Raw genomic sequence first — 54,781 nt, forward strand, 5'->3', positions numbered from 1 at the left:
CGGCCCTCGAGCAGCATGTTCCGCCCGAGGAGCTCGGCGTCGTGGTGGAAGTACGCGTGCATGATCTTCGGCTCGGCGAACTCGTAGTCGTGCACCAACTGGCACGCGATGGCGAACGGCCCGCCCGGCACGGGCTCGCCGGGCTCCTCGTCACCGAGCAGGTGGCGCACCCGGTCGTGGTGCCAGCCCCGTCCCTCGGTGTCGGCCGGGTCGTAGTTGAGCTCGTAGCCCGCGATGACGCGCAGGGCACCGGCCGGGTCGGGGTGGGCGCCGAGCCTCACGGAGCGCTCCTCACGACGGGTCTCACGCGGGTGTTCCCTCTCGACGGTGGGGCGGGCGGATCGGGGGTGATCGTCGCGGACCGGACGGACCGGCGCATGGTGTCACCGCCGGGCGGCTACCCGTTCCACCATGTCGCTGCGACGCGCGTTCTCCCGGCGCCCCCCGCTCGGGCGCCTCCGGCGCGGCTGGGGTGCCCTGGTCATGACGGCCCGGCACCTGCGGGCGCTGCCGAACACCCGGCGCCAGCGTGTGGCCGGCGACGTGACCGACCTGGCCGCGCCCTGGCCGCTCGCGCTCGTCGACGACCGCACGAAGACGGTGGCCGACGGGTACGGCGCGCTGTTCCACCGGACGTTCACGGTGCGGGTGGTCGACGTCGAGCACGGCGCCGGCGACCTGATCGAGACGCTGTCGCGCGACCTCGACCGCGGCGCACCGCCGCACGTCGTCACGTTCGCCCGGGAGCGCGGCGAGCCCGGACGGATGCTGCTGGGCGACGAGTACCGCGTGTACATGCCGGCGCCGTGGGACGGGCCGGTGCGGGTGGTGGCGCGCACCGCGTACCTGTTCCGCTTCGGCACGCTCGCCGGGCACCTCGAGGCCGGGATGATCGAGTTCCGCGCGTCGGACTCGGGCCCCGGCGTGGTCGACTTCACCATCGAGGTGTGGTCGCGCGCCGGCGACCGGGCGGCCGAGTTCCTCTACGGGCGGCTCGGGGTGGGCCAGGAGGTCCAGGCGGCGCTGTGGGTGCAGTTCTGCCTCGGTGCCGTGCGCCTGACCGGCGGGCGGCGGGACGGGCCGGTGCACGAGGTCACGCGCCGGGTCCCCGCGGACGAGCTCACGGTGTGATTCAGGTGCCTCGTGGGTCCTTCTCAGGGTCTCCACGGGTGATCTCCCCAGCCTGGGGGCGATGAGTGGATCCCGGCAGCTGAGCTGGGACGTCCTGCGCGTCGCCGCCGTGGCGAGCGTGGTCGTCCAGCACGCGACGCACACGGTGACCGACGTGCTGCCCTGGGTGTCGCCGACGCCGTTCACCTGGAGCATCCAGGCCGGCGCGAACACGCTGATGGTGGTCTCGGCGTACTTCGTCTGCGTCACGCTCGCCACCCGCCCGCCCGCACGCTGGTGGGTCGACCGGCTCGCGCGCCTGCTGCCGGCCTACGCCGTCGCGGTGGTCGTGACCTACCTGCTGACCCTGTACGCCGCGCAGTACGGCTACTGGCGCCCCAGCGGCCGCGACCTGGTGGGCAACCTCCTGCTCCTGCAGGGCTGGGACTCGCAGGTCACCTACATCGACCACTCGTACTGGACGCTGCCCGCGCAGCTGACGATGTTCACGCTGGCCGCGGTCGCCGCCGCGTGGCTCGGGCGCGACGTCTGGCGGCGTCGCTGGACGCTGCCGGCCGTGGCGTGGGCCGTCGTGCTCCTCCCGGTCGTGGTCCTGCTGACGACGACGCCGCCGAGCCTCGTGCGCACGGCGTTCGACGGCCTGGTCATGTACCGCTGGCAGGTCTTCGGCATCGGGCTCGCGGTGTGGCTGTGGTCGCGGGGCCGGCTGGGCGCCGTGCACCTCCTGACCCTCGTCGCCGCGGGGCTGGCCGCCGAGTACGTGCACACGCCCGACCTGCCGTCGGTGCTGGTGCTCGCCCTGGCCGTCGCCGGGATCACCACCGCGGCGGCGGGCCGCGACTGGTCGTGGCTGCGGGTCGGGCGCCTCCCGCGCCTGGTGACGTGGCTGGCCGGGCTCTCGTACGGCATCTACCTGGTCAACCAGCAGATCGGCTACTTCGTGGCCTGGGGGCTGGAGGCCCGCTACGGCGTCCAGGGCTGGCCGCGGTTCCTCGTGGTGGTGGGCGTGGCCGTGGTGCTCGGGTGGGCGCTCACGGTCGCGGTCGAGCGCCCCGTGCACCGCTGGCTGGTGCGCAGGCCGGGTCAGCGGGGGAAAGAGCCCGCGGCCGCGAGGAAGAGGTCGACCTCCTCGGGGGAGCCCGCGCTGACCCGCACGCCGTCGCCGGCGAACGCGCGCACGACCACCTTGTTCTCCAGCGCGTGCGCGGCGAACTCGGCCGCCCGCTCGCCCAGCGGGAGCCAGACGAAGTTGGCCTGCGACGGCGGCACCTCGTACCCGAGCGAGCGCAGCTCGCCGGTCATCCGCGCCACCTCGGACACCGCGCCCGCGCAGTCGGCCAGCAGCTCGTCGAGGTGGTCGAGCGCGGCCAGCGCCGCGGCCTGGGCGGGTGCGGACACCGCGAACGGCACCGAGACCCCGCGCAGCGCCGCCGCGAGCTCCGGCGGGGCCACGGCGTAGCCCACGCGCAGGCCGGCGAGACGGTGCGCCTTGGAGAAGGTGCGCAGGACGCAGACGTTGTCGTGCTCGGCGGCCAGGGCCAGCCCGTCCGGGACGTCGGGGTCGCCGACGAACTCGCGGTAGGCCTCGTCGAGCACCACGAGCACGTCGGACGGGACCTCCGCCAGGAACCGGCGCAACGCGGCCTCGCCGACGGCGGTGCCCGTGGGGTTGTTCGGGTTGCAGACGAACACCATCCGCGTGCGCGGGGTGACCGCCGCGGCCATGGCGTCGAGGTCGTGGACGTGGCCGTCGGTCAGCGGCACCCGCACCGCGTGCGCGTGGCCGGTGAGCGCGACGATCGGGTAGGCCTCGAACGACCGCCACGCGAACACGACCTCGTCGCCGGGCGCGCACACCGACTGCACGAGCTGCCCGCACAGGGCCACCGACCCGCAGCCCACGGCGATGCGGGCGGGGTCGAGGCCGTGGTGCTCGGCGAGGCGTGCGGTCAGCGTGGTGACCGCGATGTCGGGGTAGCGGTTGCCGGCCTCCGCCGCCCGCGCGATCGCGGCGAGCACGGCGGGCAGGGGCGGCAGCGGCATCTCGTTGCTCGCCAGCTTCACGGCCCCGGGCACGGTGCGGCCGGCGACGTAGGCGGGCAGGGCGGCGAGGTCGTCACGCAGTCGCACGGGCACGACGACCACGGTAGACGCCGGTCCCCGGGCGCCCGTGGTCGTCGCCGGTGATCGACGAGGTGCGCGGGACGTCGGCCCGCCGACGTGGAAGGCTGATCGCATGGACGGGACCCGCACCGAGACCATCCCGCTGGTCGACGAGACGCAGCTGAGGGTGACCATCGGCGAGCCGGACGGGGCCGTCCGCGGCGGGGTCGTGGTGCTGCACGAGTCCCGCGGCGTGACGTCGCGGACGACGGCGATCGTCGAGGCGCTCGCGGGCGAGGGCTGGCTGGCCGTCGCCCCGCACCTCTACCACCGCGACGACCCGGGCATCGACGAGCGCACCGGCGAGGACGAGGCCGCCGACCGCGCCGCGTCCGCGATCTCGGGCGAGTCGGTCCTCGCCGACTCCGACGCCGCCTTCGGCGTGCTCGCCGACCGCGGCGTGAGCTCCGACCGCATGGCCGTGCTCGGCTTCGACCTCGGCGCCACCGCGGCCCTCGTCGTCGCCGCACAGCGCTCGCTGGGTGCGGTGATCACGGTCGCGGCGGGCGGCGTCTCGTCCCCGCTGGCGGCCGGGCTCCCCGCGCTCGTCGACGTCGTCGGCGAGCTGACCTGCCCGTGGCTGGGGCTCTACGGCGAGAGCGGCGACCCCGTCGACCCCTCGGACGTCGACCGCCTGCGCGAGGCCGCGCACGCGTCGGGCCGCGTCGTCGACGTCGTCGTCTACCCGTCGCGCGAGCACCGCTTCGACAACGACGAGCGCGCGGCGGACCAGCCGGATCCCCTCGACGAGGGGAGCTCCGAGGAGGGCACGAAGATGGAGGCACGCAGCCGGGTGCTGAACTGGCTGGACGCCCATCTGCGCTAGGCGCCGACCGGAGGACACATGACGTCGGGCGTGCCGACGGGGGTGCGGGTGGACCGCCCCGGCGAGGTCGCCGCCGTGGGCCGGGCCCGCTGGCGGGGTCGCCGCGTCGCGCGCGTCCTCACCTGGGCCGCGCGGGTCGCCGGGCTGCTGACGATCCTGTCGCTGGCCCTGCCCGTGCTGCGCCGGCACCTGCAGCCCGCCACCTGGTTCGGCTTCCCCGCGCAGGCCTCGATCGTCGGCACCGTCGTCGTCGCGACGCTGGGCCTCGGGCTGATCATGCTGGCCACGGGCCTGCGCCGCCGCAAACGCCGCGCCTGGCAGCTCGCGGTGCTGGCGTGCGTGCTGCTCGTGGTGTCGCACATCCTCGGCCGGCAGTCGATCGTCCCGGGCCTCGTGGTGGTCGTCCTGCTCGTGGGCCTGCTGCTCACCCGCCGCGAGTTCACCGCCCGGCCGGACCCCGTCGGGCGGCTCGCCGCGGTGCGCGTCGTGGTGCAGATGCTCCTCGGTGGCTTCGTCGTCGTGCTCCTGCTGCTGGTCGTGCGGCCGTCGCTGGTCGAGGGCCGGCCAGGGCTGGGGGAGAAGGCGGCGCAGGCGGCGCTGTCGCTCATCGGGGTGAGCGGCCCGCTGCGGTTCCGGGCCGAGTGGTTCGACGACCTCACCGCCGGCGTCGGGCTCACCTTCGGCATCGCGGCGCTGGTGCTCGGCGGCTACTTCCTGCTGCGCTCCGCCGAGCCCCGCCCGTCGCTGACCACCGAGGACTCCGACCGCATCCGCGACCTGCTCACCCGCCACGGACGGGTCGACTCGCTCGGCTACTTCGCCCTGCGCCGCGACAAGGCCGCCGTGTTCTCGCCGTCGGGCAAGGCGGCGGTGGTGTACCGGGTCGTGGCCGGCGTCGCGCTGGCGTCCGGCGACCCGCTCGGCGACATCGAGGCCTGGCCGGGCGCGATCGAGGAGTTCCTCGGCACCTGCCGGCTCGCGGGCTGGGTGCCGGCGGTGCTCGGGTGCTCGGAGGCCGGCGCGCGGGTGTGGGTGCGCGAGGGCGGGCTGGACGCCATCGAGCTCGGCGACGAGGCGGTGGTCGACGTCGCCACGTTCTCGCTGCAGGGCCGCGCCATGCGCACGGTGCGCCAGGCCGTGTCGCGGGTGCGGCGCGCCGGCTACGACACCACGGTGCGCCGCCTGCGCGACGTGCCCGCCGACGAGCTCGGGACGCTGCGCGAGCTCGTCGCCCGCTGGCGCGGCGGGCCCGCCGAGCGCGGCTTCTCGATGGCGCTCTCCCGCGTCGCCGACGCCGAGGCCGACCCGGACGCCGTGCTCGTCGTCGCCACCAGCGAGGACGAGACGCGCGGTGTCCTGCAGTTCGTCCCGTGGGGCGCCGACGGCCTGTCGCTCGACATCATGATCCGCGACCCCGCCGTCCCCGACAACGGCCTCAACGAGCTCCTCATCGCCGACCTGCTCGGCGCCTGCCGCGGGCTCGGCGTCGACCGGGTGTCGCTGAACTTCGCGGTGTTCCGGTCGGCGCTCGAACGGGGCGAGAAGATCGGCGCGGGCCCGGTGGCGCGGCTGTGGGCGCGGTTGCTGCGCACGGCGTCGCGGTGGTGGCAGATCGAGACGCTCTACCGCTTCAACGCCCGCTTCGGGCCGGTGTGGGTGCCGCGGTTCCTGGTGTTCGACGCCGTGCGCGACCTGCCCCGCATCGCCGTCGCGGCGTTCGAGGCCGAGGGCTACGGCGGGCGCCCGCCGGCCCTGCTCCGTCTGCTCCGCCGCTGACCGAACGAACGGCGCTTTCGTGGCATGCGAAGCAGCGAACTCGCCGTTCGTTCCTTCTACGCGCGCGAACTCCCCGTTCGCACGAGCAGCGGGTCGAGGATCTGGTCCAGCACGGCCTCGAGCGGGCGGGGCGTCCGGTCCGGCCGGTCGACGTCGCCTACGCCGTGCGCTTCGCCGTCTCCGACGAGGCGGCGTTCCTGCACGGCGGGACGATCGACGTGACGGCGGCATCGCGTCCACCCGGGTGGCCTGACGCTCCTGCCCTACGCGAACGAACGGCGAGTTCGCTGCACCGGTAGCAGCGAACTCGCCGTTCGTTCTCGCGCTCTGCGGGCTCAGGGCTTGACGAGCACCTTGATCGCCTCGCGGTCGTCCATCGCGCGGTAGCCGTCCGGGGTCTCGTCGAGGGAGATCGTCCGGTCGAACACCTTGCCCGGCTCGATCTTCCCGTCCATGACGTCGGGCAGCAGCTCGTGCATGTTCGCCTGGGTCGGCGCGATGCCGCCGGCGACCGTCACGTTCTTCATGAACTTCTGCGCCAGGTTGGGCAGCTCACCGTTCTGCGGGACCCCGACGATGCCGACATGGCCGCCCGGCTTCGTCAGGTTGATCGCCGAGGTCAGCGACTGCTCGTAGCCCACGGCCTCGATCGCGGAGTGGACGCCGTCGGTGCCGAGGATGTCGCGCACCTGCTGCTCGCCCTCCTCGCCGCGCTCGGAGACGACGTCGGTGGCGCCGAACTCGCGGCCGAGGTCGGTGCGGTCCTTGTGGCGGCCCATGAGCACGATGCGCTCGGCGCCGAGCCGCTTGGCGGCCAGCACCGCGAGCAGGCCCACGGCGCCGTCGCCGATCACCGCGACGTCCTTGCCCGGGCCGACCTGGGCCGACACCGCGGCGTGGTGCCCGGTACCGAAGACGTCGGAGAGCGTCAGCAGGCTGGGCATCAGCGCCGAGTCCTGCGCGACGTCGAGCTTCATCAGCGACGCGTCGGCGAACGGGACGCGCGCGGCCTCGCCCTGGCCGCCGTCGGTCTCGGCGCCCCAGGCGTTGCCGTTGGGGCACGCGCTGGTCAGGCCGGCCCGGCAGTACTCGCACGTGCCGTCGGCGTAGAAGAACGGGGCGACGACCAGGTCGCCCTTCTGGACACGGCTCACGTCGGCGCCGGTCTCCTCGACCACGCCGATGAACTCGTGGCCGATGCGGTCGCCCTGCTCGGTCTGCTCGCGGCTCTTGTACGGCCACAGGTCGCTGCCGCAGATGCACGCGTGCGTGATGCGCACGATGGCGTCGCTGGCGTTCTGCAGCGCCGGGTCGGGGACCTCCTCCACCCGGATGTCGCCTGCTCCGTAGATCAACGTCGCCTTCACGGCGTTCCCTCCTCGGGGTGGGTTCGGTTGTGGGCTACCCATGCCCCGCGAGGGCCCATGCGAGACCGTGCACACGTCGACCCGGCCGGGGGGTGGCGCCGAAGCCCGTGGCCGGCGTTGTGTACTGTTTCCCGACGGAGGCCCCAGGGGGACCTCGGGAGGCTTCGCCTAGTCTGGTCTATGGCGCCGCACTGCTAATGCGGTTGGGAGTTCGGCTCCCTCCCGGGTTCAAATCCCGGAGCCTCCGCGGCCGCGGACCGGAGGTCCGGGGCTTCACAACCACAGACATGCGCCCGTAGCTCAACGGATAGAGCATCTGACTACGGATCAGAAGGTTAGGGGTTCGAATCCCTTCGGGCGCGCGCCGGTCGAGGCAGCTCAGAGGGGTCGCAGCAGCGCTGCGGCCCCTCTGTTCGTCTGCCGGGACACCCACCCCTGCGACAGGAGCTCGCGCCGGAGGGTCATCCTTGGCCCGGGATCGGTGGGGCGCCGCGGGTGCCGGCGACGAAGCTCATGTGCACGCGGACCAGCCGCCAGGTCCCGGTCGCCCGGCTCAGCACGGCCGTGGCCCGGACGGCCTCCGGCACGGGGTGGCCGCGGTAGGTGCCGTCCGCGGCGAGGCGGGCGGTGACGATGGCCGTGTCGCCCTCCACGCGCACCTGCCGGTCCTCGACGCTCGAGGAGTCGTAGTCGAGGCCGTTCTCGAACCGGTGCAGCCAGTCGTCGCGGCTGAGGGTGAAGCCCAGCGGGCCGATCGCGGTGAAGTCGTCGGCGAGCAGGGGGTCCATCGCGGCGACGTCGCCGCTGACGTCGGCGGCCGCCCAGGCGTCGAGCAGGTCGTGGATCGGGTCGATGTCGGTCGTGGTCATGGCGAACTCGTTCCCGTTGGTCATCCGTTCTATGTTGTAACGATGTACCCGACAGAACGACGTGTCAACGTCAGAGCAGGAGGCTGAGCACGAGGGTGCAGCCCAGGCCGACGACCGAGGCGACCGACACCCCGAACGACACGGTCTTGAGCGCCCCGCGCACCGACTGGCCGAGCAGCGACTGGAGCAGCCAGAACGTGTTGCTGGTGACGTGCACGGCGAACAGGGCGCCGGTGCCCGCGGCGAGGGCGATGAGCACCGGGTCCAGCCCGATCGCCGGCGCGACCGGCGCGAGCACGCCAGCGGCGGTGATCGCCGAGATCGTCACCGAGCCGACGGCGACGTGCAGGACCGCGGCCGTCAACCACACCGTGGCCAGCGGCAGGGCGGCGTTGGCGGAGAACAGCCCGCCGAGCACCTCGCCCACCCCCGAGCGCGAGATCGCCTCGGCGAGCGACCCGCCGACGCCGGTGAGCACGAGGATCAGGCCGCTCTCGCGGAAGCCCTCGGCGAGCGGGCCGTCGATGCCGTCGCGCCCGAGCACCCGGCGGGCGACGAGCATCGTGCCCAGCACGCCGAGCAGCAGGGCGATGGTCGGCGCGCCCAGCAGCGCGAGCGGGGGCACCGACCACCCGGCCGCCTCGACGATCGCGGCGACGGCGATGAGCACCAGCGCACCGAGCAGGGGCGCGAGCAGCAGGAGCAGCGGGACCGGGCGTGCCTCGGCCACATCGACGTCCTCGGAGACCTCCTCGGGCACCTCCTCGCCCTCCGCGTCGAGCACCGCGGACTCGTCCCGCGCCGGGTCCCACCACCGCGCCAGGACGGCGCCGACGATCAGGATCGCGATCACGACAGTCGGCACGAGCACCACCAGGCCGAACACCAGCATCCGCCCGAGCGGCACGCCCAGGACGCTCGCGATCGCCACCGTGCCGATGCCCGGCACCATCATGACGATCCCGCACTCGCAGCCGATCGCGAGCGCGGCGGCCATGCGCGGGGTCCCGCCCGGCCCGATGCGCGCGGCGATGCGCCGGACCAGCGGCGCCGCGATGACGATGAGGACGTCGACGAAGATCGGCTGCAGCACCGTCGCGCAGGCCACCGTCATGGTCACCGGCATGCGCCGCGGCCCGAACCAGCGCAGCAGCGTCGCGACGAGCCGCTCGATCGCGCCGACCGCGCGCAGCAGCGAGCCGATGAGCACGCCGAAGGCGATGAGCAGGCCGGCCTCGGCGAGGATGTCGCCGAAGCCCTCGGTGACGGCCTCGACGGTGCCCTCGACCCCGAGGCCGTTGGCGAGCCCGACGGTGGTCGCCGCGAGGGCCAGCACGACGGCGGGGTGCAGCCGCGCGCGCACGATGAGCAGCACGGCGAGCACGACGATCACCGCGGTGGCCGTCACCAGGTACCAGCCGGGCACGCGCGGCCTCCGCTCGTCGACGATCACGAAACGGCGACATCATCGTGATGCCGACGATCGGCGTCGAGTCACCCCTGCTCGGTCGCTGCCCCCGCGCCCGGGGCCGTGCCACGCTCACCGGGTGGCCGTGGTCCTGTTCGCCGGGGTGTTCGTCCGCGACCACGACGTCGCGCGGTCCTGGTACACCCGACTCCTCGGGGCCGAGCCGAGCTTCCTCGCGTCACCGACCGAGTCGGTGTGGGAGCTCGCCGAGCACTGCTGGCTCTACACCAAGCGGGACCCGGGACGCGCCGGATACGCCGAGCAGACGGTCTTCGTCGACGACCTGGACGCGCGGGTCGCCGCGGCCGAGCAGCGGGGCGTCCACCCCGACCGCCACGAGACCTACCCGGGCGGGGTCCGCAAGGTCGTGTTCCGCGACGTCGACGGCAACGAGATCGGGCTCGGCGGCCAGCCGGACTAGCTCAGCCCGCGCGACGGACCGGTCCCGGCCGGGTGCGGCGCAGGCGGGTGGCGGCGCTCTCGGCGAGCAGGGAGTTGCGGCGGCAGACGATGGCCGTGGCGAGCTCGCGGGCCTTCACGGCGACCCCCTCGGGGTCCTCCTCGGCCAGGGAGCGGGCGGTGCACCGGTCGACGATCTCGCCGATGGCCATGACCGCGCGGGCCATCTCGTCGAGGGTGCTGCTGCTCCAGTCGAAGCGGTCGACGGTGTCCGGCCGGGGCGGGTCGTGCTCGAGCAGCGCGGTGAGCGCGTCGGTGACCTGCCGCGCGAGTCTCGCTGCCGCCTCGTCCTGGTGCACGTCCACTCTCATCATCGGTCGGGAACACGATGAGGATGCCCCTCATGCCGCCGCCCAACCACCGCACGGCGCGTCGCACAGGGTGAGACGGCGCTCGTCCGGAGGTGTAAGGGGACCCGGCCGGCGGGGGGACACCGACCGGGTCCGTCGCCGACCACGGGGGGCATGATCGGCAGCGAGCATCCTTGCATGGGCAAGTTCTCCGGCCGAGGAGGGCCCCGCGCGTCGGGTGGACCCGCCGCGGGCCGCGCAGCGGCGTGTCACGATGCTCCTCGTTCGACGACGGAAGCTGGGGGCACCGTGCGCATCCGACTCTCCGACGGCCCGTGCCGCGGCGATCACGACCTGTCCATCGCCGAGGGCGCGAGCCTGCCCGAGGAGTTCCTCGTGCTGGTGGAGCGAGGGCCCCGGCAGAAGGTCAACGACATCTTCGGCGGCTCGATCCCCGGCGTGAACGTGTTCGCCGTGCACCGCCTCGCCCGGCGCGACGGCGACGGGACGCCCGTCTACGCCTTCGCCGGCCGGCGCGAGTCGCGCGGCTACTAGAGCGGGACGGACCCCCGGACACACCACGGCCCCGGGGACGGTGTCACCGGGGCCGTGTGGTGCGACGTGCGGGCGGCGCTACTTCTTGAAGGCGTCCTTGACCTTCTCGCCGGCCTGCTTGATGTCGCCCTTGCTCTGGTCCTTCTTGCCCTCGGCGCGCAGCTCGTCGTCGTTGTTGACGGTGCCCGCCGTCTCCTTGACCTTGCCCTTGAGCTTGTCGGTCTTGTTGTCGATCTTGTCGTCTGCAGCCATGTCGGCGGGGTACCCGTAGCGTGACCGGGCTCAACCCGGTGTGAGCAACACCCACACCGGCCCGGGCGCGAACGGGACGGGGAGGCCGTCGGGCCCCAGGACGACCGTGGGGTCGGTCGGCGTCGCCCGCGACCACCGCGCCGGGAAGGACCGGCCGTCGCGCAGCACCTCGGCCTCGCCCGCGCCCGTGGTCACCGCGTAGGGCGAGACCGCGCCGGCGGCGTCGCGGATCGCCGACGGGCGGGTCGTCACGTGCTGCACGAGGACGGTGGCCGCGCCGATCGGGTCGCCGCCGGTGGCCGGGACGGCGGGGGCGCCGCCGGGCTCGACGAGGAAGCGGCCCCGCACGGCGTCCCACGTCAGCCCCACGACCGCCGACCCGAAGGCGACCTCGCGGTGGCGCACGACCTCGCCGCCCGCGGGCACGGCCCCGAAGCGCCAGCCGAGGTCGCGGACGGGCGAGGCGTCGCCCGCCGCGCGGAGCAGGGCAGCGGGGTCGGCGTAGAGGTTGACCGGCGCGCGGCGGTCGCCGTCACGGCGGAAGGCGTCGCCGGCCGTCTGCGGGGTCAGCGCCACGAGCGACGCGCCGGCCAGCGTGGCGTCCAGCTCGGGCGCCGAGCCGGAGAAGGCGAGCGCGGGGCGGCCGTAGGCGGCGAGGACGGTGACGTCGGACTCGCGGGCGCTGCGCACCGGCCCCACCGACGCCGGCAGCCGCGACGAGAACACCGCGAGCAGCCGCGTCGTGCCGCCCTCGACGGGCTCGACGTAGACGACGTCCGCGTCCTCGACGCCGGTCCAGGGGCGGCCGGCGGGGGAGTTGTCGATCTTGACCGCGAGCACCGGCGCCCCGGCGGACGCGGGCAGCCCGGTCAGCGGGGAGGTCCGGCCCCCGGCGCCGGCGCACCCCGCGGCCAGCCCCACGGCGGCGAGCAGGCCGAGCACGACGAGCAGGCCCCGCGGCACCCGCCCACCTCCCGTCGCTGCCTCGCGGGCCGGGGAGCGACCGCGCCCGGCGCCCTATCATCGCGGTGTGACGTCCGCGAGCCCGGAGCCGGTGGGTCCCGGCGACCTGCGTGTCTCCGACGTCGAGCGCGAGCAGGTGCAGCAGTTCCTCTCGCGCGCGATGGTGGCCGGTCTGCTCACGCCGGCCGAGTACAGCGACCGGGCCGCGGCCGCGCTCGCCGCGCGGGTGCGCCGCGACCTCGAGGGGCTGCTCGACGACCTGCCGGGGGCGTCGCTACACGCCGAGCGCTCGGTGGACGTGCTCGACCTGCAGGCCGGCGTCGGCGGGTCGATCAGCCGGCAGGGCTATTGGCGGGTGCCGCCGCTGGTGCGCGTGCACAGCCGGGCGGGCCGCGTGATGCTCGACTTCACCGACGCCGAGTGCACCGCACCCGTCGTCGCGATCGAGCTGGCCACGCAGCTCTGCTCGCCGGTGATCGTGCTGCCCGAGCACGCGACCGCCGACGTCGACGACCTGCGCATCGCGGCGGGCAAGGTCCGCGACGAGACGGTGCACCGCCGCGAGCGCGGCACCCCGCACCTCGTGGTCCGCGGGCGCCACAGCCTGGGCGACGTGGTGCTGCGCCACCCCCGCAAGCCGCGCTGGCGACCCGGTCGCCGTCGGTCAGATGTGACGCGTGAGGGTGACGGCACGCCGAGGCGAGGCACCCGGGGCTGATGCGGCACCCCGGTAACCTCGCGGACGACGGCGACGGCGGGCGGAGGGAGGGTCGAGCGTGGCGCTGGCACAGCTGGGCCCGTCCGCGGGCGTCCTCGTCGTGGTCGCCGGGGGCGTGGTCACCGCGCTCGCGATGGCCCCGCTGCACCGCCGGGCCGCGGCGCAGCGGCGCACCGCCATGCTCGTCGACCGCGTCGTCACCGACCGCGTCGCCCGGCTCGCGGGCGCCGAGCGCCGCCGCGCGCGCCGCCACCTGCACCGCGCCGCCGACCTGCCCGTCCCCCGCGCGCTGGGCCTGACCGCGCTCACCGCGCTGATCACGGCCACCGCGGGCGCGCTGGTCGTCACGCTGGTCGCCGACCAGCTCGCCGCCGGCCGCCGCACCGTGCTCCGCGACCTCATCGGCCGCCTCGACGACGCCGGCCTGCCCTCGCCGGCCGCGTCCGGGCCGACGGTCACGATCGGCGGGCTGGTGGTGCTCGCCCTGCTCGGGATGGCCACCGCCGGGCTCTACGTCGGCGGGCTCGACCAGGAGCGCCGCCGCGCGATGCCGGTGACGCGGCCGTGGCCGACGAGTCCGGGCAAGGCGATCTTCGTACTCGGGCTGCTGCTCACGCTGGCCGTGGTCCTGGCCGGCGCCTCGGCCGGCGTGCCCGGAGTCGCCCTCGGGGCCGCGCTGTTCCTGCTGGCCCACCAGGTGGTCGCGCGCATCGGGCGTCCGCGGGCCTGCCGGGAGGCGCCCGTGGTGCCCGAGGCGCTGCGGGCCGCGCGCCTCCCTCCGGTCCGCGAACGCCGCCTGCTGCGCGCGCGACGCCCACGTCCCGAGACCCCCGAGCCCGTGCGCCCGGCACTCCCGCCGGGGCCGCCCGGGCCCGTCCTCGGCCGCTCGGTGCCCCCGCCGGCAGCGTCGCGCCCGCCGACGCGGGCGATGCCGCCCCCGCCGGTCATCGGGCCCTCGACCCGCCTCGTCGACCTGGCCACCCCCGAGCAGCCGCTGCTCCCGCACGACCCGCGCTCGGTGGGCGACTACACGCTCACCGGGCGGCTCGGCTCCGGCGGCATGGGCACCGTCTACCTGGGTCACCGGGCCGGCACCCACGGCGTCGTGGCCATCAAGGTGCTCGCGCCGCACCTGCTCGACGACGTCGACGCCCGCACCCGCTTCCTGCGCGAGGGCCAGACGCTGCAGAAGGTCACCGGCGACTACACGGCGCGGGTGCTCGGGGTCGGCTTCGACGGCTCGATGCCCTTCATCGTCATGGAGCGCCTCGACGGCCCGTCGCTGCACGCGTTCGTGGCCGCGTCGGGGGCGGTGACCGACGGCGAGATGCTCACCCGCACCGCCATCGCGCTGGCCCGCGCGCTCGCCGCCCTGCACGCCGACGGCATCACCCACCGCGACCTCAAGCCCGGCAACGTGCTGCTCACCTCGGCGGGCCCGAAGGTCGTCGACTTCGGCATCGCCCGCGTCGTCGGCCAGACCCACCACACGCCGGCCGGGAACATGGTCGGCACGCCCGGCTACATGGCGCCCGAGCAGGTCACGGGCAACGGCGCGGTGCCCGCCACCGACGTGTGGGCCTGGGCGTGCTGCGTGGTGTTCGCGGCACGCGGCGACCACCTCTTCGACGGAGACAACATCCTCGACATCGCCCGCCGCATCCTCGACGGCCCGGGGCCCGAGGCGTTCGCCTCCGTGCACCGGCTCTCGCCGCGCCTGGTCCCGGTGCTCCGGCGGGCCACGGCGCAGGAGGTCGGCGACCGTCCCCGCGACGGCGCGGCCCTGCTGCGCCTGCTCGACCGCAGCGGCGCGACGGGCGCCGCGGGGGCCGCGGGCTGGGACCGGCTGATCAGCGGCGGTGCCCGGTGACGGCCCCGCGCGGCCGACGATCACCGTCGGTCCGCGCTGCTACGGTGCGCTCGCTCCGGCCTGCGCGCCGGCCGGGCAGGCCCGCCAACGGGACGGACGCGCGTGAGGATGGTGAGTGGTCGGTGGCCTCGTGGGACGACCTGGTGCGGTGGGTCCGCGTGCGCTACGAGGTGATGGCGCAGGACGCGCACAGCCTCACGTTCCGGCTCCCGACAACGGGTGACCGCACGCAGCTCGTGTACGTGCACCACAAGGGCGACGTCGACGGCCACGACTGGTTGCAGATCGAGTCGCCCATCGGCCGCCTCGACGAGATCGACGCGCGCCGCCTGCTCGAGCTCGCGGAGGACGCCGTCGTCGGCGGGGCCGCGGCCGTGGGCGGTGTCGCGGTGTTCCGCCACGCCACCCCGCTCGAGGACCTCTCGTTCGTCGAGTTCGACGCCCCGTTCCGCCTGGTCACGCGCATCGCCGACCAGCTCGAGCACGCCCTCACCGGCGCCGACCGCTACTAGGCCGGGAGGCCGCCGTGGACGTCGTGGAGTTCCGGCCCGAGCCCTCGCAGTACGCCTGGACGTTCGGCGGCGCCGCCCCCGTGCGCGAGGTCGAGCCCGGCACCGTGTTGCGGCTGTGGTGCGACGACGCGTTCGCCGGGCGCATCCGCAGCGTGTCCGACGTCGCCAGCGCGAACCTCGACCCGCGCTTCCTCAACCCGCAGACCGGCCCGTTCGCGGTGCGTGGCGCCGAGCCCGGCGACACGCTCGTGCTGCACCTCGTGGACCTCACGCCGGCCCGCGACTGGGGCGCGTCGACGCTGGTGCCGTTCTTCGGCGGGCTCACCGGCACCGACCGCACCGCGCTGCTCAACCCGCCGCTCGAGGAGCGCACCTGGATCTACGAGGTCGACCGCGCCCGCTCGACGGTCACCTTCGTCGCCGGCCGCAGCGACCTGCAGCTGGACCTGCCGCTGGCGCCCATGCTCGGCACGGTGGGCGTCGCGCCCGCCAACCGGGAGGTGCGCTCGTCGCTCACCCCGGACGCCTTCGGCGGCAACATGGACACGCCTGAGATGCGGGCGGGCACCACCTGCTACCTGCCGGTCAACGAGCCGGGCGCGATCTTCTCGGTCGGCGACGGGCACTACCGCCAGGGCGAGGGCGAGTCGTGCGGCACCGCGGTCGAGGGCGCCATGGACGTCACGCTGATCGTGGACCTGGTCAAGGGGACGTCGCCGCTCTGGCCGCGGCTGGAGAACGACGACGAGATCGCCGTCGTGGGCTCGTCGCGTCCGCTCGAGGACGCGTGGCGCATCAGCCAGGTCGAGATGATCGCGTGGCTCGGCGAGCTGCTCGGGCTCGACCGGCTCGACGCCTACCAGCTGCTCACGCAGGTCTCGCTCGCGCCGCTGGCCAACGTCGTCGACACCAACTACAGCGCGGTGACCAAGGTGGCCAAGGCGCTCGTGCCCGGGCTGCGGCCCCACGACGGGCTGCACGCCGACCTGCGCGCTCGCGCCGTGTCCCTGATCTGACTCCCTGATCTGAGGAGCTCGCGATGGACCTCCAGCTGGCCGGCCGGACCGCCCTCGTCACCGGCGGCAGCCGCGGCATCGGGCGGGCGGTGGTGGAGGCGCTGGCCGCCGAGGGCGCCACCGTCGCGTTCTGCGCGCGCTCGGCCGACGGGGTGCGCAAGGCCGAGCAGGAGATGCGCGACGCGGGGCACGACGTGCACGGCGCGACGGTCGACGTCACCGACGGCGCGGCGCTCGCGAGCTGGGTGCGCGAGAGCGCTACGAGCCACGGCGGCATCGACGCCGTCGTCGCCAACGTCTCGGCGCTCGCGATCCCGTCGACGGAGGAGAACTGGACGGCCGGGTTCACCACCGACCTGCTGGGCACGGTGCGGCTGGTCGAGGCCGCCCTGCCCGCTCTCGAGGCGAGCGATGCCGGCGCGATCGTCGCGGTGTCCAGCGTCTCCGGCCGCGAGATCGACTTCGCGGCGGGCCCCTACGGGACGTTCAAGGGCGCGATCGTGCACTACGTCCAGGGGCTCGCGTACCAGCTCGCGGGACGGGTGCGGGCCAACACCGTCTCGCCGGGCAACGTCTACTTCCCGGGCGGGGTGTGGGAGAACATCGAGTCCGGCAACCCGGAGCTCTTCGCGCAGGCCCTGGGCCTCAACCCGACGGGCCGCATGGCGACGTCCGAGGAGGTCGCGCGGGCCGTGGTGTTCCTCGCCAGCCCGGCGGCCACGTTCATCAGCGGCACGAACCTCGTCGTCGACGGGGCCCTGACGCGGGGGGTGCAGCTCTAGCGGGCCGGCGTCGGCACCAGCGCGTCGAACAGGGTGCGCACGCCGTCGACGGCCGCGTGCACGGCGCGGACGACGGCCCGGCTCCAGGTGCGCAGCAGGTCGGGCACGGCGGGGGCCGTGGGGCGCGGCGGTGCGAGCACCAGGGCACCGGGCCGCTCGGCCGGCGTCACGACGACCGCGGGCAGGCGCTCGATCTCCGGGGCGACCCGCGGGGCCGGCACGAACGGGAACCAGGCGTCGCCGCCGTCGCCGCCCAGGTCGCGACCACCCTCGCGCGGCGCCGGGACCCGCCGGGGCGGGTGCTGGTCGGGGTCCATCCTGGTGTCCTCTCGCCGGGGCAGTGCTGTGGTGCTCATCGGTCAGCGGGGCGGCGCCGTTAGCACCACGTGACCGAGACCGCCACTCAGCGCGAGCGGGCGGGACGGGCGGTGACCGTCCACGACGGAGTGACACCGTTGCGCCACTCACCGCACTTTGCGGCCCGGTCGTGGAAGCACGGACGGACCCCCCGCGACCTCGCCGTCACCGACGCGTTGCCTGCGTGCGGGCCGGTCACGGGAGACAGGTCCGCACGGTCGGACCGACCCGCGCGTCCGACCAGGGACACGGGTCCGACCGACACGGGAGGTGGTGGCTCGAGTGGCGGGCACACACGCTCGCTCGTCGGGTCGGCGCCGGGCCGCCGACAGCGCCGAGGACGACGAGTACGGCCAGGACGCCGAGCAGGTGCCCGGCCGTCGCCGGGCACGCGACGATCGCGACCGGTCCGCGCAGGACAGCGACTACGGCGACGTCGCCGCCCGCATCGCCGCCAGCCCCGCCCCGTCCTCCCCGCCCGTCGGCTTCCCCTCCGCGCTCTCCACCGGCTCGTTCCGCTCGGAGCCGGCACCCGCGGCGTCCCGCGGGGCCACGGCGACCCAGGCGCCGTCGCGGACCGCAGCCCCGGCCGCGTCCGACCGACCGCGCACCCCGCCGTCCCGTCCCTCGGCACCCTCCGGGCCCCCGGTGCCCCCCGCGACGCCGCCGGCCCGTGGCCCGCGCGACGCCGGTCCCCGCTCGCGGGGCACCTCGCCGTCCGCGCCGCCCGCCGCCCGACCCGCCGGCCCGCCGCCGGGTCCGCCCGGGAGCTCGCCTCCCCACCGCGGCCTGGCCACCCCGCCGTCGGTGCCCCCGCCCCCCGCCCGTCCCGCCGGTGGCCCGCCCGCCGGGCGCCCCACCCCGCCCCCCGGTCCACCCGCAGGACGCCCCACGCCGCCCCCCGGCCCGCCCACCGCCGGGCCCGCGCGCCCGCCGTCGGGTCCCGCGCCCGCCGGCCCCCGCGACCGGCAGGCCCCGGCCTCGCGCCCGCCCGGAGCGCCCTCGGGCCGCCCCGGCGCGCCCCCGGCACGCCCGCCCGCCGGCGCCCCGGTCGCCGGGCCGCGCCCGCCCGTCCGCGGCGGTGCGCCCGCAGCGCGTCCGGCCACCCCGCCGGTGGCGCCCGACGCCCCGGCCCCGACCCGGGCCGAGCCGGCGCCCGCCGGCCGTTCGCAGCCGACCGGGACCACGGCCATGCCGGTCCCGGACACCCACGACGAGCCCGAAGACGTCACACCTGACGCCCCCGCCGACGAGGCCGGCACCACCCGCGCCGCGCGGCCCACGCGCACCGCCGCCACGCGCAGCACCGGGGGCACCAGCAGGACCCCCAGCCGCAGCACCAGCCGCGCCGGCACCCGCACCACGCGCAGCTCCCGCACCACCACGTCCCGCGCCACCACGTCCCGCACCACCGCCTCGCGCCGCGCCACCGCGCGGAACGAGTCGCCGGCCGACGACCGCCGTGACTCCCGTGACGACGCCCCCGCCGTCCCCCACGGACGGATCGCGGCGGCGATCGCCGTGGTGCTCTCGGTCGTCGCCGCGCGCGTCGTGCGCCTGCCCGGTGGGCCGGGGCTGGTCGCGTTCGGCCGCCGGGTCCGCGCGCGGGTCGTGCTCTACCTCGACGGCCCGCACCCCGAGGCGCTGACGGCGACCGCGCTGCGCTGGCGCCGGCTGCGCCGCAGTGCCTACGCCGGGCTCGGCGCGATGATCGCGACGCCGGTGCTCGCGATGGTCGTCGGCTGGCTGTTCATCCCCGTGCCCAACGCCGACGACGCGGTGGAGAGCCAGCTCAACACCGTCTCGTTCTCCGACGGCACCGTGCTGGCGCGCATCGCGCCGGGCGAGCAGGGCAACCGGCAGAAGGTCGACCTCGCGCAGGTCCCGCCGCCCGTCCGCTCCGCCGTGCTCTCGGCCGAGGACCGCACCTTCTACTCGAACAGCGGCTTCGACGTCACCGGCTTCGGGCGCGCGGTGTGGAAGAACCTCACTGGCGGCACCGGCGGCGGTTCGACGATCACCCAGCAGTACGTCAAGAACGCCATGGTCGGCGACGACTACTCGCTGGTGCGCAAGTACAAGGAGCTCATCATCTCCTTGAAGATCTCGCAGCAGCGCTCCAAGGACGAGATCCTCGCCGACTACCTCAACAGCATCTACTTCGGGCGCGGCGCCTACGGCATCCAGGCCGCCTCGCAGGCCTACTTCGGGCGTCCGGTCGAGACGCTGTCCCCGTCGGAGGGCGCGCTGCTGGCCGGCGTCATCCAGTCGCCGTCGCGGTGGGACCCGGCCGTGCGGCCCGAGGACGCCCAGCGTCGCTGGAACTACGTCATGGACGGCATGGTCGCCCAGGGCTGGCTGCCCGCCCCGGAGCGCGCGGCGGCGACGTTCCCGGTGACGGTGCCGCCCCGGCGCGTCACCGGCGGGGTCCCCGACGACGACCGCGGCCACATCTACAGCGCCGTGCGCGACGAGCTGCGCGCGTTGGGGATCGACGAGGACGCGCTGCTCACCGAGGGCCTGCAGATCCAGACGACGATCGAGCCGACGGCCCAGCGCGAGGCGGTGGACGCCGTGCGGTCGAAGATGCGGGGCCAGCCGGAGAACCTGCGCACGTCGACGGTGTCGATCGACCCGGAGACCGGCGGCATCCTCGCCTACTACGGCGGCGACAACGGCGCGGGCCTGGACTACGCCCGCGTCGAGAAGCAGGCGGGCTCGACGTTCAAGCCGTTCGTGCTGCTCGCCGCGCTGCAGCACGACCCGCCGATCGGCATCTCGGCCGAGTTCGACGGGCGCGCGATCCCCGGCCGGACCGTCCGCAACGTCGACGGCGCCGACTGCGCCAACTGCAGCCTCAAGCGCGCGATGACGCTGTCGAACAACGTCGTGTTCACCGCGCTGGGCAACCGGGTCGGCCCGCAGGCCGTCGCGGCGGCCGCCCGCCAGGCCGGCATCACGCAGCCGATGGAGAACCCGGACAGCGGGATCGCGCTGGGCAACCAGGAGACCACCGCGGTCGACCTCGCGTCCGCGTACGCGACGTTCTCCAACGAGGGCATGTACTTCCGCCCGCACCTGGTCGGCCGTGTGACCACGGCCAGCGGCGAGGTCCTCTACGACCAGTCGACGCTGCAGGGCGAGCAGCGCATCGACCCGCGCGTGGCCCGCAACGTCACCGAGGCGATGCGCGACGTGCCCGAGTACGACGGGGTGTCGCTCGAGGGCGGCCGGCAGGCAGCGGGCAAGACCGGCACCGTCCAGTCGCACGTCGAGAGCCAGAACAACGACGCGTGGTTCGCGGGCTACACGCCCAACGCCTCCACGGTCGTGTGGGTCGGCACCGACGACAACACCCCGATCCGGACCTCGGACGGGCGCCCGGTCTACGGCCACGGGCTGCCCAGCGAGATCTGGAAGACGTTCATGGACGACGCGCTCGAGGACGCCCCGAAGCAGACGTTCGGCACGTTCACGCCGGTCGCGGGCTCCGACCCGGGTGACACCGCCCGCGACGAGTCGCCGTCGCCCTCGACGTCGGCCTCCGCGGCGTCGTCGTCGGCCCCGACGTCGACCACCACGGCGCCCGCCGTGCCCACCGAACCGGCCGAGGAGGTCCCGGCGGCCGGCGAGGCGGAGGTGCCCGCCGAGGACCCGGGCGCCGCCGGCGAGGGCGGCGCGGCCCCGGCCGAGGGCGATCCCCCGGCGAACTAGGGGGCCAGCGCGAAGTCGGCGTCGTCGAAGCCGGGGCTGACCACGCAGGTCACGAGCACCTCGCCCTCGGTGCCGCGGGGTGTGGCCCGCTGCCAGGTGCCGCCGGGCACCAGGGCCTGGGGCACCTCGCCGTCCTCGACGCGGTCGCCGAGGACGACCGGGTGCTCGTCGCCCGGGGTGTCGCCGTCGCCGCCGAGCACCAGGGTGAGCGCCGGGCCGCGGTGCCAGCACCACAGCTCGTCGGAGCGCACCCGGTGCCAGCGCGACTCCTCGCCCGGCGCGAGCACGTAGACGATGGCGGTGGCGCTCGCCCGCGGCCCGGGATAGCCGGGTGGAGCCAGAGTGTGGTCGCTGGTCCAGGTGCGGCGGAACCAGCCGCCCTCGGGGTGCGGGGCGAGGTCGAGCGCGCGGGCCAGCGGCGGCGGCGCGCTCACCCGATCATGTCGAGGTCGGCGAGCACCTTCGACGGGTGCAGGCGGACGACCAGCGAGCCGGGTCCGCCGTTGCGCGCGCCGTACTCCTCGGCGTGCTCGGCGCCCATGTAGCGCCCGCCGAGCGCCGTGGCGGTGCGCCGCAGCTCGCCGGGGTCCTCCGAGAGCGTCACCGACCCCTGGACCTGCACGAACGCGTACGGCGGCTCCTGGAGGTCGACGCAGAGCACGGCGCGCGGGTCGCGGGCCAGCGCCCGGCCCTTGGCGGTGTCGGCGCCGGTGTTGAACACGATCGTGTCGCCCTCGAGGAGGAACCAGATCGGCGCCACGAGCGGGCGGCCGTCCTTCGCCGTCCACCCGAACTTGCCGGTGCGGGTGCCCCCGGCGAGGAAGGCGCGGATGTCGGGGTCGCTGAGGTCCGCCATGGTCGTCAGCCTAGGAGCCCGGCTCCGGCGGCTCCCGCGTCGCGCGGTCCCACTCCTCGGGGGTGTTCACCCCGCGGGCGGCGCGCAGGTCCGGGTCGGCGGCGGCCAATGCGGGGTCGGCGAGCAGGGCGGCCGCGTCGAGCTCGCGGACCCGGCTCGCGGCGACCAGGGCGCCGAGGCTGCGCTCGCCCCCGGCCAGGAGGTCCGCGGCGCGGGCGCCGAGCGCGGTGTCCCAGGCCGCGAGCAAGGGCTGGCGGTGGCCGTCGAGGACGGGCAGGGCCACCTCGACCGCACCGGTCCGGTGCGCCAGCACCGCGCGGACGAAGGCGGGGTGCAGGTGCGGCAGGTCGACCGCGGCGACGAACGCCGTCGTCGCCCCGTCCGCCGCGGCGGCGCCCAGCCCGGTGGCGATCCCCTGCAGCGGGCCGCGGTCGGCGACCGGGTCGCGCAGCACCCGGCAGCGCGGGCGCCACGGCCCCGGGGGGAGATCCCGCGTCGCGTCGGCGGCGCCGACCACCAGCAGCGGCCCCTCGACGGCCGCGGCCAGGACGTCGAGCACGTGGCCGAGCAGCGTCGTCCCGCGGTGGGGGAGCGAGGCCTTGTCGGTGCCCATCCGTCGCGAGCGGCCGCCCGCGAGGACGATCCCGGCCATTCCCGTCACCGGCCGGTCCGCCCGCGTGATGCATACAACCGGTTGGGCACCACCGGTCCCGGGGATGCCCGTCGCGTCATCACGACGATGTGCGACCGAAGGTGGACGAGATGATCGGCAGTACCGAGAAGCGCCGACACGACGAGCCCGAGGACGCCCACCGGGGCTGGGTGGCACCCACCCCCGCGGACGCCGCCGAGGCGGCCATGGACCGTGCGATGGCCGACGCCGAGCGCGCGGTCGCGGAGGGCACGGCCAGCGACGACCAGCGCACGAGCGTCATGCGCATGGCCGGAGCCCGGACCCACGAGCAGCGGCGCGAGGCCTACCGCAGCGACAACTGAGCCCGTCACGGCAGCACCAGCACGACGACCGGCAGCGTGACCAGCGAGAGCACCGTGGTGAGCACGACCACCGCGGTGCTCTCGCGGTACCAGGTCCGGTACTGCGCGGTGAGCACGAACACCGTCGCGGCGTCCGGAAGCGCGCACATCAGGACGAGCACCGCCGCCCACGGCGCCGGGACCCCGAGCCACGCCACCGCGCCCAGCGCGAGCAGCGGCATGATCACGAGCTTGACCAGCACCGCGGCCCCGATCGGCACCCACTGCGCCCGCGACTCCCGCAGCGCACCCACCGCGCCGCGCAGCAGGATCCCCAGCGCGAGCAGACCACCCGGCGCCGCGAGGTCGCCGAGCAGCGCGATCGTCGTGGCCAATGGACGCGGCAGCGCCACCCCGAGCAGCGCCACGGCCGCGCCGGCGGCGATGCCGATGACCACGGGGTTGCCCAGCACCCGCCGCGCCAGCAGCACGGGCAGCGCGACCGCGCTCTCCTCACCGCCGCCCCGCCCGCCGAGGGTGGCGGCGACGAGGAACACGCTGATCGCGAGCGCGGTGTGCAGCGTCGAGGTCAGCGACGCCGCGAACGCCGTCGCCGGGCCCAGCACGGCCACGGTCAGCGGGATGCCGAGGTAGCCGACGTTGCCCCAGCCGGCGACGAGCCCGACGGCGTTGGCCTCGCGGGCCGGGCGCCGCGCGAGGCGGGCGGCGAGCCAGCCCAGCGCGTAGGCGACGAGGAGCACGGCGACCGAGGCGATCAGCGCGGACGCGGGGATGCCGGCGGAGAGGTCGGCCTCGGCCACCGACGTGAAGATCAGGGCGGGCAGCGCGATCCAGTAGACGAGGTCGTTGAGCACGGTGGCCGTGCGCTCGCCGAAGCGCTCGAAGCGGCCCGCCACGGCACCGACCGCGATCACCGCGAACACGGGCAGGATGCGGCCCAGCAGGTCAGCCACGCCGCCCCGCCCGCCCGGTCACCGGGCGAGCCTACGGCCCGGCGCGGGGCCCCACGGCCGCGAACGCCGTCACCGTGCCGCGCGCCACCAGGGTGTCCACGCCCCGCTCGAGCACGGTGAACAGGGGCAGGCCGCCGGGCGCGATCGGCAGGTCCGGGTAGGCCCGGTGCGCGCCGGAGGACCAGCCGTCGCGGAAGACGCGCCAGTCGAGGGTCTCGGTGGCGCAGATCGGGTCGCCGGGCGCGCACACCTCGTAGACCCGCCCGTCGTAGACCTCGAGCTCGCGGGCCGGGCGCGGGCCGAGGATGCCGCGGCCCGGGGTGTCGACGAGGTTCGCCGCCTCGGGGTCGCGGCGCGGGCTGCCCAGCATCACGGCGCCGGCGATGCGCTCGGGGGCCAGCGGGATCGTCCCGCGGGCGGCGCGGTGCACGACGTCGCTCACCACGTCGGCACCCTGGCTGTAGCCGACGAGGGTGATCGTCGTCTCGGGGCACCGGGCGGCGACGTCGGCGGCGTCGCGGGCGAGCCGGTCGGCGCCGCGCAGCTCGGACAGCGGGTAGAGCACCGGGCGGTCGAGCGAGGCCGGGTAGGGGACGTAGCGCACCGAGATCTGGTCGCCCCACCGCTGGGCGAGGGGGTTCGTCAGGCCCGCGAGCAGCCCGACGGCGACCGCGGGGTCGGCGGCGTCGGAGGTCTCGCCGGTGCCGGGCACCGCGAACAGGGCCACGGTGGGGCAGGCCGGGGGTGCGGGGGCGGCGGAGGCGGTCGGCGCGGCGAGGAGGCCGGCGCCGAGCAGCAGCGCGAGCACGAGCAGCACGCGTCGCTTCCCCCCGCCCGGCACACCGGACATCCTCGCCGACGGGAGGGCCCGCGCGCAGCGCTCCGGCGAGGGTGAGCGGGGTGATTTCCTGGCGTTCAACGCCAGCGTGGCCGCCACGCTGGCACGGGGCAGGGGTGACCTGTCGGGCTGACAGATCGGCGCCGGTCTGCCAGCGTGCCGCCAGAGAGTCCCCCGGCAGTCCCCGGCGCCGGTGCCGGAGCCGGGGTGACGCGGACGAGCGGAGGACGCGCGTGAGCATGCCGTCGGACCTCGACATCGCCCAGGCGGCGACGCTGAAGCCCCTGGACGACGTCGCCCACCAGATGGACCTGCCGCTCGAGCTGCTCGAGCGCCACGGCCACGACGTCGCCAAGATCGAGCTGGACGCGATCGAGGCGATGGCCGACCGCCCGCGGGCCAAGTACGTCGTCGTGACCGCGATCACGCCGACGCCGCTGGGCGAGGGCAAGACCACCACCACGGTCGGGCTCGGGCAGGCGTTCTCGCACATCGGCAAGCGCGGGGTCGTCGCGATCCGCCAGCCGTCGATGGGCCCGACGTTCGGCATCAAGGGCGGCGCGGCGGGCGGCGGCTACTCGCAGGTCGTGCCGATGGAGAAGTTCAACCTCCACCTCACCGGCGACTTCCACGCCGTGACGAGCGCGCACAACATGCTCTCCGCGGTGCTCGACAACCACCTCTACCAGGGCAACGCCGCGGGCCTCGACCCGTACCGCGTCACCTGGCGCCGCGTGCTCGACGTCAACGAGCGGGCCCTGCGCAACATCGTCACCGGCCTCGGCGGGCGGATGGACGGCGTGCCGCGCGAGTCCGGCTTCGACATCACCTCGGCCTCCGAGGTGATGGCCGTGCTCGCCCTGTCCAACGACCTCGCCGACATGCGCGCCCGGCTGGGCCGCATCGTCGTCGGCTACACCGGCGACGGCGACGCCGTGACCGCCGAGGACATCCACGGCGCCGGGGCGATGGCGGCGCTCATGCGCGACGCGCTCAAGCCCAACCTCATGCAGACGCTGGAGAACACGCCGGTCCTCGTGCACGCCGGCCCGTTCGGCAACATCGCGACCGGCAACTCGTCGATCGTCGCCGACCGCATCGGCATCCACTGCGGCGACTACCTGGTCACCGAGGCCGGCTTCGGCGCCGACATGGGCGCCGAGCGCTTCTTCAACATCAAGTGCCGCACCTCGGGCATGACCCCGGACGCGGCGGTCGTCGTGGCCACGGTGCGCGCGCTCAAGGTCCACTCCGGCAACCACAAGGTCGTCGCCGGCAAGGACCTGCCGCCCGCGCTGCTCGAGGAGAACCCCGAGGAGGTGCACGCGGGCGCGGCCAACCTGCGCAAGCAGATCGAGAACATGCGGCTGCACGGCGTCTCGCCCGTGGTCTGCATCAACGCCTTCCCCACCGACCACGACTCCGAGCACGCCGCGATCCGCGAGATCGCCGAGTCGATGGGCGCGCGAGCTGCGGTGTCCACGCACTTCAGCGACGGCGGGCGTGGTGCCGCCGAGCTCGCGGAGGCCGTCGCGGAGGCGGCGCAGGAGGAGAGCCACTTCCAGCTGCTCTACCCCGACGACGCCTCGCTGCGCGAGAAGATCGAGACCATCGCGACCAAGGTCTACGGCGCCGACGGCGTCGACTACGCCCCGGCCGCGAACACGTCGATCGACCTCTACGAGCGCAACGGCTTCGGCGGGCTGCCGATCTGCGTCGCCAAGACCCACCTGTCGATCTCGTCGGACCCCACCCTGCGCGGGGCGCCGACGGGCTGGCGGATGCCGGTGCGCGAGGTCCGCGCCTCGGTCGGGGCCGGGTTCATCTACCCGATCTGCGGCGACATGCGGACGATGCCGGGGCTGGGCAAGAACCCGGCCGCGCACCACATCGACGTCAAGCCGGACGGCACGATCGTGGGGCTGTTCTAGGTGGGCTCCGCCCAGGTGAGCAGAAATCGGTGCGGCAGCACCGAGTGCTGCTCACGTGCGTCGGAGGCGCACCCGTGAGCAGGCCCATCGGCGAGCTCGGGCTCGCGCGCTTCGCCGAGGTGCTCGCCGCCGCGGGCCCCGGCCCGGCGGCGGGCTCCACGGCCGCGGTGAGCGCCGCGCTGGCCGCGGGGCTGGCCACCAAGGTGGCCAAGGGCGCCGCCGACCGCGAGACCGTGGACGAGCTCGACGCCCTGCGCGTCAAGGCCCTGCAGCTCGCCGACGACGACGTCGAGGCCTACGCCGGCTTCCTCGAGGCCCGCCGCAAGCCGGGTGGCGGGCCGGCCGCCGCCGAGGCGATCGTGCAGGTGCCCGCCGACGTCGTGGCGCTGGCGGTGCGCGTGGCCGAGTTGGCCGCGCTGCTCGCCGAGCACGGGCCCGACCACCTCACCGGCGACGCGGTGACCGCCGCCTTCCTCGCCGCCGCGGCCGCCGAGTCCGCCGCGGCGCTGGTCGGCGCGAACATCGCGGACTCCGGCGAGCTCGCCGACCCCCGCGTCGACCACGTCGAGGAGCGCGCCGGGCACGCGCGCACGCTGGCCGAGCGCCTGGTGTGAGCCAGCCCTGGGTCGTCGAGGTGACCCGCGGCCCCTTCGTCGAGTCCGAGCACCGGGTGGCGCTGGTGGTGCTCGAGCCCGACGGGACCACGGCGCTGCGGGCCGGAGCCGTGGACGCCCCGGTGCTGGCGCGCTCGGCGCTCAAGCCGGTGCAGGCGATGGCCACGATCGAGCTGGGCGCCGACCTCGAGGACCGCGAGCTCGCCCTCGCCGCCGGGTCGCACTCCGGCGAGCCCGGGCACCTCGCGGTCGTGGGCGGCCTGCTCGCCCGGCACGGTCTCGACCCCGCGGCGCTGGCGTGCCCGCCGGCCCGGCCCCTGGGCCTCGCCGCCGACCACGCGTGGGGCGAGCGCCCGCCCGACCGGCTTGCGATGAACTGCTCGGGCAAGCACGCCGCGATGCTCGTCGCCGCCGCGGCGCAGGGCTGGCCACTGAGCGGCTACACCGACCCGGAGCACCCGCTGCAGCGCCACGTCCGGGGGACCCTCGAGCGGGTCGGGGGGCCGGTGCACGGCGTGACCGTCGACGGCTGCGGCGCGCCCGCCTTCGCGACCGGCCTCGACGCGGTGGCCCGGCTCGGTCGCCGCCTCGCCGACGCCGCGCCCGGCAGCCCCGAGCACCGCGTGGCCGCGGCGATGCGCGCCCACCCGTGGCTCGTGGCGGGCAGCGACCGCCTGGACACCGTGCTCATGTCGTCGCTGGTCGGGAGCCTGTCGAAGGTCGGCGCCGAGGGCGTGGTGCTCGCGGTGCTGCCCGACGGGGCCTCGCTCGCCCTCAAGGTCGTCGACGGTGCCGCCCGCGCCGTCGGACCCGTGCTGCTCGCGGTGCTGGACGAGCGCGGGGTGGCGGTCCCGGAGGCCATCCGCGCGATCGCCGACCCGCCCGTGCGGGGAGGGGGTCACCCGATCGGCGCTCACCGTGTGCGAGCCTGAGCGCACTCATCGGGGTGAGGAGCGTGTATGGGTTCGTGCCTGGTGTTCGCCGCGCCGACGCCCGCCCGGGACCGTCTGGTCGCCCACCTCTCCTCGGTCTTCGACGCCCTGCCGTGCGTCGACACGGTCCCCGACCTGGTCCTCGGGCTGGTCGGCAGTGCTGACGGCGACTCCGGCGCGGAGCACCACGCTCCCGACGTCGTCCTCGTCGGCGCGGACGACGGCAGCGCGTGGATGGAGGCCGTCCGGCAGGTCCGTCGCCGCGCGCCCGAGACGGCGGTGCTCGTCGTCGGCGAGACGCCCGACCCGCTCGACGCCCTCGCCGACCGCCCGCTGCCCGAGCGCCCCGCTTCGGTGGCGGAGGACGAGCGCGCCGCCCGGGCGATGCGCCTCGGCGCCCGGGGCTTCCTGCGCGCCGGCGACCTCGCCGACCCCAGCGCCCTACCCGGCGCCCGCCCCGCCACCACCGAGCTCTCTGAGCGCGAGATGGACGTGCTGCTCGGGATGACCGAGGGCCTGTCCAACGCCGAGATCGCCGCCGAGCTCGTGGTCGCCGAGGACACGGTGAAGACCCACGCCCGGCGGCTGTTCCGCAAGCTCGGCGCCGGTGACCGCGCCGACGCCGTGGCCCGGGGCTTCCGCCAGGGCCTGCTGCGCTGAGCTGACGATCCGGACCGCGCCGAGGGCCAGCACGACCACCGCCATCGCGGGCCCGGCCGGGTGGGCCGCGTGCGCGCCGCGCAGGTCGAGGCGGGCCGTGCGCCCGAGGGAGCGGGTCAGCCCGCAGGCGGGGCACCGCCGCCCGGTGAGCAGCCGGTAGGGGCACACGGTGGGACCGCGCCGGCCGCCCGCGAGCGCCGCGCCGGCGACGTAGGCCGCGAGCGCCGCGAGGACGCGGTCGCCGCTGGTCACTGGCCCCAGCGCGCCGCGGAGACCGAGCGGGCGTAGTTGACCATGTCCTGGTAGCGGTTCAGGTCGTACGGGGAGGTCACCGGCAGCTGCACGGCGTGGAAGAGGCCCGGCCCCTGGACGGCGATCTGGGCGTAGCCGACGGTGCGTTCCTCCTTGATGAGCAGGAACAGCAGGCCCAGGAGGCAGAAGATCGCGAAGACGACGGCCAGCACGATCGCGTAGGGCGGGATGGTCGACGAGGAGTACGACTGGTTGCTCAGCGACCAGTGCACCTGCCCGACCGGGAACCGCCCCTGCGGCGTGATGACGTGGTCCGGGGTGACCACGATGTCGCCGATCGTGATCAGGGCGGGCTGGGAGCCGTACGGATCCAGGGACACGCGGTCTCGCTTCCTCGGGGTCAGCGGCGACATCGTCGCGCGGCGCGGCGGGGTTACGTGTCCGCAGCGCCACTCCGTCACCTCATCGCGGAACGTTGACGTGCCGGGCGCCGCGTGGTCGGCTTGCTCGTCGACGGACGCGGAGGAAGCCGGTGTGAATCCGGCGCGGTCCCGCCACTGTCACCGGGGAGCGGACCCCACGCACGCCACTGCCGGTACGCCGGTGGGAAGGCCGGGGCGAGCACCGATCCGGGAGCCAGGACACTCCGGCCGTCGTCGTGGCACGACCGAGGCAGACATCGGGCGAGGACCCCGAGGAAGGCCGGCGATGATGCACGCACCCGTGACCCCGCACGCCCGCACCCACCCGACGGTGACGCGTCACCGGCGCCGGGCCGACCCGGTGGACGACCGGGTGCTCGCCCAGCTCCGCCGGGTGCTCGCCGAGGCGGGCCAGCTCCCGCTCGACCTGCTCGGCGACGGCCCCGTCCGCGACCGCGGGGAGGCCGCCGCCCGCGTCGACGCGCTGGCCCGCGCGCTCGTCGACCGCATGCGCGGCGCCGGCTGGGACGAGGGGGCGGCTCCGTCGGCCGTGACGTCGGTGCTCGCCGCGTCGGTGCCCGAGGCGGAGACCGTGCTCCTGCGGGCGGCGCGCGCCCGACGGTGACGCCGCTGCTGGGCGGTCCCGTCGACCGCCACGACCTCCACCACCACGGCGACGCCGAGGTGGGGCCGGGGCTGGTCGACCTCGCGGTCAACGTCCGCGCCGACACCCCGCCGCCCTGGCTGCGCGAGCGGCTCACCGCGAGCCTCGACGACCTCGCCGCGTACCCCGACCCCGCCCGGGCGGTCGCGGCGCTGGCCGCCCGGCACGGCCGCGACCCCGACGAGGTCGTGCCCACCGCGGGTGGCGCCGAGGCGTTCGTGCTGCTCGCGCGGGCCCTGCGCCCCCGCCACGCCGTGGTCGTGCACCCGCAGTTCACCGAGCCCGAGGCCGCCCTGCGCGCCGCGGGCCACGCGGTGCACAGGGTGCTCCTCGGCCACGGGGATCCACACGGCGACCTGACGCTCGACCCGGCGGCGGTCCCCGCCGACGCCGACCTCGTGGTGGTCGGCAACCCCACCAACCCGACCTCGGTGCGCCACCCCGCGGACGTCGTCGCCGCCCTCGCCCGCCCCGGCCGCACGCTGGTCGTCGACGAGGCGTTCATCGACACCGCGCCCGGCGAGCCCGACAGCCTCGCCGGCCGCGACCTCCCCGGCCTCGTGGTGTTGCGCAGCCTCACCAAGACCTGGGGCCTCGCGGGCCTGCGGGTCGGCTACGCCCTCGCCCCGCCCGCCCTGGCCGCCGGCCTGCGCGCGGCCGCCCCGCCGTGGTCGGTGTCGACGCCCGCCCTGGTCGCCCTCGAGGTCTGCAGCAGCGAGGCCGCGCGCGCCGAGGCCGACGCCGCGGCCGACGCGCTCCGGGGCGACCGCGAGCACCTCGTCGCCGCGTTGCGGGGCCTGCCCGGCGTCGAGGTCCGCGGCACGCCCGCCGCGAGCTTCGTCCTCGTCCGCACCCCGGGCCGCGCCGACGTCCGGCAGCGCCTGCGCGACCGGGGCCTCGCCGTGCGTCGCGGCGACACGTTCCCGGGCCTCGACGACGAGCACGTGCGCATCGCGGTGCGGTCGAAGGCGATCAGCGACGACCTCGTCGCCGCGCTCGCCGAGGTGCTCGCGTGAACGCCCTGCAGCCCGGCGACCGCGAGGCCCTGCACCGCGTCCTGCACGCGCGCCGCGACGTGCGCACCGGCTTCGTCGACACCCCGGTCGACGACGAGCGCCTGCAGCGGGTGCTCGCGGGCGCCCACACCGCGCCGAGCGTCGGGTTCTCGCAGCCCTGGGACTTCCTCGTGCTGCGCTCGCCCGCGCTCCGCGACGAGCTGGCGGCGCTGGCGCAGGAGCAGCGCCGGGCGTTCGCGGAGTCCCTGCCCGCGGCGCGCGCGCGGAAGTTCGCCGGCCTGCGGGTGGAGGCGATCCGCGAGGCGCCGCTGGGCGTCGTCGTCACCTGCGACCCGACGCGCGGCGGGCGCCACGTGCTCGGCCGGCACACGCAGCCGCGGATGGCCGCGCACTCGGTGGCCGGCGCGGTGCAGAACCTCTGGCTCGCCGCGCGCGCCGAGGGGCTCGGCGTCGGCTGGGTCAGCTTCTTCGACGAGCGCGAGATGGCCGCGCTGCTGGGCCGGCGGGCCGGGATGCCCCAGCACCTCGAGGTCGTCGCCTACCTGTGCGTCGGGCACGTCGCGTCCTTCGCCGACGAGCCCGAGCTCGCGACCGCCGGCTGGGCCCGCCGCCGGCCCCTGGCGTGGGCCGTCCACGACGACACCTGGGGGAACCACCACGTGGATCCGCTCGACGAGACCCTGGCCGCCCTGGCCGACCTCGACACCACCCCGGGCGAGGAGGCGGCCCGCGAGCACCTCACGCGCATGACCGTGCCGCCCGGCGCGCTGGGCGGGGTCGCCGAGATCGGCGTGCGCCTCGCCGGGCTCGCCGGCTCCTGCCCGCCGCCGCTGCCCGAGCCGGCGGTGGTCGCGGTGTTCGCCGGCGACCACGGCGTGCACGCCCGCGGGGTGACGCCGTGGCCGCAGGAGGTCACCGCGCAGATGGTCGCGAACTTCCTGGCCGGCGGGGCGGCGGTCAACGCGTTCGCCGCGACGGTCGGCGCCGAGGTCCAGGTGGTCGACGTCGGCGTCGCCGCAAGGCTCGCGCCGGCGCCGGGCCTGCTGCCCCGCAAGGTGCGCCGGGGCACCGCCGACATGACCGCCGGCCCGGCGATGACCCGCGACGAGGCCCGCGCCGCGGTGCACGCGGGCATCGAGACCGCCCGCGACCTCGTCGTCGCCGGCAACCGCCTTCTGGTCACCGGCGACATGGGCATCGCCAACACCACGGCCTCGGCGGCGCTGGTCGCGGCGTTCACCGGCGCGTCCGCGGAGCAGGTCACCGGGCGGGGCACCGGCATCGACGACGCCACCCACGCCCGCAAGACCGCCGTGGTCGCCGAGGCCCTCGCCCTGCACCGCCCCGATCCCGCCGACCCGCTCGGCGTGCTCGCCGCGGTGGGCGGCCTGGAGCACGCGGGGCTCGCCGGCTTCCTGCTGGGCGCGGCAGCGCTGCGCACGCCCGTCGTGCTCGACGGCGTCGTGTCCGGCGCCGCGGCCCTGGTCGCCGCCGCGCTGGCCCCGACCGCGTCACACGCGTGGCTCGCGGGGCACCGCTCGGTCGAACCGGCCCATACCCTGGCGCTCGACCACCTGGGTCTTGCGCCCGCGCTGGACCTCGGGCTGCGGGTGGGCGAGGGCACCGGCGCCCTACTCGCCGTGCCCGTCGTGACCGCGGCCGCCCGCGCCCTGGCCGACGTCGCGACGTTCGACGCGGCCGGGGTGACCGACAAGAACGAGGCAGGAGACCCACCGTGAGCCCGACCGACACGCCGGCCCGCGTCTACCCGGTCGGCCTGCAGCTGCGGGGCCGGCGGGTCGTCGTCGTCGGCGGCGGCTCGGTGGCCCAGCGGCGCGTGGCCGGGCTGCACGAGGTCGGCGCCGACACGGTCGTCGTGGCCCCGACGCTGACCACGGCCCTGGAGGCGCTCGCCGACTCGGGCGAGATCACCTGGGCCGCGCGGCCCTACGCCGAGGGCGACCTCGACGGCGCCTGGTACGCCGTCGCCGCCACCGACGACCCGGCGGTCAACGCCGCCGTGGCCGCGGAGGCCGAGCGGGCGCGGGTGTTCTGCGTGCGCGCCGACGACGCCGACGCCGGCACCGCGGTGACCCCGGCCGTCGGGCGCTACGACGACATCACCGTCGCCGTCCACGGGGGCGGCGACCCCCGGCGCGCCACCGGCGTGCGCGACGGCGCCGTCGAGGCCCTGCGCAGCGGCACCCTGCTCGACCGCCGCCACCGCGCGGTGCGCCCCGGCGTGACGCTGGTCGGCGGCGGCCCCGGCGACCCCGGGCTGATCACCGTGCGCGGCCGCCAGGCGCTGGCGCAGGCCGACGTCGTCGTCACCGACCGGCTCGCGCCGCAGCCGCTGCTCGACGAGCTGCCGCCCGACGTCACGGTCATCGACGCCTCCAAGCTGCCGCGCGGGCGCTACATGAGCCAGGACACGATCAACCAGGTGCTCGTCGAGGAGGCGCTGGCCGGGCGCCGCGTGGTGCGGCTCAAGGGCGGCGACCCGTTCGTCTTCGGCCGCGGCATGGAGGAGATCCAGGCCTGCGTCGCGGCGGGCGTCGAGGTCGAGGTGGTCCCGGGGATCACCAGCGCGATCGCCGTGCCCGCCCTCGCCGGCGTGCCGGTGACCCACCGCGGCGTCACCCACGAGTTCACGGTCGTCTCCGGCCACCTGCCGCCGGGGCACGCGCAGTCGCTCGTCGACTGGCCGGCGCTCGCGCGGCTGCGCGGCACGATCGTGCTGCTCATGGCCGTGGAGAACATCGGGGCGATCGCCGACGCGCTGCTGGCGGGCGGCCGCGACCCCGAGACCCCGGCGCTCGCGGTCCAGGAGGGCGGGCTGCCCGGGCAGCTCACCGCGCGCGCGACGCTGGCCAAGCTGCCCGGGGCCATCGTCGACGCCGGCGTGCGCCCGCCCGCGGTGATCGTGATCGGGACGGTCGCGGACCTGGGCTAGGGCTGGGCCGTGTCGAGGTCGACCGCCAGCGCCCGGTGGTCGGAGATCGGCGTCAGCACCGTCTCGAACGCGGCGACGGCCGGCAGCGGGCGGTCCGGGTGGTCGCGCACGAGCGCGTGGTCGAACTGGATGCGGGGGAGGACGGCGGGGAACGTGGCCTCGCGGGCGAGCGAGCGCCACCGCGGCAGGACGGCGGCCGGCACCGGGCCCGGCATGTTGAGGTCGCCGAGCAGCACCACCGGGCGGGGCAGGCCCCGGACGGCCCGCACCAGGCGCGTCAGCTGCGCGACGTTGAACCCCGGCGCGAACGACAGGTGGGTGGCGACGACGGTGCCGACGGGCGCGCCCGGCGCGAGCACGGCGGCCAGCCCGAGCCGGGGCTCGTCGCGCACCAGCGCGGGCCGGCGGGCGTCGACGAGCAGCGGCAGGGACACCGGCGACGTGCCCAGCGGGATGCGCACCCACCGCTCCACGGGCAGGCGGCTGACCAGCCCGATGCCGTAGGTCGGGCCGACACCCGGCGCGTCCTCCGGGGTGGCCTCGCGCCACGCCACGCCGGGCGTGCCGACCAGCGCCGGCAGGTAGCGGGCGTGCGCGGCGCCGAGCGCCCGGGCCGCGAGGGCGGTCTGGTCGACGTGCGCCGAGCGCGGCTGGTCGTGGTCGACCTCCTGCAGCGCGAGGACGTCGGCGTCCAGGCCCGCCACGGCGTCGTGCAGGCGCTCCGCGCTGACGACGCCGTCATCCGGCGAGCGCCCGTGCAACAGGTTGAACGTCACCAGCCTCATGGCGCGGTGGGGTGCTCCCTCGTCGACGATCTCTGCCGCCCAGGTGCCCCGGCCGGCGCGGGCTGACACGACGGGCACCACCAGACCTCGCGCGTGTACGGCGCGCCGGAGCCGGCCGCGGGCCGGAAGCGCACGAGCGTGCCGCAGCGCCGGCACGGCCGGTTGGACCGCCCGGTGACCCAGTGGTTCTCGCCGCGCCGCTGCACGCCCGTGGTCGTCATGCCGGTGCGGTGCTCGAGGCTGTGCCGGATCATCCGCCGGGCCAGGGCCAGCAGGGGCTCGAGCTCGACGTCGCGCACGGGCGTCCACGGCCAGAGCCCGCGCAGGAAGCACAGCTCGACGGCCCACAAGTTGCCCAGCCCCGACACCCCGCGCTGGTCGAGCAGGGCCTCGACGATCGGGCGCTCGGGGTCGCGGCCCAGGCGGGCGAGCGCGTCGTGGAGGTCGAAGTGGTCCTGGGTGGCCGTGGGCTGCCCGGCGAGCACGTCCGGCCCGAGGTGGCCGACGACCCGGTGCTCGTCGCGGGTGCGCAGCAGCTCGAGCACCGGGACGTCGACGCCGACCAGCGAGACGCCGGTGTCGAGCGTCAGGACCGCGCGCACGGCGAGGTGGCGCGGCAGCAGCGGGCGTCCGCGCTCGTCGTGGCGCCGCACCACCGTCCACGAGCCGCTCATGCGCAGGTGGCTGTGCAGGGTCAGGTCGCCGATGCGTGTGAGCAGGTGCTTGCCGTGCGCCCGGGTGTCGCCCAGCGTGCGGCCCGCGAGGTCGACGGAGGCCAGCGACGGGGTGCGGAAGTCGCTGCGCACCACGCCGGCGCCGGCCAGCGCGGTGAGGCGGGCGGCGCAGCGGTGGACCGCGTCACCCTCCACGCCTCAGCCCTTCACCGACGTCGTCCCAGCCCCAACCGCTCGGCCGACCACGCGGCCGCGCCGGAGGCGGGCCCGAACGCCGAGACCGCGCCCGGGTCCCCGCCGTGGGCCAGGCCGAACCCGGTGCGCTCGGCGAGCCACTCGCGCACGCGGGGCATCTCGGCGAGCCCGCCGCGCACGAGCATGGCCGGGCGCGGCCCGGTCAGCGTGCCGACGATCGCGGTGATGCCCTCGGCGATCTCCTCGAGCCCGGGCGCCAGCATCGCGCCGAGGTCGCCGTGGGTGAGGCCGACCCAGCCGGGCGGCTCGGGCGGGAGCGGGGGCAGCGGGATGCTCACGGTGCCCGCGGCCGCGAGCGTCTCCTTGGCGTCCCGGACGCTCGTGCGCAGCCGGAACCACGCCCGGTGGGCCTCGAGGTCGCCGCCGAAGCGCACGCGCGCGGCGAACGAGGGCGGCGCGCGGTCGATGACGAGCTGGGCGAGGGCGTCGTCGAGCACCTCGGCGCCGACGTTGACCGACCGCACGGCCGCGACCGACGCCGACCCGTCCGCGGCGCGGTCGACCACCGCGAGCTCGGTGGCCGCCCCGCCGAGGTCGACCACGAGCAGCCGGCCCTGCCCGCCGAGCCGGTGCGCGGCGGCGCGGGGCGAGTCGAGCAGCTCGAGCTGGTCGGGCGTGGTGTACGGGATCGCGCTCAGCGCCGCCCGCCCGGCCCCGCGCAGCGCCTCGCGCGCGTTCGTCGACCACCCCGCCGGGTGCAGCAGGACGACCATCGAGGGCAGGGTGCCGCGGCGTGCCGCCTCCGCGTGGATCACCTTCGCGACCAGTGCCGTGGCCACGTCGACGGCCGTGGTGGGCCGCGGCCAGTGCGACAGCATCTCCGGCGGGCCGCCGGTGCTCGCCGCGAGGTGCAGGCGCGAGCGCAGCAGCGCCGCCGCCGGGTCGTGCGCGCCGGCCTCGAGCGCGGGGCGGCCGGCGAGCACGGCGCCGTCGGGCCGCGAGAGCACGGCCGACGGCATCGTCGGGGCGCCGTCGATCTCCACCGGACCGACCCGGACCCAGCCGTCACGGGGGTCGACGTCGGCCCACGCCCCCACCGTGCTGGAGGTCCCGTGGTCGACCGCGAGGGTCCACCGCACGTCGGGTGCGGGCAGGTTCATCCGGCGCAGGGTGTCACAACGACGGGGCCCACCGCCGCGTGGTCACGCCGGTGAGGTGACCGCCGGCGCCGTCTCCACCGCCTGCTCGGGGTCGAGCAGCACGGGCAGCCGCTGCCAGGCGTTGACGAGCACGCTGCGCCGCCGCACGACGGGCAGCGCCGACGCCCGCGCGATGCCCGGGTAGCGGTCCAGCAGGGTCCGCAGGGCGACCTCGGCCTCGAGGCGGGCCAGCGAGGCGCCCAGGCAGAAGTGCAGGCCGTGGCCGAACGCCAGGTGCCCGGTGGTGTCGCGCACGGGCTCGAGCTCGTCGGGCGCGTCGAAGCGCGCCGGGTCGTGGTTGGCCGCCGCGAGCGACACCATGACCATCGCGCCCCGGGGGACCACGACGCCGTCGAAGTCGACGTCCTCGGCGGCGAAGCGCAGCGGGGCCTGGGCGATCGGCGAGCCCCAGCGCAGGAACTCCTCGATCGCGGCGCGGAGCCCGTCGGAGTCGGCGGCGGCGAGCCGGTCGCGCAGGTCGGGGTCGCGCAGCATGGCCTCGACCGCCGTCGTGATCAGCGTCGCCGTGGTCTCGTGGCCGGCGATGAGCAGGAGCATGGCCATCGCGACGATCTCCGTCGTCGAGAGCTGCTCGCCCTCCTCGGAGACCTCGATCAGCGCCGAGATCAGCGCCTCGTCGGGGGTCGCGCGCTTGCGCTCCACGAGCTCGGAGAGGTACGCGGCCAGGCTCGCGTTGGCCTGGTGGGAGGCGGCCTCACCGGAGTCGTCGATGAGGATCCGCGACCACTCCCCGAACGCGTCCTGGTCCTCCACCGGCACGCCGAGCAGCTCGCAGATCACCGCGGTGGGCAGCGGCACCGCGTAGCCCGCGACGAGGTCGACGGGGGCGTCGCTCGGCATCATCGCCAGCAGCGACGACGCCATCGTCTCGATCCGCGGGCGCAGGGCGGCCACGCGGCGCACCGTGAACGCCTTGACCACGAGCTTGCGCAGGCGCGTGTGCACGGGCGGGTCGTTGAGCAGCATCATCTCGCCGCCCGGCGACGGGATGCCCGGCACGTGCGCCCGCTGCTCGGGCGGCAGCGTGTTGCGGAAGTCCTTGACGAAGCGCGGGTCCGCCATCACCGACCGGGCGTCGGCGTACCGCGTCACCAGCCACGTCGTCCCGCCCTCGGGCAGGTCGACCTCGCGGACCGGCGCCTGCTCGCGGACACCGCCGAGCACGCCGAACGGGTCGGCCCAGTAGTCGTCGGTGAACACTGGGCCGGTGGCCAGGTCGGTCACGGGCGGGCCCCTTTCACTGAGTGGCGATTCAGTGACGACCGTACGCGCGCCGCCGGGGCCCCGCCGTCCCGCGCCGTGCCGTCAGGCTCCCCGCTTGCCCATCCCCGCGCTCGTGGAACCGAAGGTGCGTCCGGTCTTCCGGAACTGCTCCTCCAGACGGGGCACCATCTGCTTCGCCTGCTTGAGCACCGGCAGGTCGCCGAGCCACGAGAACGTGATCGGGCGGGCCGCCGCGACGAGCGCGACCGCCTTCGGCACGAAGATCCGGCGCTTGCGCTTGGCGATCCCCTCGAGGAACGCGTCCGCGCAGTCCTCGACCGACGTCAGCGCGCCCAGCGGGTAGGGCAGCTTCTTCAGCGTGTCCTCGAACGTCGACGAGTCGGCCTTGACGTCGCGCACGAGGTCGGTGTCGATCCACCCCATGTGCGCCGTGCCGACGCCGATGCCGCGGTACGCGAGCTCGAAGCGCAGCGCGTTGCCGTAGTTCTCCACGCCGGCCTTGGCCCCGCAGTACGCGGCCATCCCGGGCAGCGCGGTGAACGCCGCCAGCGACGAGACGAGCAGGATGTACCCGCGCCGCTTCTCGACCTCCGCGACGGTCGCGGAGACCGTGCGCGAGACGCCGATGAGGTTGACCTCCATGACCCGCGCGATCACGTCGGCCGGGCTGGTGGCGACGGTGCCGTGGTTGGCGATGCCGGCGTTGGCGACGACGACGTCGATGCCGCCGAGCTCGCGCACGGTCGTCGCCACCGCCGCCTCGAGCGACTCCTGGTCGGTGACGTCGCACTCGGCCCAGGTGTGGCCCGGGCCGAGCTCGGTGACGAGCTTCTCGAGGCGCTCGGGCTCCATGCCGACCGCGGCGACGTGCGCGCCGAGGGCGGCCGCCCGCCGGGCGGTCTCCTCGCCGATGCCGCGGGCGGCGCCCGTGATGAACAGGACCTTGTCCTTCAGGCTGGCGGCCGTGTCGGTGGCCATGGGGTGTCTCCTCGGTGGTCGGGTCAGCGTGCGGTGCGGGCGGCCGTCACGGGCGTGAGCACGTGCTCCTCGGGGCGGAAGTGCTTCACGCGCCGGCGGAACGGCATGGTGAACGTCGGCCACAGCGCGGAGTTGTTGCCGTGCTTGTCGAGGTACCAGCTCGAGCAGCCGCCATCGACCCAGACCGTGCCCTCGGTCTTGCGCTGCATCTCCGCGACGAAGGCGTCCTGCGCCGCGCGGGTGGGCTCGACGGCACCGACGCCGTGGGTGCGCATGTGGCGCAGGGTGTCCATCACCAGGTTGATCTGCGACTCGATCATGAACACGACCGAGTTGTGGCCGAGCCCGGTGTTCGGGCCGAGCAGCGTGAACACGTTGGGGAAGCCCGCGATCATCGTCCCGTTGTGGGCGTGGGGTGAGCCGTCCCAGTGGTCGGCCATCGTGCGGCCGTCGCGCCCGTGGACGCGGTGGCTGATCGGCAGGTCGCCGACGGCGAAGCCGGTGCCCGCGATGATCGTGTCGACCTCGTGCTCCGTGCCGTCGGCGGTGACGACGGCGTGCGGCTGGATCTCGACGATCTTCTCGGTGATCACCTCGACGTTGTCGCCGTCGAGGGCGGGCAGGTAGTCGTTGCTCAGCAGGATGCGCTTGCAGCCCATGGAGTAGCTGGGCGTGATCTTCTCGCGCAGGTCCGGGTCGCTGACCTGCCGGCGCATGTGGCGCTCGGCGATCTTGGCGGCCTTGGCCATGCGCTGCGGATCCTTGAACCCGAACACGAACGCCTCGCGGGCCCAGTAGATGGACTCGCGGACCACGCGCTGGGCCGGCGGGACGAAGCGGAAGAGCAGCTTCTCGAGACGCGTGATGGCCCGGTCTCCGCGCGGCATGATCCAGGGCGGCGTGCGCTGGAAGACCTTGAGCGCGCCCACCACCGGCGCGATCTCGGGCACGAACTGGATGGCCGACGCCCCGGTGCCGATGACGGCGACGCGCCGCCCGCGCAGGTCGAGGTCGTGGCGCCAGGTCGCGGAGTGGAAGACCGGCCCCTCGAAGGAATCGAGGCCCGGGACGTCGGGGAACGACGGGTCCGACAGCGCGCCCGAGCCGAGCACGAGCACGTCGGCGGTCCACACGCCCTGGCTCGTGGTGACCACCCAGTGCTGCGCGTCGTCGTCCCACGTCGCGTCGAGCACCTCGTGGCGGTGGCGGGTGAAGCGGTCGATGTCGTACTCGGCCGATACGCGCTGCAGGTAGGCGTGGATCTCCGGCTGGGCGGAGAACGAGCGGCTCCAGTCCGGGTTCGGGGCGAACGAGAACGAGTAGAGGTGGCTCGGCACGTCGCACGCACAGCCGGGGTACGAGTTGTCCCGCCACGTGCCGCCGACGTCGTCGTGGCGCTCGAAGATCAGGAAGTCGTCCTCGCCGGCCCGGCGCAGCCGGATCGCGGTGCCGAGTCCGGAGAAGCCGTTCCCGACGATCGCGACCGCGAGGTGCGCGACGGGCTCGCTCCCCCCGGCGGGGGTGTCGGACGGCGCCGGCGCCTGCGTCGGCGTGGTCATGGGTCCTCCTCGTGGTTGGTACGCGATCGTACCGAAAGCGCGGCCCAGTGTGGTACGCGGTGGTACCGTTGTCCAGTGTCCGTTTTCGCCGCTGATCACACCGGGGGTCCCGCGAGGTCCGCGCACCGGGACCGCCTCGTCGAGGCGATGATCGGGCTGGTCGCGGACCGCGGGTACGCCGCCGTCACGGTGGCCGACGTCGTCGCGTCCGCGCGGGTGTCGAAGCGGACGTTCTACCAGCACTTCGCCGACCGTGAGGACTGCTTCCTCGCCGCGTACGTGGCCGCCGCCGAGGGCCCGCTGACCCGCATCGCCGAGGCCGTCGCGCCCGCCGTCGAGGCCGACCCCGGCGCGCCCGCCCCGGACCTCGCCGCCGAGGTCGACGCCGCCACCCGCGCCTACCTCGAGGCCCTGGCCCAGCAGCCGGAGCTCACGCGCACCCTGCTCACCGAGATCAGCGGGCTCGGGCACCGCGGCTGGCGGGTGCGCCGCGAGGTGCTCAACCGCTTCGCCGACCAGCTCTCCGCCCTCGTCGCCCTCGGGGCGGCGCGCTGGGCGGCGGGCGGGGGCGAGGAGGTCCCCGGCCTGGTGGGGGTGCGCGGGCTGCCGCGCCCCACCGCCGTCGCGCTCGTCGGCGGCATCAACGAGCTCGTCCTCGACGCCGTCGAGGACGGCCGGGGCGAGCGCCTCGGCGAGCTCGCCCCGACGGTCACCGGGCTCGTGCTCGCGGTCCTCGACCGGGCGGCTCGTCCGGACGTGTGACGCCAGGCGGCGGCCCTCCGTGTGCGGGGGGCGCCGGGCAGGCCCGTGGCCTGCGTATCCTCACCGATCACGACGGGCCCGGGGCCGGCACCCGAGCCGGCCGGGCGTCGGAACCCGGCGCCGCCCGTCGACGCGATGCGCGAGGTGAGGCGGCGATGAACCGACCCGGCGGACCCCCCGGCCGGGGACGACCGGGCCCCGGCGGCCCCGCCGGCCCTCCCGGCGGTCGTGGTGGGCCGGGAGGCCCCGGAGGCCCTGCTGGTCCCGGAGGACCTGCTGGTCCCGGTGGGCCCGGTGGCCGTCCGCCCGGGCGCTCCGGCGGGCCCCCACCCCAGCCCGGCCGCTCCGACCCGGCCCCGCCCCCCGAACGGCCCGGCGGCTTCGCGATGCCCGGCCGGGGACGGCGCGGGGGCGGGTCCGGCGGTGCTGCCGGGGCCGCGGGTGCGGGTGCCGCGGGTGCTGCCGGTCGGGGCGCCGTACGCCCGCCGCGCGCGGAGCCGACCCGTGTCGGCGGCCCGGACTGGAGCCGCGACCCGCAGGTCGGCTTCGACCCGGACGTCGCCCGCGCCGCCCGCGAGGAGCAGCGCCCGTCGTGGCGCGAGCGCCTGCCCGAGCGGCCGGCGTGGTCGCGGGGCACGCCCCGACGAGAGGGCGGCGGGGGTGGCCGTGGTCGCGGCGGTCGGTTCGCGCACTGGAGCTGGCCGAAGCGCATCGGCGCGGTGCTGGCCGTGCTCCTGCTGCTCGTCGTGGGCTTCGGGGTCTACCTCGACACGCAGATGACGCGGACCGGGGCGCTGCCCGAGTACGAGGGGCCGTCGAGCTCGGGCACCAACTGGCTGATCGTCGGCTCCGACAGCCGCGCCGGGCTCACCGCGGCCACCGAGGAGCAGCTGGCCACGGGCGAGGCCGACGGCAACCGCACCGACACGATGATGGTGGTGCACGTCGGCGGCTTCGGCGGCCAGACCTCGCTGATCAGCCTGCCGCGCGACACGATCCTGCCGATCCCGGGCCGCGACAACCGCGGTCGCCTCAACTCGGCGTACTCGATCGGCGGCCCGGAGCTGCTGGTGCAGACCGTCGAGCAGGCCGCGAAGATCGAGATCGACCACTACGCCGAGATCGGGTTCGAGGGCTTCGCGGGCATGGTCGACGCGATCGGCGGCGTCGAGATGTGCCTCGACGACGCCATCGACGACCCCAAGGCCGGCATCGACCTGCCCGCGGGCTGCCAGGAGCTCGACGGCCCGCAGGCGCTCGGGTTCGTGCGCACCCGCGCGTTCCCCAACGCCGACCTGCAGCGCATCCAGAACCAGCGCAAGTTCCTCGCCGCGCTGGTCAGCGAGGCCGCGAGCCCCGCGACACTGCTGAACCCGTTCCGGATCATCCCCTTCGCGAACGCCGCGATCGGCACCCTGACCGTCGACGGCAGCACCCACGTCTGGAACCTCGCGAGCCTCGGCTTCGCCATGCGCTCGCTCTCGGGCGAGGGCGGGGTGACCACGACGGTGCCGATCGACCTGTCGGCCAGCGTCTCGGGCGGCGTGGTGTGGAACAAGAGCAAGTCCGAGCGGTTCTGGAACGCCGTCCGCGAGGACGAGGACATCCCGTCGGACCTGCTCAGCGGGAGCTAGGGACCGGCCGGCGTCAGGCCGGCGGGTCGACGATCTGCACGACGCCGGTGGAGACGCCCGCGACGTAGAGCCGGCCGGTGGTCGGGTCGACGCCGAGGGTGTACGGGTTCTGCACGGTGGCGACCCGGCCGACCTCGCGCGGCTGCGGGGCCGTCATGTCGTAGGCGATCACCTCGTTGGTGCCCGAGGACGCCACGTAGACGCGGTCGCGGGCCGGGTCGTAGGTGATGCCGTACGGACCGCCCGGCTGGGCGACGCGGGCGACCTCGCGCGGCCCGCCGTTCGGCCCGGTCGTCGGCTCGAAGACGATCACCGCGTTGCCCCGGGTGTCGGTGGCGATCATGCGACCGTGCCGGTCGGCCACGAGGTGCGTGGGCCCGGCGCCGGCGGGCGTCTCGGCGACGATGCGCAGCGAGGCCACGTCGTAGGTGGTCAGCGTGTTCTTGCGGACGTCGACCATGCCGACGGTGTCGCCGACCGGGACGATGCCGGCGGGCTGCACGGCGTCGGTGAAGACCTTGACCACCTGGTCGCCGCGCACGGCCGAGACGGTGCCGCCGAGCTCGTCGGCGGCCATCACGGTGCCGTTGGGCGCCTGGGTGACGTCGTGGGGGACGGTGCCGACGACGACCGGCGGCTGCCCGGTGCCCGACGGGAGGTCGACGCGGACGACGGCGTTGGCGCTCTCCACGGGCACGAGCACCGGGCCGCCGGGGCCGGCGAGCTGCAGGTGGCGCACGAAGCCGGGCAGCGGGGTGCGGGCGCGGATCGCGCCGGTGTCGGCGTCGAGCAGGACGAGCTCGTTGGGGTTGCGCTTGGCGACGGCGACGGTGCGCGTCACCGGGTCGACGACCACGCCCTCGGCCGCCGGGCCCACCTCGACCTGGCGCCCGGGCGGCGTCGACGCCGGCTCCGGGGCGCCCTGCGGCTCGGCGGCCAGCGGGAGGTTCTCGGTCGGCGGGCGCACGCCCTCGGTGGGGGCGCCGGGCGGGAGGAAGCCGGTGGTCGTCGTGGGCGGGGCGGCCGGGGTCGGCGGTGGCGCAGGAGCCTCGGAGCTGCAGCCGGCGAGCGCGAGGCCCGCGATCAGGCCGACGGCGGCCACGGTCCGGCCGGTGCGGGCGGTGCGTCTGCGCATGGGGCGGGAGTATGTCCGCCCGCAGGTGTGCTCCGCGCGACGACGCCGACCGGCCCCGTTCGGGGGCAGGCCGGCGTCCGTCGTCGCAGTGGAGCGGTCTCCGCGGTCAGGCCTGGTCGGCCGACAGCGCGTGGGCGGGCGTCGGAGCGTTCGCGAACTCCTCGACGAGCGTGCGGCAGAACGCCGGCAGGTCGTCGGGGTTCCGGCTGGTGACGAGGCCCTGGTCGACCACGACCTCCTCGTCGACCCACTCGGCTCCGGCGTTGCGCAGGTCGGTCGCGATGCTCGGGAACGAGGTCATGCGACGGCCGCGGACGACGTCGGCCTCGATGAGCGTCCAGGGCGCGTGGCAGATCGCGGCGACCGGCTTGCGGTTGGCGAAGAACTGGCCGACGACCTGGACGACGTCCGGGATGGTGCGCAGCAGGTCGGGGTTGGCCACCCCGCCGGGCAGCACGAGCGCGTCGTAGTTCTCGATCTTGACCTGGGTGATGACCGCGTCGACGTCGAAGCGGTCGCCCTTGTCGAGGTGGTTGAAGGCCTGGATGGAGCCGGGCGTCTCGGAGACGAGCACCGGGGTGCCGCCGGCCTCCTGCACCGCCTTCCAGGGCTCGGTCAGCTCGACCTGCTCGGTGCCCTCCTTGGCGCAGAGGAACATGACGGTCTTGCCCTCGAGCGATCTGTTCTCGGCCATGGTCGTCGCAGCACTCCCTCGCGTCGTGATTACCCTCAGGGGGTATCGCACCGGGCCCTGCACGGGACGGTGCCGTGGACGTGACGGGCTCCCCCGGCCCCGACGCGACGAAACGGAGGCACGGCGATGACCAGCACCACGCTGTCGGTTCCCGAGATCCACTGCGGGCACTGCAAGGCGGCGATCGAGGGCGCCGTGGGCCCGCTCGACGGGGTGGCGGCCGTCGAGGTCGACGTCGACGCCCGCTCGGTGCGCGTCGAGCACGACGACGCCGTGACCGTCCAGGCGCTCGTCGACGCCATCGAGGACCAGGGCTACGACGTCCCCGACCAGGAGGCGCTGAGCCGCTGAGTGTGCCGAGCGGCTGAGCCGCCTGCTCAGGCGCTCTTGCTGCGCCGGCCCTTGGCCGTCGAGGGGTCCTCTTCGTCGTCGTCGGCCTTCTTCTTCGACCGCGACTTCTTCGGCGCCTCGGCGGCCGCCTCCTCGGTCTTCTCGGCGGTCTTCTCCTCGGTCTTCTTCGTGCGCGAGCGGGCCCGCTTCGGCTTCTCCTCCGCCGGGGCCTCCTCGGCGGCGGTCTCCTCCGACGAGCTCGCCGACGCCGCGGCGGGCTCCTCCGCGGGCGCCTTGCCGCCGGCCGCCTCGACACTGCGGCGCAGCGCGGTGAGGAGGTCGGTCATGTCGTCGCCCTCCTCGGCGACGGCCGGCTCCGGCGCCGGGCGCCCGCCGCCGTGTTCGCGCTTGTACTCGATGAGGTCGACCATCGCCTGGCGGTAGTCGTCCTCGAACTGGTCGGACTCGAAGTCGCCCGACAGGCTCTCGACCAGCGACGCGGCCATCTGCTGCTCCTGCGGCCGCAGGTCGACCTCGGTGCGCAGGGTCTCGAAGTCGGGCTCGCGGACCTCGTCGGGCCACAACATCGTCTGCAGCACGATCGCCTCGTCGCGCACCCGCAGCAGCGCCAGGGTCTCCCGCTGGCGCAGCGCCACCTTGACCACGGCCATGCGGTCGGTCTCGCGCAGCGCCTCGCGCAGCAGGGCGTAGGGCTTGACCGCCTTGCTCTCCGGCTCGAGGTAGTAGCTCTTGTCGAGCAGCAGCGCGTCGATCTGGTCCGACGGCACGAACTGCACGACGTCGATCTCGTGGCCGCTCGCCACCGGCAGCGTCGACAGGTCGTCGTCGTCCAGCATGATCAGCTGGCCGTCGTCGGTCTCGTACCCCTTGGCGATCTCGGAGTACTGGACCTCCTCGCCACAGACCGAGCACGTCCGCTTCTGGCGGATGCGTCCGCCGTCGACCTCGTGCACCTGGTGGAAACGGATGTCGTGGTTCGTGGTGGCGGCGTAGAGCCGCACCGGAACGTTCACGAGCCCGAACGACACGGCGCCGTTCCAGATCGCGCGCATCATCGGCCCCTCTCGGCGGGCACGGTGCGTGGTCGGTCACCGTGCGTCGGGTCCAGCATGCCGCAGGAGCCCCATTCGTCCCACCCAACGACGCGCCGACCCCGGTCCCGGGTGTTGTCGGCGTCCCGTAGCACGATGACGAGGTGCTCCCGATGCTCCCCGTTCCCGGCGATCTGCCGGTCGGGAGTGCCTGGAGCTACGAGGTCGACTGGGCCGGCGTGCGGCTCCTCGCCGACGTCGACGAGGGCGTGCTGACCCTCTGCACCGCCGACGGCGAGGACGTCACCGCCCGCTTCCCCGAGTTCGCCGGCCTGGTCGACGCCGTCGCCGACGGCCTGCTCGACGGCGAGGCCGTGATGCTCGACGGCGGCAGCCCGTCCGCCGACGCCCTCGGCGAGCGCCTCGGGGTCGCCGACCCCCGCCGCGCCCGCGACCTCGCCCGCGAGCGGCCGGCGGTGTTCATGGTCTACGACGTCGTGCGGCTCTACGGCGTCCCGCTCGACCCCCGGCCCCTCGAGGAACGGCGGGCCGTGCTGGCGCGCCTCGACCTGTCGCGGGCCACGCGCATCCAGATCTCGCCGGCCTACGACGACGGCCCCGCGCTGCTCGCCGGCGTGGTCGACCAGCGCCTGTCGGGCGTGATCGCCAAGCGGCGCGGCACGCCCTACCGCTCCGGCGACTCGGGGGGCGACTGGGTGCGCGTCGACCCCAGCCGCGCCGAGGCCCGCCCGCCCGCCCCCGAGTCGACCCACGCGCTCGAGCCCGCGCAGGTCCCCGCCCCGGCGCGCCGTCCCCGGCACGCCCGGCGCGAGCGCACGCCGCAGCACGACACCCTCTTCTGAGAGGCTCGCGTCCCGGTGCGCGTCAGTACGGCGCATCGTCGTCTCCCCGGGTCGTGGCGGACGCGGCGGTCGTGACGGGCCGGCGAAGCCGGTGCTCGAGGACGACGCGGAGGTCGTCGGCCGGCGTCGGCGTCGTCGTGACGCAAGGGTCGTCGTGGCTCGTACCCGGCGGACTCTCGGTGATCTCCATCGGCGCGAGGACCGGGCGCACCGTCCGGTAGCGCCGGCCCGAGGGCGTGGTCCACAGGACGGAGCCGTCGGGGTCGCGGCGCACCGACCAGCCGCGCAGGTGCTTCACGCGGTGGTGGTGGCGGCAGTCGGGCGCGAGGTTGTCGGCGGCGGTGCGCCCGGACGGATCCCGCGGGTTGTAGGGCACGAGGTGGTCGAGGTCGCAGGCCTGCGCGGGCACACGACAGCCGGGGAAGGTGCAGGTGAGGTCGCGATGTCGCACGTGGTCGGCCATCGCCGCGGGTGGTCGGTAGCGCCGGTGGCCGACGTCGAGGACGGCGCCGGAGCGGGGGTCGGTGAGCACCCGGCGCCACGTGGCGTCGGCGTCGGCGGCCAGCCGGCGCGCCGCGGCGGCGGTGATGGGGCCGTAGCCGACGAGCTCCGCGGGCTCCTCGTCCAACCCGAGCAGGGTGTCGGCGGAGACGAGGACCCGGACCTGCACGTCGCGCGCGGCCCGGGCTGGGCCTCGTGCGCGAGCGGGGGTCGGCGGAGCGGGCTGGGTGTCGCGGGATTCGGTCGGCGGCTCGCCCGGCTCGGCGTCCGGCTCGGCGTCCGGCGGCGCCTCGCCGACGCCTTCGTCAGGCACAGGCGTCGCGCCGGCGGCGGCCAGGGCTCCGAGCCCGACGAGGTCGCAGAGCGCGTCGGCCCGACGGGCGGCGGGGGAGCGGTCGCTCGTCTCCGCCTCGTCGCCCACTCCTGCGTCCGGCGCCTCGGGGCCGGCGGCGGCGGGGTCGTCCGGGGCCACGCGGCGGGCGTGGGCATCGATGGTGCGGTAGAGCAGCAGGGCCTCCGCCGCGGGCAGGTACGCGGTGACCGTCGCCATCCCGTGGTCCTCGGCCCCGAGATGCACCCCGCGCTCCCGGGCGGCGGCGCGCTCGCGGCGGCGGGCGCTGCCGGGATCGAGACGGATGGCCGTGCGGCGGGCGGCTCCGGCCAGCTGCGCCGGGGTGCGGGCGATCGGCGCGCCCGCGGGCGTCGCGTCCAGCAGCTGCCGGCAGATGCGCTCGGCGAGCGCGGGGTCGAGGTCGAGCAGGACCGCCCCGAGGGCGCGGACGTGGGCGAGGCCGAGCCGGCCGTCGAGCATGGCCTCGACCGCGAGCGGGATGCCGTTGACCAGGCTCACCGCCTCGTCGACGCGCCGCGAGGCGGTGCGCCCGGCGACCTGCCAGGTCAGGGCGAGCTCGGCGACCACCGAGTCGACCGCGGCCCCGACGCCGCCGAGGTGCTCGTCGAGCGGGGTGCCCGGTGGCCGTTGCTCGGCGCGCTCGACGGTGCGCGTGACCAGGGCCTCGACCGCGAGCATCTCCTGCGCCTGGACCCACGCCGTGGTGCGCGCCCAGCCGTCGAGGCGCCCGATCGCGGCCGAGGTGGCCGCCTCCCACGCCGCCTCGCCGGACACGCTGTGGTCAGCCGGCTCCGGCGCCGACGCGAGGACGTCCTCGGCGAGCAGCTGCTCGGCCAGCGCAGGACCCGGCGCCGCGACCGGGACGTCGCCCGGCGTCTCGTCGACGAATCCTTCGAACATGTGTTCGAGTCTAGCGGCCACCCCCGACAGCGAGGTCGCCTTTCAGGAACCCGCCCGACCCCGCAGCTGCGCCGCCGTCGCCCACCGGTCGATCAGCGACCACACCGCGGAGATGCGGCCGTCGTCGAAGCGGTAGAAGACGTGCTCCGGGAAGTGGAGCGGCTCCTCGAGTCAGGGCGCCTACTCCTCAGAGACGCCCAGCGCCTCGTCCGCGGCGTCCAGCGCCTCCTCGCTCCAGCCGATCACGCGTCCCCCGGTCCGGCCGAGCTCGCGCATCTCCTCGAGGAACTCCGCCGGCGTGCCCTCGAGGCCGATCCGCACCTCCCGCCGGGCCCGCCGCGCCTCGTCCAGGGCCGTCCGGCCCTCGTGCCCGGCCGAGAGTGTCGCCAGGAGGCCGCCGGTGGAGGCCAGCGAGCCGCGGGCCGCGCCGAGACGGCCGAGGGCGTCGTCGAGCGACGACAGCAGCGCCGCGCGGTTGCCCTCGCACATCGCGGCGGTGAGCTCGGGGCGCGTGGCGGCGACGCGCGTTCCGTCGGTGAACGACCCCGCGGCCAGGGCCATGGCCAGCTCGCCCCCGTCGGCACCCACAGAGGCGAGCACCGCGGCGAAGAGGTGGGGGAGGTGGGATATGCGGGCGACGGCGAGGTCGTGCTCGTCGGCGGCGGCCGGGACGACGACGGCGCCGCAGGCCAGCGCCAGCGCCGCGACGTCGACCCACACGTCGAGGTCGGCGTCGTCCTCGGTGGCGACCACCCAGACCTTCTCGTGGAACAGCTGCAGCGAGCCGGCGTCCCAGCCGGAGAACTCGGTGCCGGTCATCGGGTGGCCGCCGACGAACCGGGTGGCGGGCGCCCGTCGCGCGACCGCCTCGGCCACCGGCTCCTTGACGCTGGTGACGTCGGTGAGCCGGCACGTCGGCGCCTCGTGGGCGACCGCGGCGAGCACGTCGTCGAGCGCGGTCAGGGGCACCGCCAGCACGACCAGCGCATCCGACGCGGCGGCCCGCGTGAGCGCCTCGTCGACCGAGGCGGCGATGTCGTAGCCGTCGGCGGCCGCCTTCTCGGCGGTGGTCGTCGAGGCGGACGCCCCCCAGGCGTGCCGGCCGGCGTCGGCGGCGGCGCGCAGCAGCGAGCCGCCGATGAGGCCGAGCCCGATGACGCACACGGGACGGGTCTGCGCGGCGGCGAGGACGGCACCAGCGGATTCCACGCCGACCGACACTAGGGCGACCCGCGAGAGTGAGGACGATGCGCCCGAACGGGCGGGTCAGCCCGGGCGCAGGGCGTCCATGACGTACCCGCTGTACAGGGCGACCCCGGCGACCATCGCGTCCTCGTCGAACACGACGCGGTTGGAGTGGTTGGGCGGCGCCTCGGCGGGGTCGACGTCCGGTGGGCAGGCGCCCAGGAACGCGAGCGCCCCGGGCACGCGGCCCAGCACGTAGGAGAAGTCCTCCGAGCCCATGATCGGGTCGGGCATCGGCTCGACGAACCGCGACCCCAGCACCGACCGGCCGACGTCGGCGACGCGCTCGGCGACCTCCGGGTCGTTGACGGTGACGGGGTAGCCGGCCTCGATCTCGACCTCGCACGCGCAGCCGTAGGCGGCGGCGACACCCCGGCAGACCTGCTCCACCTCGGCGAGCACCCGCGCGCGCGTCTCCTCGGACAGCGTGCGCACGGTGCCCTCGAGCAGGGCGCTCTCGGGGATGACGTTCGTGGTGGTGCCCGCGGTGATGTGCGCGATCGTCAGCACCGCGGGGTCGAACGCGCTGACCCGCCGCGTGATCATCGTGTGCAGCGCGCCCACCATCGCCGCGGCCGCCGGCACCGGGTCCAGCGCGTCGTGGGGCGCCGAGGCGTGGCCGCCGCTGCCGACGACCCGTACGTGCAGGTCGTCCGACGACGCCATGATCGACTCCGGCCGGGTCTGGAGCGTGCCCGGCGACAGCCGCGACGTGACGTGCAGGGCCATCGCCGACTCCGGGACCCCGCCCGGCGACGCGTCGCCGAGCAGGCCCTCCTCGATCATGGTCCGGGCGCCGTGGTGGGCCTCCTCGCCGGGCTGGAACATGAAGACCACGGTGCCGGCGAGACGCTCGCGCCGGCCCGCGAGCAGCCGCGCGGACGAGGCGAGCATCGCGGTGTGCAGATCGTGCCCGCAGGCGTGCATCGCGCCGTCGTCCTCGGAGGCGAACGCCAGGCCGGTCTCCTCGGTCAGCGGCAGCGCGTCCATGTCCGCGCGCACCAGCACCGTCGGACCGGAGCGCGCGCCGCGCAGGACCGCGACCACGGAGCTGCACCCGCGTCCGGTGGTGATCTCCAGTGGCAGGTCGCGCAGATCGGCGAGGACCGCGGCCTGGGTGACGGGGAGCGACAGCCCGATCTCCGGGTGCCGGTGCAGGACGCGGCGCAGCGCGACCGTGCGCGGCTGCAGACCGCGCGCCTCGGCGAGGAGGGCCCGCTCGGGGGCGCGGTGGGCCGCGCGGCGGCTCCCCGTTCGCCGCTCCGGAGCGCTCACCCGTCCGATCCTGGCACCCCTGGTGTGTTGCCGCCGCGATCCGACCCGTCCGGACGCCCTCCGGACGGCCGGAGGCAGTGCGCGGTCGACCGTCCGGCGCCCGCGACCTCGCCGGACTACCACTCGAGACTCGCCCGGACCTACCGTAAGGGCATGGCAGGTCAGGGCCCCGGAAGCTCCGCCGCGACACGCGGCGGTGCGGGCACCGTCGCGCCCCTCGACGGGTGGGCCGTGGCGGTGACCCGGGAGGAGGGTCGCTGGCGCGCGGTCGCGATGGACCGGGGGAGCCTGGCCGATCTCGACTCGGCCATCAGCGCGCTGCGCGGGCTGCGCTCCACCGGTGCCGTGCTGGGCATGCTCGACGTCGACGACGAGTTCTTCGTCCTCGTGCGCCCCACGCCCGGCGGGGTGTCGCTGCTGCTCTCCGACGCCGTCGCCGCGCTCGACTACGACGTCGCCGCCGACGTGCTCGACCTGCTGCGCCTCGAAGTGCCCGACGAGGACGAGGCCGACGACGACCCGTGGCCCGAGGGCGACCTCGGCATGCTCGCGGACCTCGGCATCCCCGCCGACGAGCTCGCTGTGCTGGTCGAGGAGATCGACCTCTACCCGGACGAGCAGCTCACCGCGATCGCCCGGCGCTGCGGGTTCGCGGACGAGCTGGCGAAGGTCGTGGAGACCGCTGACGCCTGACCTCGCGATGGCCCGTGCCATCGCGGTCGCGCGGACCTCCGGTGACGACGTCCCGGTCGGGGCGCTGGTGCTCGATGCCGACGGCCGCGAGCTGGCGGCGGCCGCCAACGCCCGCGAGGCGCTCGGTGACCCCACGGCGCACGCCGAGGTCCTGGCCCTGCGGGAGGCCGCGCGGCACCAAGCAGAGGAGCACGCCGATAGGGGCTGGCGGCTGGGCGGCTGCACGCTCGTCGTGACCCTCGAGCCCTGCACGATGTGCGCCGGCGCGGCGGTGCTCGCGCGGGTCGACCGGATCGTCTTCGGGGCCTGGGAACCGCGCACCGGCGCGGTCGGCTCGCTGTGGGACGTGGTGCGCGACCGGCGCCTCAACCACCGCCCCGAGGTGGTCGGCGGGGTGCGCGAACAGGAGTGCGCGGCGCTGCTGCGGGAGTTCTGGCCCGGCCGTGATCGCGAGGAGAGCGTGTCGTAGCCTTGTCGGCGGTAGCGTGTCCGAGCGGCCAAAGGAGCGCGCCTCGAAAGCGCGTGTGGGTTCTGCCCACCGTGGGTTCGAATCCCACCGCTACCGCCCCTGACGACGACGGGCCCCTCCCGGTGATCCGGGAGGGGCCCGTCGTTCGTCCGGCCGAGGCCTAGACGACGGCCTGCCGCGTGAAGTTCGGGGGGACGATGATGTCCTCGGGCACGAGGTCGTGCACCGAGCTGCGGCCCAGGCCCATGAGCCCCGAGCCGATGCCGTTGCGCAGGATCTCGAAGACGTTCTCCACGCCCGGCTGGCCGGCGGCGGCGAGGCCCCAGAGGTAGGCCCGGCCGATGGCCACGGCGCGCGCCCCGAGGGCGAGGGCCTTGACGACGTCGCTGCCGCGGCGGATGCCGCCGTCGAGGATGACCTCGACGTCCCGGCCGACCGCCTCGACGATGCCGGGCAGCACGCGGATCGGCGCCGGGGTGGAGTCGAGGTTGTTGCCGCCGTGGTTGGACACCTGGATCGCCGTGGCGCCGGCGTCCACCGCGCGCTTGGCGTCGTCGACGCGGGTGATGCCCTTGACGCAGAACGGCAGCTCGGTGCCCCACTGCTCGCGCAGCCAGGCGACGTCGGCCCAGGTGGCGGGCGGGGTGAACATCCACTCGCCGTAGGCGCCGAAGAACGTGGGCGGCTGCTCGCCCTGGGTGGGGATGTTCGGGACGGTCAGGTCGGGGATCTTCCCGGACCGCAGGAACTCGATGCCCCAGCGCGGGCGCATGGCGCCCTCGGGGATGTACTTGAGGATCGTCTTCCAGTCCATCTTCTCGGGGATGGACGGGCTGCCCCAGTCGCGGCCGTGGGAGAACGACCAGTCGAGGGTGACGATGAGGCCCTTGGCCCCGGCCTTCTTGGCGCGCTCGGCGCGGGCGGCGAGGGTCTCGCGGTCGCCCACCCAGTACATCTGGAAGAACGTCTTGTCGTTCGCCTCGACGACGTCCTCGATCGCGCGGCTGGCGAACGACGAGAGCCCCATCGCCGTGCCGGCGTTCTTGGCCGCGCGGGCGACGGCGACCTCGCCCTCGGGGTTGACCGCCTGCACCCCGGTGGGCGAGACGATCACCGGCATCGAGATCTCCTGGCCCATGACCGTGGTGGTCAGGTCCTTCTCGAAGGGCAGGTCGCACACGTGCGGCAGGAACTGCAGCTCGCGGAACGCGTCGACGTTGTCCTCGAGGGTCACCCCGGCCTCGCTGCCGGCCACGAGCGCGCCGTAGACGGACTTGGGCAGCCGCTTCTGCGCGCGCCGCTGCGCCTCGGCGACGGACTCGAACCACACACCAGCCATGAGCACCTTCCCGAGCCGTGACCTGCTTCACGGCCACCGTAACCGGGCGACGTCACCGGGACGGTGTCTGCGCGGACGGTCTGTGACCCTCCGTTCGGAGGGGTCAGGGGTTTAGGGGCGCGGCGGCGGCCCGGTCGACTCCCGGACCACGAGCTCGACCGGCAGCCGGTGCTCGGTGTCGACGCTGTCGGGGCGCAGGAGCAGCTCGGCGGCCCGCCGTCCCTTCTCGCGGTGGGGCTGGCGGACGGTGGTCAGGGCGGGGTGGGCGTCGGCGGCCGCGGGGACGTCGTCGAAGCCGACGACCGACAGGTCGCCGGGCACCGAGAGCCCCGCGTCCGCGGCGGCGACCATCGCGCCGAGGGCGAGTTCGTCGCTCATCGCGAGCAGCGCCGTGGGACGCGGCCGGCGGGCGAGCAGGGCGGCCGCGGCCCGCTGCCCGGCGTCGCGGCCGTAGGGCGCGCGCTCCTCGACCGGCACCCCGTCCCAGGGCAGGCCCGCCTGCTCGACCGCCTCGCGGTAGCCGACCAGCCGCTCGCGGGCCGCGCGGTAGTGCGCGCGCTCCTGGCGGTCGGGGCCGGCGGTGCCCTCCCACCCGTCGTCGACCAGCGGCAGCGCCACGACCCCGAGCCGCGTGTGCCCGAGGTCGAGCAGGTGGCGGGTCGCCGACGCGGCGCCGCGCGCGTCCTCGATGCCGACGTGCCCGGCCCCGGGCAGGCGCGGGCCGTCG

The 54,781-nt window shown here is 75.6% G+C and carries 56 protein-coding genes, 3 tRNA genes, 2 pseudogenes and 1 riboswitch (2 of these 62 cut by a window edge); of the genes and pseudogenes, 30 read left to right on the top strand and 31 right to left on the bottom strand.

Annotation, left to right across the window (positions count from 1 at the left end; all coding sequences use genetic code 11):
• Positions 1–281, bottom strand: partial view of a DUF1990 family protein gene (locus ACQPX6_RS01885; protein WP_433785045.1) — the start only. The gene continues 397 nt to the left of window position 1, outside the view; the window shows 281 of its 678 coding nt (coding positions 1–281); the start codon lies at positions 279–281; the stop codon falls past the left edge of the window.
• 130 nt (positions 282–411) lie between these two features.
• Here ACQPX6_RS01885 and ACQPX6_RS01890 point away from each other — a divergent pair, with 130 nt between their 5' ends.
• Together ACQPX6_RS01890 and ACQPX6_RS01895 are read left to right on the top strand one after the other, a co-directional pair.
• Positions 412–1,131 (top strand): DUF1990 family protein, encoded by a 720-nt coding sequence (locus ACQPX6_RS01890; protein ID WP_433785046.1) that lies wholly within the window; start codon positions 412–414, stop codon positions 1,129–1,131.
• Between the two features lie 61 nt (positions 1,132–1,192).
• Positions 1,193–2,155 (top strand): annotated as a pseudogene (locus ACQPX6_RS01895) (acyltransferase family protein); the annotation flags it as partial.
• A 59-nt stretch (positions 2,156–2,214) separates the two neighbouring features.
• Here the strand turns inward: ACQPX6_RS01895 and hisC are convergent.
• Positions 2,215–3,267 carry a histidinol-phosphate transaminase gene (gene hisC, locus ACQPX6_RS01900; RefSeq protein WP_433785047.1) on the bottom strand — a complete coding sequence of 351 codons (1,053 nt, stop codon included), beginning with the start codon at positions 3,265–3,267 and terminating at the stop codon, positions 2,215–2,217.
• A 100-nt stretch (positions 3,268–3,367) separates the two neighbouring features.
• Here hisC and ACQPX6_RS01905 point away from each other — a divergent pair, with 100 nt between their 5' ends.
• Entirely contained in the window at positions 3,368–4,120 is a 753-nt protein-coding gene (locus ACQPX6_RS01905) for a dienelactone hydrolase family protein (RefSeq protein WP_433785048.1), read from the top strand.
• 18 nt (positions 4,121–4,138) lie between these two features.
• Positions 4,139–5,896, top strand: coding sequence for a phosphatidylglycerol lysyltransferase domain-containing protein (locus tag ACQPX6_RS01910; protein ID WP_433785049.1), 1,758 nt, complete (start codon positions 4,139–4,141; stop codon positions 5,894–5,896).
• 56 nt (positions 5,897–5,952) lie between these two features.
• Here the strand turns inward: ACQPX6_RS01910 and ACQPX6_RS01915 are convergent, their stop codons facing one another.
• Positions 5,953–6,099: a hypothetical protein gene (locus ACQPX6_RS01915; RefSeq protein WP_433785050.1), complete on the bottom strand. Its 147-nt coding sequence runs from the start codon at positions 6,097–6,099 to the stop codon at positions 5,953–5,955.
• 132 nt (positions 6,100–6,231) lie between these two features.
• Positions 6,232–7,263 carry a zinc-dependent alcohol dehydrogenase family protein gene (locus ACQPX6_RS01920; protein WP_433785052.1) on the bottom strand — a complete coding sequence of 344 codons (1,032 nt, stop codon included), beginning with the start codon at positions 7,261–7,263 and terminating at the stop codon, positions 6,232–6,234.
• Between the two features lie 157 nt (positions 7,264–7,420).
• Between ACQPX6_RS01920 and ACQPX6_RS01925 the strand changes: the two genes are divergently transcribed.
• Both ACQPX6_RS01925 and ACQPX6_RS01930 read left to right on the top strand, forming a co-directional pair.
• Positions 7,421–7,510: transfer RNA gene (locus ACQPX6_RS01925), tRNA-Ser, on the top strand.
• 42 nt (positions 7,511–7,552) lie between these two features.
• A tRNA-Arg gene (locus ACQPX6_RS01930) sits at positions 7,553–7,625 on the top strand.
• A gap of 99 nt (positions 7,626–7,724) precedes the next feature.
• Here the strand turns inward: ACQPX6_RS01930 and ACQPX6_RS01935 are convergent.
• Both ACQPX6_RS01935 and ACQPX6_RS01940 read right to left on the bottom strand, forming a co-directional pair.
• Positions 7,725–8,156 carry a nuclear transport factor 2 family protein gene (locus ACQPX6_RS01935; RefSeq protein WP_433785053.1) on the bottom strand — a complete coding sequence of 144 codons (432 nt, stop codon included), beginning with the start codon at positions 8,154–8,156 and terminating at the stop codon, positions 7,725–7,727.
• Between the two features lie 46 nt (positions 8,157–8,202).
• Positions 8,203–9,558, bottom strand: coding sequence for a GntP family permease (locus tag ACQPX6_RS01940; RefSeq protein WP_433785054.1), 1,356 nt, complete (start codon positions 9,556–9,558; stop codon positions 8,203–8,205).
• Positions 9,559–9,679: 121 nt separating this feature from the next.
• On the opposite strand from ACQPX6_RS01940, the gene ACQPX6_RS01945 reads away from it, so the two are divergent.
• A complete protein-coding gene (locus ACQPX6_RS01945; RefSeq protein WP_433785056.1) occupies positions 9,680–10,021 on the top strand; it encodes a VOC family protein in 342 nt (113 codons plus the stop codon).
• 1 nt (position 10,022) lies between these two features.
• On the opposite strand, the gene ACQPX6_RS01950 is transcribed toward ACQPX6_RS01945, so the two are convergent.
• Entirely contained in the window at positions 10,023–10,358 is a 336-nt protein-coding gene (locus ACQPX6_RS01950; RefSeq protein WP_433785058.1) for a hypothetical protein, read from the bottom strand.
• A 300-nt stretch (positions 10,359–10,658) separates the two neighbouring features.
• Between ACQPX6_RS01950 and ACQPX6_RS01955 the strand changes: the two genes are divergently transcribed.
• Positions 10,659–10,904 carry a hypothetical protein gene (locus tag ACQPX6_RS01955; RefSeq protein WP_433785060.1) on the top strand — a complete coding sequence of 82 codons (246 nt, stop codon included), beginning with the start codon at positions 10,659–10,661 and terminating at the stop codon, positions 10,902–10,904.
• Positions 10,905–10,982: 78 nt separating this feature from the next.
• On the opposite strand, the gene ACQPX6_RS01960 is transcribed toward ACQPX6_RS01955, so the two are convergent.
• Together ACQPX6_RS01960 and ACQPX6_RS01965 are read right to left on the bottom strand one after the other, a co-directional pair.
• A complete protein-coding gene (locus tag ACQPX6_RS01960; RefSeq protein ID WP_433785062.1) occupies positions 10,983–11,156 on the bottom strand; it encodes a CsbD family protein in 174 nt (57 codons plus the stop codon).
• A gap of 30 nt (positions 11,157–11,186) precedes the next feature.
• Positions 11,187–12,119 carry a DUF3048 domain-containing protein gene (locus ACQPX6_RS01965; protein ID WP_433785063.1) on the bottom strand — a complete coding sequence of 311 codons (933 nt, stop codon included), beginning with the start codon at positions 12,117–12,119 and terminating at the stop codon, positions 11,187–11,189.
• 67 nt (positions 12,120–12,186) lie between these two features.
• Here ACQPX6_RS01965 and ACQPX6_RS01970 point away from each other — a divergent pair, with 67 nt between their 5' ends.
• The 5 genes from ACQPX6_RS01970 to ACQPX6_RS01990 all read left to right on the top strand — a co-directional run bounded on the left by ACQPX6_RS01970 (position 12,187) and on the right by ACQPX6_RS01990 (position 17,017).
• Positions 12,187–12,837 (top strand): DUF1707 SHOCT-like domain-containing protein, encoded by a 651-nt coding sequence (locus tag ACQPX6_RS01970; protein WP_433785064.1) that lies wholly within the window; start codon positions 12,187–12,189, stop codon positions 12,835–12,837.
• 58 nt (positions 12,838–12,895) lie between these two features.
• A complete protein-coding gene (locus ACQPX6_RS01975; RefSeq protein ID WP_433785066.1) occupies positions 12,896–14,707 on the top strand; it encodes a serine/threonine-protein kinase in 1,812 nt (603 codons plus the stop codon).
• Between the two features lie 122 nt (positions 14,708–14,829).
• Positions 14,830–15,219: a hypothetical protein gene (locus ACQPX6_RS01980; RefSeq protein WP_433785067.1), complete on the top strand. Its 390-nt coding sequence runs from the start codon at positions 14,830–14,832 to the stop codon at positions 15,217–15,219.
• Between the two features lie 14 nt (positions 15,220–15,233).
• Entirely contained in the window at positions 15,234–16,235 is a 1,002-nt protein-coding gene (locus ACQPX6_RS01985) for an acetamidase/formamidase family protein (RefSeq protein ID WP_433785068.1), read from the top strand.
• Positions 16,236–16,258: 23 nt separating this feature from the next.
• Positions 16,259–17,017: an SDR family NAD(P)-dependent oxidoreductase gene (locus tag ACQPX6_RS01990; RefSeq protein ID WP_433785069.1), complete on the top strand. Its 759-nt coding sequence runs from the start codon at positions 16,259–16,261 to the stop codon at positions 17,015–17,017.
• Here the strand turns inward: ACQPX6_RS01990 and ACQPX6_RS01995 are convergent.
• Positions 17,014–17,334 (bottom strand): hypothetical protein, encoded by a 321-nt coding sequence (locus tag ACQPX6_RS01995; RefSeq protein ID WP_433785070.1) that lies wholly within the window; start codon positions 17,332–17,334, stop codon positions 17,014–17,016. The two genes, ACQPX6_RS01990 and ACQPX6_RS01995, sit on opposite strands and share 4 nt — an antisense overlap.
• Positions 17,335–17,656: 322 nt before the next feature.
• On the opposite strand from ACQPX6_RS01995, the gene ACQPX6_RS02000 reads away from it, so the two are divergent.
• Entirely contained in the window at positions 17,657–21,088 is a 3,432-nt protein-coding gene (locus ACQPX6_RS02000) for a transglycosylase domain-containing protein (RefSeq protein ID WP_433785072.1), read from the top strand.
• On the opposite strand, the gene ACQPX6_RS02005 is transcribed toward ACQPX6_RS02000, so the two are convergent.
• From ACQPX6_RS02005 to mobA, 3 genes are read right to left on the bottom strand one after another with little or no spacing between them, the layout of a single operon-like run.
• The gene (locus ACQPX6_RS02005) at positions 21,085–21,522 is read right to left on the bottom strand and encodes a cupin domain-containing protein (RefSeq protein ID WP_433785074.1); all 438 of its coding nucleotides are present in this window, start codon (positions 21,520–21,522) and stop codon (positions 21,085–21,087) included. The genes ACQPX6_RS02000 and ACQPX6_RS02005 overlap by 4 nt on opposite strands.
• Positions 21,519–21,944, bottom strand: coding sequence for a PPOX class F420-dependent oxidoreductase (locus tag ACQPX6_RS02010; protein WP_433785075.1), 426 nt, complete (start codon positions 21,942–21,944; stop codon positions 21,519–21,521). The genes ACQPX6_RS02005 and ACQPX6_RS02010 overlap by 4 nt, the downstream gene beginning before the upstream one ends.
• A gap of 10 nt (positions 21,945–21,954) precedes the next feature.
• Entirely contained in the window at positions 21,955–22,596 is a 642-nt protein-coding gene (gene mobA / locus ACQPX6_RS02015) for a molybdenum cofactor guanylyltransferase (RefSeq protein WP_433788169.1), read from the bottom strand.
• A 110-nt stretch (positions 22,597–22,706) separates the two neighbouring features.
• Between mobA and ACQPX6_RS02020 the strand changes: the two genes are divergently transcribed.
• Positions 22,707–22,940 (top strand): hypothetical protein, encoded by a 234-nt coding sequence (locus tag ACQPX6_RS02020; protein ID WP_433785076.1) that lies wholly within the window; start codon positions 22,707–22,709, stop codon positions 22,938–22,940.
• Positions 22,941–22,945: 5 nt separating this feature from the next.
• On the opposite strand, the gene ACQPX6_RS02025 is transcribed toward ACQPX6_RS02020, so the two are convergent.
• Positions 22,946–23,893 (bottom strand): AEC family transporter, encoded by a 948-nt coding sequence (locus ACQPX6_RS02025; protein WP_433785077.1) that lies wholly within the window; start codon positions 23,891–23,893, stop codon positions 22,946–22,948.
• Positions 23,894–23,924: 31 nt separating this feature from the next.
• Positions 23,925–24,734, bottom strand: a complete 810-nt coding sequence (locus ACQPX6_RS02030; protein ID WP_433785078.1) for a cutinase family protein — start codon at positions 24,732–24,734, stop codon at positions 23,925–23,927.
• Positions 24,735–24,964: 230 nt separating this feature from the next.
• Here ACQPX6_RS02030 and ACQPX6_RS02035 point away from each other — a divergent pair, with 230 nt between their 5' ends.
• From ACQPX6_RS02035 to ACQPX6_RS02050, 4 genes are all read left to right on the top strand, one after another.
• Positions 24,965–26,662: a formate--tetrahydrofolate ligase gene (locus ACQPX6_RS02035; protein WP_433785079.1), complete on the top strand. Its 1,698-nt coding sequence runs from the start codon at positions 24,965–24,967 to the stop codon at positions 26,660–26,662.
• A 74-nt stretch (positions 26,663–26,736) separates the two neighbouring features.
• On the top strand, positions 26,737–27,276 hold the full coding sequence (locus ACQPX6_RS02040) for a cyclodeaminase/cyclohydrolase family protein (RefSeq protein WP_433785080.1): 540 nt from the start codon (positions 26,737–26,739) through the stop codon (positions 27,274–27,276).
• Positions 27,273–28,208 carry an asparaginase gene (locus ACQPX6_RS02045; protein WP_433785081.1) on the top strand — a complete coding sequence of 312 codons (936 nt, stop codon included), beginning with the start codon at positions 27,273–27,275 and terminating at the stop codon, positions 28,206–28,208. The genes ACQPX6_RS02040 and ACQPX6_RS02045 overlap by 4 nt, the downstream gene beginning before the upstream one ends.
• A 27-nt stretch (positions 28,209–28,235) precedes the next feature.
• The gene (locus ACQPX6_RS02050; RefSeq protein WP_433785083.1) at positions 28,236–28,868 is read left to right on the top strand and encodes a LuxR C-terminal-related transcriptional regulator; all 633 of its coding nucleotides are present in this window, start codon (positions 28,236–28,238) and stop codon (positions 28,866–28,868) included.
• 33 nt (positions 28,869–28,901) lie between these two features.
• On the opposite strand, the pseudogene ACQPX6_RS02055 reads toward ACQPX6_RS02050, so the two are convergent.
• Together ACQPX6_RS02055 and ACQPX6_RS02060 are read right to left on the bottom strand one after the other, a co-directional pair.
• Positions 28,902–29,120: pseudogene (locus ACQPX6_RS02055) on the bottom strand (DUF2752 domain-containing protein); the annotation flags it as partial.
• Positions 29,117–29,500, bottom strand: coding sequence for a hypothetical protein (locus ACQPX6_RS02060; protein ID WP_433785084.1), 384 nt, complete (start codon positions 29,498–29,500; stop codon positions 29,117–29,119). The pseudogene ACQPX6_RS02055 and the gene ACQPX6_RS02060, both read right to left, overlap by 4 nt.
• A gap of 143 nt (positions 29,501–29,643) precedes the next feature.
• A riboswitch (cobalamin riboswitch) is annotated at positions 29,644–29,766 on the top strand.
• Positions 29,767–29,828: 62 nt separating this feature from the next.
• On the opposite strand from ACQPX6_RS02060, the gene ACQPX6_RS02065 reads away from it, so the two are divergent.
• The 4 genes from ACQPX6_RS02065 to cobA are packed head-to-tail and all read left to right on the top strand — an operon-like array spanning position 29,829 to position 34,175.
• Positions 29,829–30,167 carry a hypothetical protein gene (locus ACQPX6_RS02065; protein ID WP_433785086.1) on the top strand — a complete coding sequence of 113 codons (339 nt, stop codon included), beginning with the start codon at positions 29,829–29,831 and terminating at the stop codon, positions 30,165–30,167.
• Positions 30,164–31,222, top strand: a complete 1,059-nt coding sequence (gene cobC / locus ACQPX6_RS02070; RefSeq protein WP_433785087.1) for an Rv2231c family pyridoxal phosphate-dependent protein CobC — start codon at positions 30,164–30,166, stop codon at positions 31,220–31,222. Before ACQPX6_RS02065 ends, cobC begins: the two co-directional genes overlap by 4 nt.
• Complete coding sequence (cobT, locus tag ACQPX6_RS02075; RefSeq protein WP_433785089.1) at positions 31,219–32,961, top strand: nicotinate-nucleotide--dimethylbenzimidazole phosphoribosyltransferase; 1,743 nt, start codon at positions 31,219–31,221, stop codon at positions 32,959–32,961. The genes cobC and cobT overlap by 4 nt, the downstream gene beginning before the upstream one ends.
• Entirely contained in the window at positions 32,958–34,175 is a 1,218-nt protein-coding gene (gene cobA / locus ACQPX6_RS02080) for a uroporphyrinogen-III C-methyltransferase (RefSeq protein WP_433785091.1), read from the top strand. Before cobT ends, cobA begins: the two co-directional genes overlap by 4 nt.
• Here the strand turns inward: cobA and ACQPX6_RS02085 are convergent.
• The 6 genes from ACQPX6_RS02085 to ACQPX6_RS02110 all read right to left on the bottom strand — a co-directional run bounded on the left by ACQPX6_RS02085 (position 34,172) and on the right by ACQPX6_RS02110 (position 40,810).
• Complete coding sequence (locus ACQPX6_RS02085) at positions 34,172–34,960, bottom strand: endonuclease/exonuclease/phosphatase family protein (protein WP_433785093.1); 789 nt, start codon at positions 34,958–34,960, stop codon at positions 34,172–34,174. The genes cobA and ACQPX6_RS02085 overlap by 4 nt on opposite strands.
• Entirely contained in the window at positions 34,957–35,829 is an 873-nt protein-coding gene (locus ACQPX6_RS02090) for a DNA-formamidopyrimidine glycosylase family protein (RefSeq protein ID WP_433785094.1), read from the bottom strand. The genes ACQPX6_RS02085 and ACQPX6_RS02090 overlap by 4 nt, the downstream gene beginning before the upstream one ends.
• 11 nt (positions 35,830–35,840) lie before the next feature.
• Positions 35,841–36,989: a hypothetical protein gene (locus ACQPX6_RS02095; protein WP_433785096.1), complete on the bottom strand. Its 1,149-nt coding sequence runs from the start codon at positions 36,987–36,989 to the stop codon at positions 35,841–35,843.
• 42 nt (positions 36,990–37,031) lie between these two features.
• Positions 37,032–38,273, bottom strand: a complete 1,242-nt coding sequence (locus ACQPX6_RS02100; RefSeq protein ID WP_433785097.1) for a cytochrome P450 family protein — start codon at positions 38,271–38,273, stop codon at positions 37,032–37,034.
• 81 nt (positions 38,274–38,354) lie between these two features.
• A complete protein-coding gene (locus tag ACQPX6_RS02105; RefSeq protein WP_433785098.1) occupies positions 38,355–39,251 on the bottom strand; it encodes an SDR family oxidoreductase in 897 nt (298 codons plus the stop codon).
• A gap of 23 nt (positions 39,252–39,274) precedes the next feature.
• On the bottom strand, positions 39,275–40,810 hold the full coding sequence (locus tag ACQPX6_RS02110) for a flavin-containing monooxygenase (protein ID WP_433785100.1): 1,536 nt from the start codon (positions 40,808–40,810) through the stop codon (positions 39,275–39,277).
• Between the two features lie 75 nt (positions 40,811–40,885).
• Here ACQPX6_RS02110 and ACQPX6_RS02115 point away from each other — a divergent pair, with 75 nt between their 5' ends.
• The gene (locus ACQPX6_RS02115; protein ID WP_433785101.1) at positions 40,886–41,572 is read left to right on the top strand and encodes a TetR/AcrR family transcriptional regulator; all 687 of its coding nucleotides are present in this window, start codon (positions 40,886–40,888) and stop codon (positions 41,570–41,572) included.
• 386 nt (positions 41,573–41,958) lie between these two features.
• A complete protein-coding gene (locus ACQPX6_RS02120; protein ID WP_433785102.1) occupies positions 41,959–43,206 on the top strand; it encodes an LCP family protein in 1,248 nt (415 codons plus the stop codon).
• A gap of 13 nt (positions 43,207–43,219) precedes the next feature.
• On the opposite strand, the gene ACQPX6_RS02125 is transcribed toward ACQPX6_RS02120, so the two are convergent.
• Both ACQPX6_RS02125 and ACQPX6_RS02130 read right to left on the bottom strand, forming a co-directional pair.
• Positions 43,220–44,341: a YncE family protein gene (locus tag ACQPX6_RS02125; protein ID WP_433785103.1), complete on the bottom strand. Its 1,122-nt coding sequence runs from the start codon at positions 44,339–44,341 to the stop codon at positions 43,220–43,222.
• 106 nt (positions 44,342–44,447) lie between these two features.
• Complete coding sequence (locus ACQPX6_RS02130; RefSeq protein WP_433785105.1) at positions 44,448–45,035, bottom strand: type 1 glutamine amidotransferase domain-containing protein; 588 nt, start codon at positions 45,033–45,035, stop codon at positions 44,448–44,450.
• 126 nt (positions 45,036–45,161) lie between these two features.
• Here ACQPX6_RS02130 and ACQPX6_RS02135 point away from each other — a divergent pair, with 126 nt between their 5' ends.
• Positions 45,162–45,386, top strand: a complete 225-nt coding sequence (locus ACQPX6_RS02135; RefSeq protein ID WP_433785106.1) for a copper ion binding protein — start codon at positions 45,162–45,164, stop codon at positions 45,384–45,386.
• A gap of 26 nt (positions 45,387–45,412) precedes the next feature.
• On the opposite strand, the gene ACQPX6_RS02140 is transcribed toward ACQPX6_RS02135, so the two are convergent.
• Entirely contained in the window at positions 45,413–46,438 is a 1,026-nt protein-coding gene (locus ACQPX6_RS02140) for a Ku protein (protein ID WP_433785107.1), read from the bottom strand.
• Positions 46,439–46,590: 152 nt separating this feature from the next.
• Here ACQPX6_RS02140 and ACQPX6_RS02145 point away from each other — a divergent pair, with 152 nt between their 5' ends.
• Positions 46,591–47,280 (top strand): hypothetical protein, encoded by a 690-nt coding sequence (locus tag ACQPX6_RS02145; protein ID WP_433785108.1) that lies wholly within the window; start codon positions 46,591–46,593, stop codon positions 47,278–47,280.
• 22 nt (positions 47,281–47,302) lie between these two features.
• Here the strand turns inward: ACQPX6_RS02145 and ACQPX6_RS02150 are convergent, their stop codons facing one another.
• The 3 genes from ACQPX6_RS02150 to ACQPX6_RS02160 all read right to left on the bottom strand — a co-directional run bounded on the left by ACQPX6_RS02150 (position 47,303) and on the right by ACQPX6_RS02160 (position 51,553).
• Positions 47,303–49,033, bottom strand: a complete 1,731-nt coding sequence (locus ACQPX6_RS02150; RefSeq protein WP_433785109.1) for a DUF222 domain-containing protein — start codon at positions 49,031–49,033, stop codon at positions 47,303–47,305.
• A 180-nt stretch (positions 49,034–49,213) separates the two neighbouring features.
• A complete protein-coding gene (locus ACQPX6_RS02155; protein WP_433785110.1) occupies positions 49,214–50,242 on the bottom strand; it encodes a prephenate dehydrogenase in 1,029 nt (342 codons plus the stop codon).
• A 57-nt stretch (positions 50,243–50,299) separates the two neighbouring features.
• Positions 50,300–51,553, bottom strand: a complete 1,254-nt coding sequence (locus ACQPX6_RS02160) for a M20 metallopeptidase family protein (RefSeq protein ID WP_433785111.1) — start codon at positions 51,551–51,553, stop codon at positions 50,300–50,302.
• 153 nt (positions 51,554–51,706) lie between these two features.
• Here ACQPX6_RS02160 and ACQPX6_RS02165 point away from each other — a divergent pair, with 153 nt between their 5' ends.
• From ACQPX6_RS02165 to ACQPX6_RS02175, 3 genes are all read left to right on the top strand, one after another.
• Positions 51,707–52,246 carry a tRNA adenosine deaminase-associated protein gene (locus ACQPX6_RS02165; protein ID WP_433785112.1) on the top strand — a complete coding sequence of 180 codons (540 nt, stop codon included), beginning with the start codon at positions 51,707–51,709 and terminating at the stop codon, positions 52,244–52,246.
• Between the two features lie 7 nt (positions 52,247–52,253).
• Entirely contained in the window at positions 52,254–52,715 is a 462-nt protein-coding gene (locus ACQPX6_RS02170; RefSeq protein ID WP_433785113.1) for a nucleoside deaminase, read from the top strand.
• 10 nt (positions 52,716–52,725) lie between these two features.
• A tRNA-Ser gene (locus ACQPX6_RS02175) sits at positions 52,726–52,811 on the top strand.
• Positions 52,812–52,875: 64 nt separating this feature from the next.
• Here ACQPX6_RS02175 and mftD read toward each other — a convergent pair.
• Complete coding sequence (gene mftD, locus ACQPX6_RS02180) at positions 52,876–54,054, bottom strand: pre-mycofactocin synthase MftD (RefSeq protein WP_433785114.1); 1,179 nt, start codon at positions 54,052–54,054, stop codon at positions 52,876–52,878.
• A 111-nt stretch (positions 54,055–54,165) separates the two neighbouring features.
• A protein-coding gene (locus tag ACQPX6_RS02185) for a LacI family DNA-binding transcriptional regulator (protein WP_433785115.1) crosses the window boundary here: on the bottom strand, positions 54,166–54,781 show its 3' portion. Its footprint extends 452 nt past the window's final position; the window shows 616 of its 1,068 coding nt (coding positions 453–1,068); the start codon falls outside the window, past its right edge — the gene reads right to left on this strand; the stop codon is at positions 54,166–54,168.

Source organism: Actinomycetospora sp. CA-101289 (assembly GCF_050955895.1).
In the GTDB taxonomy this organism is placed as follows: Bacteria; Actinomycetota; Actinomycetes; order Mycobacteriales; family Pseudonocardiaceae; genus Actinomycetospora.

Excerpts from the sequence above, each read along its gene's own strand:
- ACQPX6_RS02020 (WP_433785076.1), top strand. The coding sequence starts at position 22,707 with ATGATCGGCAGTACCGAGAAGCGCCGACACGACGAGCCCGAGGACGCC.
- ACQPX6_RS02050 (WP_433785083.1), top strand. The coding sequence starts at position 28,236 with ATGGGTTCGTGCCTGGTGTTCGCCGCGCCGACGCCCGCCCGGGACCGT.
- ACQPX6_RS01995 (WP_433785070.1), bottom strand. The coding sequence starts at position 17,334 with ATGGACCCCGACCAGCACCCGCCCCGGCGGGTCCCGGCGCCGCGCGAG.
- ACQPX6_RS02135 (WP_433785106.1), top strand. The coding sequence starts at position 45,162 with ATGACCAGCACCACGCTGTCGGTTCCCGAGATCCACTGCGGGCACTGC.
- ACQPX6_RS01905 (WP_433785048.1), top strand. The coding sequence starts at position 3,368 with ATGGACGGGACCCGCACCGAGACCATCCCGCTGGTCGACGAGACGCAG.
- ACQPX6_RS02105 (WP_433785098.1), bottom strand. The coding sequence starts at position 39,251 with ATGGCCACCGACACGGCCGCCAGCCTGAAGGACAAGGTCCTGTTCATC.
- ACQPX6_RS01890 (WP_433785046.1), top strand. The coding sequence starts at position 412 with ATGTCGCTGCGACGCGCGTTCTCCCGGCGCCCCCCGCTCGGGCGCCTC.
- ACQPX6_RS02065 (WP_433785086.1), top strand. The coding sequence starts at position 29,829 with ATGATGCACGCACCCGTGACCCCGCACGCCCGCACCCACCCGACGGTG.
- ACQPX6_RS02095 (WP_433785096.1), bottom strand. The coding sequence starts at position 36,989 with ATGAACCTGCCCGCACCCGACGTGCGGTGGACCCTCGCGGTCGACCAC.
- ACQPX6_RS02120 (WP_433785102.1), top strand. The coding sequence starts at position 41,959 with ATGCCCGGCCGGGGACGGCGCGGGGGCGGGTCCGGCGGTGCTGCCGGG.
- ACQPX6_RS01960 (WP_433785062.1), bottom strand. The coding sequence starts at position 11,156 with ATGGCTGCAGACGACAAGATCGACAACAAGACCGACAAGCTCAAGGGC.
- ACQPX6_RS02125 (WP_433785103.1), bottom strand. The coding sequence starts at position 44,341 with ATGCGCAGACGCACCGCCCGCACCGGCCGGACCGTGGCCGCCGTCGGC.
- ACQPX6_RS02010 (WP_433785075.1), bottom strand. The coding sequence starts at position 21,944 with ATGGCGGACCTCAGCGACCCCGACATCCGCGCCTTCCTCGCCGGGGGC.
- ACQPX6_RS02170 (WP_433785113.1), top strand. The coding sequence starts at position 52,254 with ATGGCCCGTGCCATCGCGGTCGCGCGGACCTCCGGTGACGACGTCCCG.
- ACQPX6_RS02085 (WP_433785093.1), bottom strand. The coding sequence starts at position 34,960 with ATGAGGCTGGTGACGTTCAACCTGTTGCACGGGCGCTCGCCGGATGAC.
- ACQPX6_RS02130 (WP_433785105.1), bottom strand. The coding sequence starts at position 45,035 with ATGGCCGAGAACAGATCGCTCGAGGGCAAGACCGTCATGTTCCTCTGC.
- ACQPX6_RS02150 (WP_433785109.1), bottom strand. The coding sequence starts at position 49,033 with ATGTTCGAAGGATTCGTCGACGAGACGCCGGGCGACGTCCCGGTCGCG.
- mftD (WP_433785114.1), bottom strand. The coding sequence starts at position 54,054 with ATGGCTGGTGTGTGGTTCGAGTCCGTCGCCGAGGCGCAGCGGCGCGCG.
- ACQPX6_RS01935 (WP_433785053.1), bottom strand. The coding sequence starts at position 8,156 with ATGACCAACGGGAACGAGTTCGCCATGACCACGACCGACATCGACCCG.
- ACQPX6_RS02165 (WP_433785112.1), top strand. The coding sequence starts at position 51,707 with ATGGCAGGTCAGGGCCCCGGAAGCTCCGCCGCGACACGCGGCGGTGCG.
- ACQPX6_RS02110 (WP_433785100.1), bottom strand. The coding sequence starts at position 40,810 with ATGACCACGCCGACGCAGGCGCCGGCGCCGTCCGACACCCCCGCCGGG.
- ACQPX6_RS01990 (WP_433785069.1), top strand. The coding sequence starts at position 16,259 with ATGGACCTCCAGCTGGCCGGCCGGACCGCCCTCGTCACCGGCGGCAGC.
- ACQPX6_RS02140 (WP_433785107.1), bottom strand. The coding sequence starts at position 46,438 with ATGCGCGCGATCTGGAACGGCGCCGTGTCGTTCGGGCTCGTGAACGTT.
- mobA (WP_433788169.1), bottom strand. The coding sequence starts at position 22,596 with ATGGCCGGGATCGTCCTCGCGGGCGGCCGCTCGCGACGGATGGGCACC.
- ACQPX6_RS01910 (WP_433785049.1), top strand. The coding sequence starts at position 4,139 with ATGACGTCGGGCGTGCCGACGGGGGTGCGGGTGGACCGCCCCGGCGAG.
- ACQPX6_RS02145 (WP_433785108.1), top strand. The coding sequence starts at position 46,591 with ATGCTCCCCGTTCCCGGCGATCTGCCGGTCGGGAGTGCCTGGAGCTAC.